We start from the raw sequence: 43751 nt of genomic DNA on the forward strand, positions 1-43751 counted from the left end.
GGCACGCTCGCACCGGTCTATGTCATCAGTGGCGATGACCCGTTGCTGTGCCAGGAGGCCGCCGATGCCATTCGCAGCGCCGCCCGCCAGCAGGGCTTCGACGAACGCCAGGTATTCAGCGCCGACGCCAATTTCGATTGGGGAACGCTGCTGCAAGCCGGCGCGAGCATGTCGCTGTTCGCCGAAAGACGCCTGCTGGAACTGCGCCTGCCTTCGGGCAAGCCCGGTGACAAAGGCGCCGCGGCCTTCATCGAATACTGCTCACGGCCGGCCGAAGACACCCTGCTGCTGATCAGCCTGCCCAAGCTCGATGGCAGCGCGCAAAAGACCAAATGGGGCAAGGCCCTGATCGATGGCGAGCAGACCCAGTTCATCCAGATCTGGCCGGTGGATGCCAGCCAGTTGCCGCAGTGGATTCGCCAACGCCTGTCCCAGGCTGGGCTTTCCGCCAGCCAGGACGCCGTGGAACTCATTGCGGCCCGGGTAGAAGGCAACCTGCTGGCCGCCGCCCAGGAAATCGAAAAGCTCAAGCTGATGGCCGAAGGCGGCCAGATCACGGTGGAAACCGTGCAAGCGGCAGTCGCCGACAGTGCGCGCTTCGACGTTTTCGGACTGGTGGATGCCATCCTCAATGGCGAGGCCGCCCATGCCCTGCGCATGCTCGAAGGCCTGCGCGGTGAAGGCGTCGAGCCTCCAGTGATTCTCTGGGCACTGTCCCGGGAACTGCGGGCGCTGGCCAATATGTCGCTGCAGTACAGCCAGGGCACTCCGCTGGACAAGGTGTTCAGCCAGGCCCGTCCGCCCGTCTGGGACAAACGCAAGCCGCTGATGAGCAAGGCCCTGCAGCGCTATTCGGCGCCGCGCTGGGCGCAACTGCTGCTCGATGCCCAGCGTATCGATGCGCAGATCAAGGGGCAGGCCGCCGGCTCGCCCTGGAGCAGCCTGAGCCGCCTGTCGCTGCTGATGGCCGGACAACGCCTGCCTCTCCCCGCCGAATAACCTGACACTTTGTAGGAGCGAGCTTGCTCGCGATCAGCGCCAGCCTTGGTACCGCGGTTTCCTGGCCGATCGCTATCGCGAGCAGGCTCGCTCCTACAGGTTCGGGAGATCCAACGAAAGACACTGAAAAGTCCTACACATCACAGGGCTGGACAGCGGGGTAAAGCTGGCCGATCATCTGCCGCGCAAACCCACCTCAAGCGAGAACCCAAAATGAGCAAGCCATCCAAGCATGGCCCCAACAAGGCCAAATCCATCATCGCCCAGCCACTGTTCCGCAGCCGTCAGGAACGACCCGCCAAGGGCAAAGGCAGCTACCGCCGCGAAGCCTTCCAGTCTAAAAGCTGGGAGGTTTCTTACTTTCTGGCTGCATAAAGCGGAGAACCCCGCCGGCGTGATAAGGTCTGTATCTGATTCGTATTCTCTGGACCTGTGCATGCCCTTTTGTCTTTCCCGTCGTTGGCACCTGCGCCAACTGATCGCTGCCTCCAGCCTTGCCCTGCTCGTCGCCTGCGCGGAAAAACCCACCGCCGCCGATGCCCAGCCACTCCAAAGCATTCAAGCCGCCCCTCTTACCGCACCTGCGACCGTCGCTCCGCTGGCCGTCGACAATCTGGATATCCAGCCAACCCAGACCTTTGCCCAATGGCAGGCAGGCTTCCGTGTCGAAGCACTGAACGCAGGGATCCGCGCCGATCTTTTCGACCGGGCGTTCGCCGGCATCACCCCGGACATGGGCGTGATCAAGGCCGACCGCAGCCAACCGGAATTCACCCGACCGGTGTGGGAATACCTCGACGGCGCCTTGTCGCCGCTGCGGGTGCGCAAGGGCCAGGCGCTGATCAATCAATACGCCGACATCCTGCAGCAGATCGAACAGCGTTACGGCGTCGATCGTCAGGCCCTGGTGGCGGTCTGGGGCATGGAAAGCAACTTCGGCGAGTTCCAGGGCAACAAATCGGTCATTCGCTCCCTCGCGACCCTGGCCTACGAAGGTCGCCGCCCGGCCTTTGCCAACAGCCAGCTGCTGGCCGCCCTGCAAATCCTCCAGCACGGCGATATCCAGCCCGAGAAGATGCTCGGCTCCTGGGCCGGTGCGATGGGGCAGACCCAGTTCATCCCGACCACCTACAACACCCACGCCGTGGACTTCGACGGCGATGGCCGTCGCGACATCTGGAACAGCCCGGCCGACGCTCTGGCCTCGACCGCGCACTATCTGCAAAGCTCCGGTTGGCAGAAAGGCCAGCCCTGGGGTTTCGAAGTGCAACTGGAGAACGGCTTCGACTATGCGCTGGCGGACGGCGCTATTCGTAAACCGGTGGCCGAATGGCTGCGCCTGGGCATGAAACTGCCCAATGGCGCCAGCGTTCCGGCCGGTTCCGAACAGCTTTCCGCGGCCTTGCTGCTGCCGGCGGGCTATCGCGGCCCAGCATTCCTGATCCTCGACAACTTCCGCGCCGTTCTGAAGTACAACAACTCTTCGTCCTATGCCTTGGCGGTGAACCTGTTGTCGCAACGCTTCAACGGTTCGGGCCTGATCAACGGCATCTGGCCGAAAGACGACATGCCTCTCAGCCGCTCCGAGCGCATCGAGTTGCAGAACCTGCTCAGCGCCAACAATTACGATGCCGGCAACCCGGACGGCATTATCGGTGCCAATACCCGCAAGGCGATTCGCAGCGCGCAGCAATCGCTGGGCTGGCCCGCCGATGGCTATCCGACCCACAAGCTGCTGGAGAGCCTGCGCTCGCGTTGAAACTGGAAGGGCGAAGCCTGAAGCGATGCCAGACAGCGCCAGCGACATCGCGAGCAAGCTCGCTCCTACAAAGGAGCGGTTTGTTCGCGATAGCCAGTTAAGGGCCGATCAGCCGAATACCACATCCTGTTCCAGGATCAGTTGCTTCTCCCCCGCATCCAGCCTGACCATCGCCCCCAGCGGCAGGGTCAGGTTCGGATCGCAGTGGCCACTGCGCCATCCAGCCAGCACCGGGATGCGCAAGGGCTCGAAGGTCTGCTTGAGCAGCCCTGCAAGCGCCTGGGGCTCCACTCCCGCCACATCCCCCACCAGCACGCCACGAAGCCTGTCGAGCTTGCCCGCCAGGCGCAGGTGCGTCAGCAGACGGTCGATCCGGTACAGCGGCTCGTTGATGTCTTCGATAAACAGAATGATGCCGTCGGCGTTGATCTCATACGGCGTGCCCATGGTTGCGGCGATCAACGACAGATTGCCCCCCAGCAACTGGCCACAGGCGATGCCGGGTTCGATGGTGGTCAAGGGATAAGCCGCTGGATGGGCCAACAGACTGCCGGCCTTTATCTGCCCTCTGAGCAAGCTGAACAGCGAAGACTCGGTCGGCGGCTGCTTGTCACCCAGCAGATCGGCATTGAGCATGGGCCCGTGAAAGGTCACGAAACCTGCATAACGATTGATGGCCAGATGTAACGCGGTGATGTCGCTGTAGCCGACAAACGGCTTGGCATGACGACGTAGCAGGTCGTAATCGATCCGGTCGAGCAAGCGTGGGCTGCCGTAGCCGCCCCGCAGGCACAGGATCGCGCTGACATCGTCATCGGCGAAGGCGGCATGCAGATCGTTCAGGCGAACCTCGTCGCTACCGGCCAGATAGCCATCGCTCTGTTGGACCCCGGGGTAGATCCGCAGCGAATAACCTCGAGCGCGCATCCAGCGAACGGCTTGCTCGGTATCCAGGGCTGCAGGCCCGGCGGGTGCAATCAAGCCGATCAGCCCTTGCGAAGACAGCGCCGGCACCGGCCGTTGCGCACAAAGGACGTCAGTCGGTTGGAGGGTCATCCAATGGTTCTCCCTGTGTGGATTCTCTAGTGCACAGTAGACATGAAAGCGGGCAAACAGAAGTGCCGAAACGCCACGGCGCTTGCAGGAAAAGTCTATGAAGGGAGGGAGACGCGAGCGTAACGGAAGATGACGCCCGCAAGGAAAGACCTTGCGGGCGCATTACATCAAGAGACCAGGCCTTCTTTGGCCAGCTTCGCCTGCTCGTCGGCGTGGTAGGAGGAACGTACCAGCGGGCCCGAGGCGACGTTCTTGAAGCCCATCTTGTAACCTTCCTCGGCGAACCAGGCGAAGGTGTCCGGGTGCACGAAACGCTGCACCGGCAAGTGGCTGCGGGACGGTTGCAGGTACTGGCCGAGGGTCAGCATGTCGATGTCATGCTCACGCATGCGCTTCATGACCTCGATGACTTCGTCGTCAGTCTCGCCCAGGCCCAGCATCAGGCCGGACTTGGTCGGTACGTGCGGCACCAGCTGCTTGAACTTCTGCAGCAGGGTCAGCGACCACTGGTAGTCCGAACCCGGACGCGCGGCCTTGTACAGGCGCGGCACGGTTTCCAGGTTGTGGTTGAACACATCCGGCGGTTCGGCCGCGGTGATTTCCAGCGCGACGTCCATGCGGCCACGGTAGTCCGGAACCAGGGTCTCCAGTTGCACGTTCGGCGACAGCTTGCGGATTTCGCGGATGCAGTCGGCAAAGTGCTGGGCACCGCCGTCACGCAGGTCGTCGCGGTCGACCGAGGTGATCACCACGTACTTCAGGCGCAGGTCGGCAATGGCTACCGCCAGGTTCATCGGCTCATCGACGTCCAGAGGCTTCGGACGGCCGTGACCGACGTCGCAGAACGGGCAGCGACGGGTGCAAATGTCGCCCATGATCATGAAAGTCGCGGTACCGCCGGAGAAGCATTCGCCCAGGTTCGGGCAGGAGGCCTCTTCACAGACGCTGTGCAATTTGTGCTTGCGCAGCAATTGCTTGATCCGATCGACTTCCGGGGAAACCGGAATACGCACGCGAATCCAGTCAGGCTTCTTCGGCAGCTCGGTGGTCGGGATGATCTTCACCGGGATACGTGCGACTTTTTCGGCACCGCGCAATTTAACGCCGGTTTCAACTTTCGCACGGGCCGGGCGCTCGGAAACATCCAGCGTCGGGATCAGGGTTTGCACAGCGTCTTGCGCAGTAGTCATATCAGTCGATTCCGCCCGTTAGGGTCGTCTGCTCAGCATAGTCGAGGTGTTTGACGAGCTGCGCGCGCAGCCGGGCACTTACCTCGGCAAATTCAATCGGTCCTGTGTGGTCGCTCAGCTGGGTCATTGCCAGCCCGGCATAGCCACAGGGGTTAATCCGTCGAAACGGCTGCAAATCCATGTCCACGTTCAAGGCCAGGCCATGAAAGGAACAACCATGGCGGATCCGCAGGCCCAGGGAGGCGATTTTCGCGCCATCGACGTAAACGCCAGGAGCATCCGGCTTGGCCGCCGCGGCCACGCCGTAGCTGGCCAGCAGCTCGACCAGGCACTGCTCCATCCGGCTGACCAAGTCGCGCACGCCAAAACCCAGGCGGCGCACGTCCAGCAGCAGATAAGCCACCAGTTGGCCAGGACCGTGATAGGTCACCTGGCCACCCCGGTCGACCTGCACCACCGGGATATCCCCGGGAAGCAACAGATGTTCGGCCTTGCCCGCCTGGCCCTGGGTAAAGACCGGCGGATGCTGCACCAGCCAGACTTCATCGGGAGCGTCGGTACCGCGTTCGTTGGTAAAGCGTTGCATGGCCTGCCAGACCGGCTCGTAGGCCATCTGGCCGAGCTCGCGAAAGCCCAGCGTTTGAGGCATCACAGCACCATGTGCACGAAACCGGTGGCCCGCAACTCGCTGTTGATGTCGTACAGCTGTTCTTGACCGGTGGCGATGATGTGCAGCTGGATGGTCGTGTACTTGCCGTTGGTGCTCTGGCGCTCGGCCAGGGTCTTGTGGTCAACGGTCGCGTGTTTTTCAAGGATCGCGATGATCTTGTCCTTGAAACCCACGCCGGTGTCGCCGATCACCTTAATCGGGTAATCCGCGCAGGGGAATTCGATCTTTGGCGCCTTTACTTCGGTGTCTGTCATGGCGTAACGGCCTCGTAAGCCGTGGCGACGGAGGTGGCCCCCGCTCTACTTCAGAGCGAGGGCCACGCGGGTCGACAATATCAGTTGAACAAGCCGTAGAAGAATAGGCGGATGCTATCCCACATGCGGCGGAAGATACCACCTTCGTCGACCGCGTCCAGAGCGATCAGGTCGGCACTATGCACCACCTTGTCGTCCAGTTTCACTTCGACTTTACCGATCACATCGCCCTTGGCGATAGGCGCGGTCAATTGTGGATTCATGGTCATGCTGGCAGCCAGTTTCTTCAACTGGCCTTTTGGCATGGTCATGGTCAGGTCCTGGGCCAGACCGGCCTTGACCTGGGAGGTAGTGCCTTTCCAGACAGGAGCCTGAGCCAGCTCGGTGCCCTTCTGGTAGAAGGTCTGGGTTTCGAAGAAGCGGAAACCGTAGGTCAGCAGCTTCTGGGTTTCGGCTGCGCGAGCCTGCTCGCTGTTGGTACCGAACACCACGGCGATCAGGCGCATGCCGTCACGCACGGCCGAGGACACCATGCAGTAGCCGGCTTCGTCGGTGTGACCGGTTTTCAGGCCGTCGACAGTCTTGTCACGCCACAGCAACAGGTTGCGGTTAGGTTGCTTGATGCCGTTCCAGAAGAACTCTTTCTGCGAGTAGATCGCGTAGTGAGCCGGGTCTTCGTGAATGATGGCGCGAGCCAGTACCGCCATGTCGTGCGCCGACGAGTAGTGCTCGGGGTTCGGCAGGCCGGTCGGGTTCATGAAGTGGCTGTTGGTCATGCCCAGATCGCCGGCGGTCTTGTTCATCATGTCGGCAAAGGCGTCTTCGCTGCCGGCGATGTGCTCGGCAACCGCGACGCTGGCGTCGTTACCCGACTGGATGATGATGCCGTGCAGCAGGTCGCTGACGGTAACTTGCGAGCCGACCTTGATGAACATCCGCGAACCGCCGGTACGCCAGGCGTTCTCGCTGACGGTCACCGGGTCGTTCTCGCCGATCTGGCCGCGACGGATTTCCAGGGTCGCGATGTAGGCCGTCATCAGCTTGGTCAGGCTGGCTGGCGGCAGACGCTGGTCACCGTTGTTCTCCACCAGCACGTTACCGCTGCTGGCCTCCATGAGCACATAGGACTTGGCGGCCAGCTGCGGTGGCGACGGCATCACTTCTACCGCCCAGGCGGCAGGCGTGATGATCAGCGGGACAAGCAGACACAGGCGTTTGGCAAAGGTGGTGATGTTCATCCGTCTCTCGAAATTGCTAATGGAAACTTGTCCTCGCGGACAAAACTATTCAGACAGCCTTCTAAAGGGCTGTCGCGTGTTCAGTTGTTCACTCACTGACCCTTGCCGGGCTTTTGTTGTACGACGAGCCAACAACCTGGGTTCACCCCCCAAATACCGCAGGCGAACCATGAATCAGTATCCGATTACTCGGCGGTTACCAGGCTCGGCTGCCCCAGATTGGCCAGCCGGACACTGTTCTGCACTTGCTGGATCTCACCCTGCGAACCGATCGGCCCCAGGCGCACCCGATGCAGGGTCTGTTGATTGCGCACGATCGAGCTGATGAACACCGGAGCGCTCACCATCCCGCTCAGCTTCGAGCGCAGGAGCTCGGCAGCGTCCGGGTTGGCGAAGGCGCCCACCTGCAGATACTGGCCAGAGGCTTGCGCAGAAGCGTTTTTTTTTGCATCCAGCTGCACCGGCACAACGGCCGCGGCGTGCTGCTGTGGAGGCGGAGTCCATTGCTCGACGGTCCCCGTGGACGCCGTCATCACTGGCGCGGCTTTCGGCTCGTTGAGCATCAAGGGCGCCGGCCGGCCGCGCTGGGCCCACCATTCCTGCGGGTCGATGCCCTCGACCTTGACCCGGGCGGTACCGATCTCGGCGTAACCGAGCTTCTTGGCCGCGGCGTAGGACAAATCGATGATCCGGTCCGAATAGAACGGCCCGCGGTCGTTGACCCGCAGGATCACGCTCTTGTGGTTGTCCAGGTTGGTCACCCGGACATAACTCGGCAAGGGCAGGGTCTTGTGCGCGGCACTCATGCCGTACAGGTCGTACACCTCGCCATTGGCGGTGTTCTGCCCGTGGAACTTGGTGCCGTACCAGGAAGCCGTGCCCGAAGCGACATAACGCTTGGATTCGGCCATCGGGAAATAGGTCTTGCCCAGCACGGTATAAGGGTTGGCCTTGTACGGGCCGGTGTGCAGGGTCGGCGTGGCGTCGGGGATGCGCGATACATCGACGTCCCACCAGGGCGCGCCGTCTTTGTGGGCGCGGTTGATGTCCAGGCCTGGCGTTGCACGTACGGCCGTCGCCGGGCCTTTCTGTTTCGGCGCCTGGGTTGACGAACAACTGACCACCAGCAAGGACAACGCGGCAAGAGCCACCAGCTTCAGGGGTTTGCGGATTGGCGATGCCAGCATTACTTGACGCCCCGTGCTTGGACCAGCTGTTCAGAGAGCTGATGTACGGCCATGGCGTACATCACGCTGCGGTTATAACGCGTGATCGCGTAGAAATTCTTCAGGCCCATCCAGTATTCGGGGCCATTGTCACCTTCCAGGCGGAAAGCCGTGACCGGCATATCATCGCGCAGCGCATCATGACTCGACCAGCCCAGCGCCCGCAACTCCCCGACGGTTTTCGTCGGTTCGATACCGGTGGTCAGGCCTTCGTCGACCTGATCGCCACGCACTTCGGCCCGGCTGACCACCGGCTGCCCGGCCTCCCAGCCGTGACGCTTGAAATAGCTGGCAACACTGCCGATGGCATCGTCCGGATTGGTCCAGATATTGATGTGACCATCGCCGTCGAAGTCCACAGCATAGGCGCGAAAACTGCTTGGCATGAACTGCGGCAAGCCCATGGCACCGGCGTAGGAGCCTTTCAGGGTCAGTGGATCGACCTGTTCCTCGCGGGCCAGCAGCAGGAATTCGCGCAATTCCTTGCGGAAGAATTCGGCGCGTGGCGGGTAATCGAAGCCCAGGGTCGACAGCGCATCGATCACCCGGTAATTACCGGTGTTGCGTCCGAAGAAGGTTTCAACGCCGATAATCGACACTATCACCTGGGCCGGTACGCCGTACTCCTGCTCGGCACGGGCCAGTACTGCCTCGTGCTGGCGCCAGAAGTCCACACCACGGGCGATCCGCGCGTCGGTGATGAACATCGGCCGGTATTCTTTCCACTGCTTGACCCGCTCGGCAGGCCGGGAAATGGCGTCGAGGATCGACTGCTTGCGCTCGGCCTCGCGAAACACACCCATCAGCTGTTCGCCCGCAAAGCCGTAGTCGCGAGTCATTTCACCCACGAATTCGGCCACTTGGGGCGAACCTTCGTATTCGCCGCCGGCCAGCGCTTCCTGCGCTGCGCCAAGGATGCCTACCAGACCGACCCACGGCGCATACCGAGCGGTCCAGCCACGCATTGCTTGCATTGAATTCTTCACCTTATTCAAACCTGCGCGATCCACTTACGATGGGTATGGATCGACATCAAAACCCCAAACGCTGACAGCAGCGTCACCAGCGAAGTTCCTCCGTAGCTAATGAACGGCAACGGCACCCCCACGACCGGCAACAGGCCACTGACCATACCGATGTTGACGAAAACGTAAACAAAAAACGTCATGGTCAGCGCGCCGGCGAGCAATTTGCCGAACAGTGTCTGCGCCTGGGCGGTGATCACCAGCCCACGACCGATCAGCAACAGATAGATCAGCAGCAGGGCGCAAATGCCCACCAGGCCGAACTCTTCGCCCATGACCGCGATAATAAAGTCGGTGTGGCTCTCGGGCAAAAAGTCCAGATGGGACTGAGTACCCAGCAACCAGCCCTTGCCGAAGACGCCGCCGGAGCCGATGGCTGCCTTGGACTGAATGATGTTCCAACCGGTGCCCAGCGGATCGCTTTCCGGGTCGAGGAAGGTCAGGATCCGCTGCTTCTGGTAGTCGTGCATGATGAAGAACCACATGGCGATCGCCACCGGCACCGCGGCGGCCAGCACGCTGAGGATCCAGCGCCAGCGCAGCCCGCCCATGAACAGCACGAAGGCGCCGCCGGCAAGGATCAGCAGCGAGGTACCCAGGTCCGGCTGGCGCACGATCAGAATGAACGGAATACCGATCAGGATCAGGCTGATGCCCACATGCTTGAGTTGCGGCGGCAAGCTGCGCTTGGCCAGGTACCAGGCGATGGTCGCCGGCATGATGATCTTCATGAACTCCGAGGGCTGGAAGCGAATCACCCCGGGGATATTGATCCAGCGGGTGGCACCCATGGCGTTGTGTCCCATGACATCCACCACCACCAGCAGCACCACGCCGAACACATAGGCCAGTGGCACCCAGCGGGCCATGAACCGGGGTTCGAACTGGGCAATGACGATCATCGACACCAGGCCGATGCCGAACGATGTCGCTTGCTTGCCCAGCAGGTCCCAGCTCTTGCCGCTGGCCGAATACAGGACGAACAGGCTGCCAGCCGCCAGGGTCAGCAACAGGATCAGCAATGGACCGTCGATGTGCATGCGCTGCAACAGCGTCGCGCGGCGACGCATCACATCCTCGCTGGACAGGATGCGATCGAAATTACTCTTCACGGGCCGTAGCCTCCGCACTGATAGGGCCGGCAAACTCAGGCTTGAGCAGGCCATCCGGGCCGAGGAGCCAGGCATCCATCACCTGGCGCACCACCGGGGCCGCCACGCCGGAACCGGACTCGCCGTTCTCGACCATGACCGAGACCACGATTTTCGGGTTTTCCGCCGGCGCGAAGCCGACGAACAGGGCGTGGTCGCGATGGCGCTCCTGAACCTTGGAGCGGTCGTACTTCTCGCCCTGCTTGATCGCGACCACCTGGGCCGTACCACTCTTGCCGGCGATCCGGTATTGCGAGCCGATGGCCGCCTTGCGCGCCGTACCGCGGGCACCGTGCATCACCTGCTGCATGCCGTGGTTGACCTTCGTCCAGTCCGACGGATCGCGCAGGACGATGTCCGGCATCGGGTTTTCATCCACCGGCCTTTCGCCTTCGATGGTCTTGGCCAGGTGCGGACGGTTCCATTTGCCCTTGTTCGCCACCAGCGCCGTGGCCTGGGCCAACTGCAACGGGGTGGACTGCATGTAACCCTGGCCGATCCCGAGAATCAGCGTCTCGCCCGGGAACCAGGCCTGGCGACGGGTGGCCCGCTTCCACTCCCGCGACGGCATCAGGCCCGGCGACTCCTCGAACATGTCCAGCGAGACCTTCTGGCCGATCCCGAACTTGTTCATGTAGGCCGACAACCGATCGATCCCCAGCTTGTGGGCCAGGTCATAGAAGTAGGTGTCGTTGGACCGCATGATCGCGGTGTCGAGGTCGACGTAACCGTCGCCGCTGCGGTTCCAGTTACGGTACTTGTGATCGTAGTTGGGCAGCTGGTAGTAGCCCGGGTCATAGACCCGCGTGGAGGCCGTCACCACCCCGGAATCGAGACCGGCGATCGCCACCGCCGGCTTGATGGTCGAGCCCGGCGGATACAGGCCGCGCAGCACCCGGTTGAACAGCGGGCGGTCGATGGAGTCGCGCAGCTCGGCATAGGCCTTGAAGCTGATGCCGGTCACGAACAGGTTCGGGTCGAAGCTCGGCTGGCTGACCATGGCCAGCACTTCCCCGGTATTCGGGTCCAGCGCCACCACCGCGCCGCGCCGACCGCCCAAGGCAGCCTCGGCGGCTTCCTGCAGCTTGATGTCCAGGCTCAGGACAATGTCCTTGCCGGGAATCGGGTCGGTACGCTTGAGCACCCGCAACACGCGGCCGCGAGCATTGGTCTCGACCTCTTCGTAACCCACCTGGCCGTGCAGTTCGGGCTCATAGAAGCGCTCGATCCCAGTCTTGCCGATATGGTGGGTGCCGGCGTAGCTCACCGAGTCCAGGGTCTTCAGCTCTTTCTCATTGATCCGCCCCATGTAGCCCACCGAGTGCGCGAAGTGCGCGCCCTGGGGGTAATGGCGGACCAACTGCGCCACCACTTCCACCCCGGGCAGGCGGAACTGGTTGACCGCGATCCGGGCGATCTGCTCTTCGTTGAGCTCGAACAGGATCGGCACCGGCTCGAACGGCCGGCGCCCCTGCTTCATGCGCTTCTCGAACAGCACCCGGTCTTCCGGCGTCAGCTCCAGCACCTCGACAATGACGTCGAGCACCTGGCGCCAGTCGCCGGAACGCTCGCGGGTCATGCTCAGGCTGAAGCTCGGCCGGTTATCGGCCACCACCACGCCATTACGGTCGAAGATCAGGCCGCGGGTCGGTGGAATCGGCTGGACGTGAACCCGGTTGTTTTCCGACAGGGTCGAGTGATAGTCGTACTGGATCACCTGCAGGTAATACAGGCGCGCGATCAGCACCCCGATCAGGCAGACCACGGCAATAGCCCCGAACACAACCCGACCACGCACCAGACGGGCGTCTTTTTCGTGGTCCTTGATACGGATCGGCTGGGACATTAGGGGCGCGGGCTATTTGTGATAAGGGTGCCCGGACAGGACTGTCCAGGCGCGATACAGCTGTTCACCGATCAGGATCCGTACCAGCGGGTGCGGCAAGGTCAGCGGCGACAGCGACCAGCGCTGATCCGCCCGCGCGCAGACTTCCGGCGCCAGCCCCTCGGGGCCGCCGACCATGAAGTTCACGGTACGCGAGTCGAGGCGCCAGCGATCCAGCTCCACCGCCAGTTGCTCGGTGCTCCAAGGCTTGCCGTGCACCTCGAGGGTGACGATCCGCTCGTTCGGGCCGACCTTGGCCAGCATGGCTTCGCCCTCCTGACGGATGAAACGAGCCACATCGGCGTTCTTGCCACGGGTATTGAGCGGTATTTCCACCAGTTCCAGCGCCAGTTCGGATGGCAGACGCTTGGCATACTCGTGCCAACCCTCTTCCACCCACTTGGGCATGCGTGAACCGACAGCGATCAGACGCAGGCGCACAGCCGTCCCTTATTGCTGGTCTTTGTTGAGCTTGGTGAAGTGCTCATGGGTGTGCTCCGGGCTGTGGTGCTTGCCATCGGCCGCACGGCTCTGCTCGGCGCCCTGCCACAGACGCTCCAGGTCGTAGAACTGGCGTGCGGAGGCGGTCATCATGTGCACGATCACGTCGTCCAGGTCCAGCAGCACCCAGTCGCTGTCGCCCTTGCCTTCTTCACCCAGCGGCTTGACGCCCTGGGCCTTGACCATCTCGCGGACCTTTTCCAGCATCGCGCCGATCTGGCGGTTGGAAGTACCGGTGGCGATGATCATGTAGTCGGTGATGCTCTGCTTGTCGCGAACATCGATCACCAGGACGTCCTGGGCCTTGACGTCTTCCAGCGCGGCGACTGCCACCTTGACCAGATCTTCGCCTTTCATTACTTGGTTAGTCATATAAAACTCGTTCAGCTCGTATGTTTGGCGCGTTGCACGGCATTGGCCGGCAGCGCGCCTTCAGTTCGGCCCACGGTAAAGACCGTGGGCATCGATATAGGCCAGGACCGCATCAGGCACCAGGAAACGTACCGACTTACCGCTGGCCAGCAGTTGACGGATCTGGGTGGCGGACACCGCGAGCGGTGTCTGCCAGACGAATGCAATGTGTCCTCCGGGCCCTTGCAGGGCCAGGGGATCGCTCACCGAGCGCGCCGCCAGCAGGTTGCGCAACGCATCCGGCGGCTCGCTGTCGGCATCCGGGCGTTGCAGCACCAGGATGTGGCAATGCTGGAGCAACTCTTCCCAGCGATGCCAGGTAGGCAGGCCGCAAAAAGCGTCCCAGCCCAGCAACAGGAACAACTGGTCATCCGCGGCCATCTCGGCCCGCATCTGTTCCAGGGTGTCTATGGTGTAGGACGGTTTGTCCCGTTTCAGCTCACGGTCGTCCACCACCAGGGGTGAAACGCCCGCCACCGCACACTCGACCATCGCCAGACGGTCCAGGGCCGAAACTTGCGGTGCATCGCGATGCGGCGGCCGCGCACTGGGCGTCAGACGCAGCTCATCGAGCCCCAGCGAGTCGGCCACCTCCAGCGCGCTGCGCAGGTGACCGATGTGCACGGGGTCGAAGGTACCGCCCAGCAGACCGATACGTTTGCTCATCAAGTGCGCACATGGCCGTCGCCGAAGACGACATATTTCTCGCTGGTCAGCCCTTCCAGGCCGACCGGGCCACGGGCATGCAGCTTGTCGGTGGAAATACCGATCTCCGCGCCCAGGCCATATTCGAAACCGTCGGCAAACCGGGTCGAGGCATTGACCATCACCGAGCTGGAGTCCACCTCGTTGAGAAAGCGCCGAGCGTCGGTGAAGTTCTCGGTGACGATGGCGTCGGTGTGCTGCGAACCGTAGGTATTGATGTGCTCGATAGCCGCATCCAGGCTGTCGACCACCAGGATAGACAGGATCGGCGCGGTGTACTCGGTGCGCCAGTCTTCTTCGGTGGCCTCGATCACATCGTCGCCCAGCAAGGCGCGGGTACGCGGACAACCGCGCAGCTCGACCTTCTTGTCGCGATAGATCGCCGCCAGCGGCGGCAACACGCGTTCGGCGATACCGGCGTGGACCAGCAGGGTCTCCATGGTATTGCAGGGCGCGTAGCGCTGAGTCTTGGCGTTATCGGCGATGCGAATCGCCTTGTCCAGGTCGGCCGCCACGTCGATGAACACATGGCAGACGCCATCCAGATGCTTGATCACCGGCACCTTGGCATCGCGGCTGACCCGCTCGATCAGGCTCTTGCCGCCACGCGGCACGATCACGTCGACGAACTCGGGCATGGTGATCAACGCGCCAACGGCCGCGCGATCGGTGGTTTCCACCACCTGCACCACCTGCGCCGGCAGACCGGCCACCGCCAGCCCTTGCTGAATGCAGGTGGCAATGGCGCGGTTGGAATTGATCGCCTCGGAGCCGCCACGCAGGATGGTGGCGTTGCCGGACTTCAGGCACAGGCTGGCGGCGTCGATGGTCACGTTGGGACGCGACTCGTAGATGATGCCGATCACGCCCAGGGGCACGCGCATCTTGCCGACCTGGATGCCCGAAGGCAGGTAGCGCATATCGCGGATTTCACCGATGGGGTCAGGCAGCTTGGCCACCTGACGCAGGCCTTCGATCATTTCGTCGATACGCACCGGGGTCAGCGCCAGACGATCGAGCAATGCCGGTTCCAGACCATTGGCCCGGCCGTTGGCCAGGTCCTGCTCATTGGCCGCACTCAGCTCGGGGCGAGCAGCGTCCAATGCATCGGCAGCCGCCAGCAATGCGCGGTTTTTCTGCGCAGTGGTGGCACGGGCGATTACCCGCGACGCGTCGCGGGCAGCGCGACCCAAACGGGTCATGTAGTCAAGAACGGACTCAGTCATGGTCTGCTGTGGTCTTGGCAAAGAGGAAAGCGGCTGATTATAGCTGTCGCGCCGGTCCACGGACAGCGGTCACGGGCGGATGGTCGAAATGGACGGCAAATACCTCTCGTTCAGCCTGAATTAAGCCTGGAATTGATATCATTCCGACCCAATTCCCGTCATCGCTCCTGGCAACCATGTCCATTCTGTCCACTCCGACGCCGCCCAAGGCCCTGCCCGACAGCTTTTTCGATCGAGACGCCCAGGTCCTGGCCCGTGAACTGCTCGGCAAAATCATCCGCCATCGGGTCGGCGATCTGTGGTTGTCGGCGCGCATTATCGAAACAGAAGCCTATTACTGCGAGGAAAAAGGCAGCCATGCCTCCCTCGGCTACACAGAAAAGCGTAAGGCTTTGTTTCTGGACGGCGGCCACATCTATATGTACTACGCCCGCGGTGGCGACTCGCTGAACTTCAGCGCCCAGGGCCCGGGTAACGCAGTGCTGATCAAGTCGGCCTACCCCTGGGTCGACGAAGTCTCGGGCCCCGCCAGCCTGGCGCAGATGCTCCTGAATAATCCCGACGCCAGCGGCCGGCCGCGCCCCTCGCAGAAGCTCTGCGCCGGCCAGACCCTGCTGTGCAAGGCACTGGGCCTGAAAGTCCCGGTGTGGGATGCCAAGCGCTTCGACCATGAAGTGCTGTTCGTCGAGGATGTCGGCACGCCCGTCGCCAGCATCATCCAGACCACCCGCCTGGGCATTCCCCACGGCCGCGATGAACACTTGATGTACCGCTTTGTCGATGCCGCCTACGCCCCCTACTGCACTCGGAACCCGCTACGTCGCGGGCAGGTCGAAGGTCGCGACTATTTGCTGCTCGATTGATCCCTTTCGCAGGAACCGGCGTGCCCGCGGATGGTTTTATCGCGAGCAAGCCCGTCCCTACAGTTGAACCACCGAATAATCGGAGTTGAAACCTATGGGCCAATGGCTCGATGGAATAACCGGCTGGCTGACGATGAACCCTCAATGGCTGGCGGCAGCCGTGTTCATCGTCGCCTGCGTCGAATGCCTGGCGATTGCCGGCCTGATCGTACCTGGCACCGTGCTGTTGTTCGCCATTGCCGTGATGGCCGGCAGCGGCGCGCTGTCCCTGGGTGAAACCCTGGCGCTGGGTTTCTTCGGCGGTTTGCTCGGGGACGTGGTGTCCTACCTGCTGGGCCGGCGTTTTCACCAGAACATCCGCCGCTTGCCGGGGCTGCGCCATCACCCGGAATGGATCAACGGCGCCGAAGCCTATTTCCAGCGTTACGGTATCGCCAGCCTGTTGGTCGGGCGCTTTATCGGCCCCTTGCGGCCCATGCTGCCGATGGTGGCCGGCATGTTCGACATGTCGTTCCCGCGCTTTTTCGCCGTCAGCCTGCTGGCCGCGGCCGGCTGGACAGTCGCCTACCTGCTGCCGGGCTGGGCCACGGGCGCGGCGATCCGCCTGCCCCTGCCTGAAGGTTTCTGGCCGCAGGCGGGAATAGTCGCCGCCAGCATCGCCCTGCTGCTGGGCCTGAGCATCAACAGCACCGTGCGCCGCCATCGCAAGGCCAGCCCACTGGTGGCGGGCCTCAGCCTGGCGATCCTGGCTGGGCTGTTCATCGGTTATCCCTACCTGAACCATTTCGACCAGGGTCTGATGGCGCTGGTCCAGGAGCACCGCAGCCCGGTAATGGACGAGGTGATGGTGGTACTCACCCAGTTCGGCGAATTCCGCACCATGCTGTTCGCCAGCGCCCTGGTCACCCTGCTGTTGCTGATTGCCCGGCAATGGCGGCAGGCGATTTTCGCGGGCGCCACGCTGTTGTGCACCGCGCTGGCCAACACCGGTACCAAACTCTTCTTCGCCCGCGTGCGCCCGGAAGTCCTGACCGATCCGCTGACCAGCTACAGCATGCCCAGCGGCCACAGCTCCGGTTCGTTCGCCCTGTTCCTGACCCTGGCGGTACTCGCCGGTCGCGGCCAGCCGCCGCGCATGCGCCTGACCTGGCTGCTGCTGGGCTGTCTGCCGGCGGCCGCGATTGCCGTGTCACGGATTTACCTGGGCGCGCATTGGCCCTCCGACATCCTCGCCGGCGCCATGCTTGCCGCCTGCGTGTGCGCCGCCAGCCTGTGGATTGCCCAGCGCCAGACTCCGCTGGAACCCATGCCGGCCAAGATCTGGTGGCTGGTATTGCCGGCGCTGGTAGCGCTGTTCGGTTTCGAGGCGGTCAGGCATCTGCCGCACGCCATGCTGCGTTATGCGTATTGAGATTTTGTAGCTGCAAGGATCAGGCGAACAGCTCGCCCTGCAATTCGTCCAGCAAGGCCTGGATCGCATCCAGGCGTTGTTGCGGGTCGTCCAGTTGCAGCAGGTCGATCTTGTCCAGTTCGGAGAACGGCAACAGGTAGGCCAGTTGGTTGGCCAGCGACTGCTGGCCGGTGGCTTCGGTGCCCATGTTCAGGGCTTCGACCATCGGGTGTTCGGCCAGCGCCTTGAGCAAGGCGATCAGGTCCCCATCTTCATCCTGCAGCGGCCGCTCCGGCGCCTCGCTCAGCCACTCGACTTCAGCCACCCGCAACTGATCGCGCTGCACTTCGCTGCTCAGCACCCGAAAACGCCGTCCGCCCTTGACCCGAATCCCCAGCAGGCCGTTGTCCTGCTGATGGAAGTCGGTGATCAGCGCTTCACAGCCCACCCGAGCAAAACCTTCCGGGGCGATGCCCACCTCTTCGCCTTCAAGGATGCACACCACGCCGAAGCCGCTGCCCTGTTTCATGCAGCGACCGATCATGTCCAGGTAGCGTGCCTCGAAAATCTGCAAATCGAGAATGCAGTCGGGGAACAGCACTGTGTTCAGCGGGAAAAGCGCCAGACTCATACAGGTTTCCTTAAACCACCAACGACACCGCCAACGGCAGGAAGACCGCCGTGGCCACACCCATCAGACTCATCGCCAGCGCCGCGAAAGCACCGCACTCATCACTTTCCTGCAAGGCCACCGAAGTGCCCACCGCGTGAGCCGTCATGCCCAGCGCCATGCCTCGGGCTTCCGGGCTATGCACCTGCAGGCGGTTGAGGATGGCCGGGCCGAAAATCGCCCCGATCACCCCGGTGATCAATACGAATACCGCAGCCAGCGCTGCGACACCGCCAATCTGTTCGGCCACCAGCATGGCGATCGGCGAGGTCACCGATTTCGGCGCCATGGTCATCAGGATCATGTTCTCGGCACCGAACCACCACCCCAGCAGTACGCCCAGGCCGGTGGCGACCACCCCTCCAATCACCAGCGTAGTAAATATCGGCCAGAACAACTGTCGAATCCGCCGCAGGTTGAGGTACAGCGGTACGGCCAGCGCCACCGTGGCCGGACCCAGGAGAATGCTGAGGATCTCCGTGCTCTTGCGGTACTCGGCATAGCTCAGGCCACAGCTCAGCAGCACGCCGATCACCAGCAGCATGGAGACCAGCACCGGTTGCAGAAATACCCAGCGGGTTTTCTCGAAGGCCGCGAGCACCAGTTGATAGGCGCCCAGGGTAATGCCGATGCCGAACAAGGGATGGTGGATCACCGACGCCCAGGCGCCCTGCCAGTCGAGCATCATTGGCTGCCCTCCCGATGTCCGTGGCGCTTGACCAGCCGTTGCATCAGCACGCCGACGAAGGCCATGGAGATCACCAGCGACAACACCAGCGCGCCGACTATCGCCCAGAAATCCGCGGCGATATCCGCCGCGTACACCATCACGCCCACCGCGGGCGGCACCAGCAACAGTGGCAGGTAACGCAGCAGGCTGGAGGCGGCCAGACTCAGTGGCTCGCCCACTTCGCCGCGCGCCACCAGGAAGATCAGCAGCAACAGCAGACCGACAATCGGCCCCGGCAGGATCGGCAGCAACAGATGATTGATCGCCGTGCCGAGCAATTGAAACAGCACCAGCCATGTCAGACCGCGTAACAACATCCCTCACCCCCCCGAAAAAACGCCGGGCATTATAAGCACGCGAATGCTATGGACCGGCATTCGCCAAAAGCATGGAAGGTTGACCGGAGCAAACCCCCATGATGATCTACAGTGGGTTGTCAGGGGGTACGCCCCCGACCCTTTAGAACGATAAACCCGATGAACCCAAGGAGAGTCTCAATGCCGTATGTTCCTGTTGCAGAGCTCAAAGATTATGTCGGAAAGGAACTAGGACGTTCCGAATGGCTCACCATCGACCAGCAGCGTATCAACCTGTTCGCCGAAGCCACGGGTGACTTCCAGTTCATCCACGTAGACCCGGTGAAAGCCGCCCAGACGCCGTTCGGCGGCACCATTGCCCACGGTTTCCTGTCGCTGTCGCTGATCCCGAAACTGATGGAAGACATCCTGATCCTGCCCGAGGGTCTGAAGATGGCGGTCAACTACGGCCTGGACAGCGTGCGTTTCATCCAGCCGGTCAAGGTCGATTCCAGGGTCCGCCTCAAGGTCGACCTGGTGGACGTCACCGAGAAGAAACCCGGCCAATGGCTGCTCAAGGCCACCGCCACACTTGAAATCGAAGGCCAGGAAAAACCAGCCTACATCGCCGAGCCATTGTCCCTCTGCTTTGTCTGAAAGCTTCCTGATGCGAAACAGCTCACGCTGTTTCGCGCAGCCTCTCTATATATAAGCCTCGTTGCTGCGGCATACTCGGTCCCCTAATTATCCGGATCCCGCTATGCGCCCACTTGTACCCCTGGCTCTGACCCTGTTGCTCACCGCATGTGGAGACGGCGAATCGCTGCTGCCTCCCGATGCCCGTCTGCCGGACGGTGGCCGCTACCGCGGCGATGTGGTCAACGGGTTGCTGCAGGGACAAGGCCGCATCGACTACCCCAACGGCAGCTGGTATGCCGGCCAGTTCGACAGCGGCCAGTGGCATGGCCAGGGCGAATGGCACGGCAGCGATGGCGAGCTCTACCGCGGACAATTCCAGCAGGGCCTGTTCCACGGCCAGGGTAGCCTGACCACCAAGGACAGCAGCTACACCGGCGGTTTCAAACTGGGCCGGCGCGACGGTGAAGGCACCCTCAAGGAACGCGGCATGACCTACCGCGGCGAATTCAAGTCCGACCTGTATTCCGGGCTCGGCCGTCTCGAACTGGAAGACGGCAGCCAGTACCAGGGCCAGTTCTCCCGCGGCAAACCCAACGGCGAGGGCCAGCGCAGCGATGCCAGCGGCAACCAGTTCAGCGGCCACTTCGTCGACGGCCAGCTGGAAGGCAACGGTACCTTCAGCAGCGCCGAGGGCGACCTCTACGTCGGCGGCTTCAAACAGAACCAGCTCAGCGGCAAGGGTCGCTACGAAAATGCCGACGGCGATGTCTGGATCGGTCAGTTCAAGGAAGGCGCCCTCAGTGGCAAGGGTGAACTGATCGGCGTCGACGGCAGCCACTACATCGGCCGTTTCAGCGACTGGCGCTTCAGCGGCCAGGGCCGCCTGAACCTCAGCGATGGCAGCTTCTATATCGGCGGCTTCGAAGGCGACAACTACCAGGGCCACGGTGCGCTGGTGCTGCGCGATGGCACTGTGCAAAGCGGCGACTGGATCAATGGCCTGCGGGTTCGCGATGCTGACGGCCGGCTGTTGCCCGACCCGCTGGAGACTGGCCTGCTGGCCCAGGGCCGCCTGCTCGACGACGCCCTCGCCGCGGTGCCGGCGTCGACGCCCGCCATCGAGCTCTACAGCCTGACGCTGGCCGGCGATGGCAAGCAAAGCGTGTTTCTGCGCGAGGCTGATTACGTCAGCAACATGCTCGCCACCCGCTTCGGCGCCTACGGACAGATCCGCCTGGTCAACCACCGCGACCGCCTCGACAGCCGCCCCATGGCCACCCGGGAAAACCTGCGGCGCGCGGTCCAGGTCCTGGCCGAACGCAGCGGTCCGGAAGACCTGTTGTTCATCTACCTGACCAGCCACGGCACCAGCGAACACGAACTGGTGCTCGACCAGCCGCGCCTGGAACTGGCCGACCTGCCGGCCGACGAGTTGGCCGCGGTGCTGGCGCCCCTGAAAAACCGCGACAAGATCATCGTGATCTCGGCCTGTTATTCCGGCGGGTTCATTCCCGCGCTCAAGGATGACCGGACCCTGATCATGACCGCTTCGCAGGCCGATCGCGTATCCTTCGGCTGCTCGGAAGAGGCCGATTTCACCTACTTCGGCGACGCCCTGTTCGCCCAGGCGCTGAACCAGACCGACGACCTGGAACAGGCCTTCAAGCTGGCCAGGGCGACCGTGGCCGAACGCGAACTGGCGGATAACTTCGAAGCCTCCGAACCGCAGATCTGGGCGCCCAAGGGGGTCTTGGCGCACTGGCAGCATCTGCGCAAGCAACAAGCACGAAAGGCGCTGCAGAGCGCCGCCAACGACAGCAAGGAAGCAAAGAGCAACTAAGCTGAAACAGTATCAAGGGGGAAACATTATGTACTTGACGCCTCAGCATATCTTGCTCGCCGGCGCGACCGGCCTGACTGGCGAGCACTTGCTCGACCGCCTGCTCAACGAACCCACGGTAACCCGCGTACTGGCGCCCAGCCGGCGCCCCTTGAGCGAACACCCACGCCTGCAAAACCCGGTCGGTGATCCGGCGGCACTCCTGCCGCAACTCAGCGGCCGGGTGGACCTGGCGTTCTGCTGCCTGGGCACCACCCTCAAGAAAGCCGGCTCCGAACAGGCGTTCCGTGCCGTCGACCTGGACCTGGTGGTGGCCTTCGGCAAGCGCGCACGGGAGATGGGCGCGCGGCACCTGGTAGTGATCAGCGCCCTGGGCGCGGACGCGAAATCCTCGATTTTCTACAACCGGGTCAAAGGCGAAATGGAACAGGCGCTGAAGGCCCAGGACTGGCCGCAACTGACCATTTGCCGGCCGTCGCTGCTGCTCGGCGAACGCATCGAACCGCGTCTCGCCGAACAGTTGGCCGGGCCGCTGTCCAAGCTGATTCCCGGCAAATACCACGGCATCGAAGCCTGCCATCTGGCCCGGGCCATGTGGCGCCTGGCACTGGAAGAGCAGGATGGCGTGCGGATCGTCGAGTCCGACGAGTTGCGCAAGCTGGGTAAATAACGGGCATTAGAAAGCATCGCGGGCAAGCTCCGCTCCTACAGAAGCATGTGCTTTTCTGTAGGAGCGAGCGGGCGGCGATCCGACTTGCCCGCGAAAGAACTACAACCCGCCCGTGGCCTGAAACCCAACTCCCAGTACCGTCAGTACCGACAGCGGCAACAGCAGCGTGTCGAGCAAGGCGCTGGCCGGCAGGTCGACACCCGGATAGCTCGGCGCTTCAGCCCCGAAGCGGTCCATCGGGCAACAACCGCCCTGCATCACATACCAATCCAGGCGCGTCCCGGAATACACCACCGGCGCCCCCGGCTTGGCCGCGTTCAGCGTACGTGCCGTGGCACAACCGCCCAGCTGCAGGGCAACCAGCAGGATCAGCAGCGACTTACTCATCGCTGCCCGGATGATGCTCGCCCCACCGCGGCAACATGTCCTGCGGGATGTTCAATAGGTTGAGAATCCGCGCCACGACAAAATCCACCAGGTCGTCGATGGTCTGCGGCTGGTGATAGAAGCCCGGAGAGGCTGGCAGGATGGTCACCCCCATGTTCGACAGCTTGAGCATGTTCTCCAGGTGGATGCTGGAGTAAGGCGCCTCGCGCGGCACCAGGATCAACTGGCGCCGCTCCTTCAGGGTGACGTCCGCCGCCCGCTCGATCAGGTTGTTGCAAGCGCCCGTGGCGATGGCCGACAAGGTGCCGGTGGAGCAAGGCACCACCACCATCGCCGCCGGTGAGCCGGAGCCCGAGGCCACCGGCGACATCCAGTCTTCCTTGCCATACACGCGAATCTGCCCGTCCGCCGCACCGGTGTACTCGGTGAGGAAGGCCTGCATGGTCTGCGGCTTGGACGGCAGGGTCACGTCGGTCTCCGTCGCCATCACCAGCTGCGCGGCCTTGGAGATCAGGAAGTGCACTTCACGGTCTTCGCGCACCAGGCAATCCAGCAGGCGCAGGCCGTACTGGGCGCCCGAGGCGCCAGTCATCGCCAGGGTGATGCGTTCCGGGCCGTTGTTCATCGCAGTGCCTCGGCCAGCTTGCCGTGCAGGCCGCCGAAGCCGCCGTTGCTCATGATCACCACGTGGGTGCCCGGCTTGGCCTGGCTCTTCACCCGCTCGATGATGCCCTCCAGCGAATCGCTGACAATCGATGGCACGGTGCACAGCGCAGCGGTGGCGCCCAGGTCCCAGCCGAGGTTGGCCGGCGAATACCAGACCACCTGATCGGCCTGGTTGACGCTTTCCGGCAGCCCGTCACGGTGAGCGCCGAGCTTCATGGAGTTGGAGCGCGGTTCGATGATCGCGATCAGCGGTGCATCGCCGATGCGCTTGCGCAGGCCGTCCAGGGTGGTGGCGATGGCGGTCGGGTGGTGAGCGAAATCGTCGTAGATGGTGATGCCGTGGACTTCAGCCACCTTTTCCATCCGCCGCTTGACGCTCTTGAACGCACTCAACGCGGCGATGCCCATGGCCGGCACCACGCCGACATGGCGCGCCGCGGCCAGGGTGGCCAGGGCATTGGCGACGTTGTGCTGGCCGGTCATGTCCCACTCGACCACGCCTTGGGCCTCACCTTCGAACATCACTTCGAACTTCGAGCCGTCTTCGCTGAGCAGCTTGACCTGCCATTGGCCGCCCGCGCCGGTGGTTTGCACCGGGGTCCAGCAGCCCATGTCGATCACCCGCAACAAGGCCGGTTCGGTGGTCGGGTGGATGACCAGGCCTTCGCTCGGGATGGTCCGCACCAGGTGGTGGAACTGCCGTTCGATAGCCGGCAGATCGGGGAAGATGTCTGCGTGATCGAACTCGAGGTTGTTCAGGATCGCCGTGCGCGGACGGTAGTGCACGAACTTCGAGCGCTTGTCGAAGAAGGCGCTGTCGTATTCATCGGCTTCGATCACGAAGAACGGTGTGCCGCCCAGGCGGGCCGACACCGAGAAATTCTGCGGCACGCCACCGATCAGGAAGCCCGGGCTCATGCCCGCATGCTCCAGCACCCAGGCCAGCATGCTGCTGGTGGTGGTCTTGCCGTGGGTGCCGGCGACCGCCAGGACCCAGCGGCCTTGCAGCACATGGTCGGCCAGCCATTGCGGGCCGGAAACATAGGGCAGGCCCTTGTTCAGCACATACTCCACCGCCGGGTTGCCGCGGGACATGGCGTTGCCGATCACCACCAGGTCCGGTGCCGGGTCAAGCTGGGCCGGGTCGTAGCCCTGGGTCAACTCGATGCCCTGGGCTTCGAGCTGGGTGCTCATCGGCGGGTAGACGTTGGCATCGGAGCCGGTGACATGATGGCCCAGCTCTTTGGCCAGAACCGCCATCGAGCCCATGAAAGTGCCGCAAATACCGAGAATATGAATGTGCATAGTCGACCTCGTAAAACATCGAGGCAGGTTAGCGTAGAGGGCTGCAAATCGCACTCTTTAGCTGATGGGGGAACACACGGTTGCCACTGCCGGAGGCTATGACGAGTTCTGTGGGGCTTTTGCCGGGGAGTCGCCCGAACGCGGCTGGAGGCTTGGACCGCGGTTACCGATGTATCGGCGGCCGCCGCCTATCGCGAGCAAGCTTCGCGCCTACAGGTGCGCATTACTTTGTAGGAGCAGCCGGTCGACGCTCGATTGCTCGCGATGAACGATAACGCGGTACCGCGCCTAGCGAGCGATCCCATGCTTGCGCAGCTTTCTATAGAGGGTGTTGCGGCTCACCCCCAGCTGCTTGGCGGTGTGGGTCATATGCCAGCGCTGTTGCTCCAGGGTGTTGAGCAAGGCCAGGCGTTCGGCATCGTCCAGCGGGTATTCGCCCGCCTCCTCGGCAGCTGCCGGCACCGGCGCCGGGCGGCCCTGGCGAATCATCGCCGGTATATCCTCCAGGCCGATTCGCCCGTGGTCGCAGAGCGCCGCCAGGGTGCGCAACACGTTGCGCAGTTGCCGCACGTTGCCTGGCCAATGGAAGTCCAGCAGGGCCTGGCGCGCCGGGCCGTCGAGCGACACCTGCTGGTCGCCGGCTTCTTCCGCCAGGAGAAAATCCAGCAACTGGGATTTGTCGCTGCGCTCGCGCAGCGCCGGCAAACTGATTTCCAGGCCATTGAGGCGGTAATACAGATCCTCGCGGAAGCTGCCATCCCGCACCCGCTCCAGCAGGTCTCGGTGGGTGGCACTGATGATGCGCACGTTGACCGCCTGCGGCTCGCCGCCGATAGGCACCACCATGCGGTCTTCCAGCACCCGCAACAAGCGGGTCTGTAAGGCCAGCGGCATATCGCCGATTTCATCGAGGAACAGCGTACCGCCATCGGCCTGCTGCAACTTGCCGCGCATGCCTTCCTTGCGCGCCCCGGTGAAGCTGCCACCGCGATAACCGAACAGCTCGCTTTCGATCAGGCTTTCGGGAATCGCCGCGCAGTTCAAGGCGACAAAGGCTTTCTCCGCCCGCTGGCTGGCTTGGTGCACCGCCTTGGCGAACGCCTCCTTGCCGGAGCCGGTCTCGCCATTGATCAGCAACGGCACATCGCGCTCGAACACCCGCAAGGATTTGCGGAAGTCGCCTTGCAGGGCCGCATCGCCCAAGCAGATCCCGGACAGACGCGGCCGCTCCAGCACCAGCGCCCTCGGCGGCAGCGGTTTCGGCACACTGCGCGGCTGGCCACGCAACACCGCGAACAGATGCCGACCATCGCGGGTGCGCAGCGGCCAGCTGGCGCTGGCATTGACACTGGCGCGGCCCAGCAGCTCGTCCAGCGAGCAGTCGAAAAAGGCTTCCACCGGTTTGCCCAACAAGCCGCCGCGAATATGCCCCAGCAAGTTCAAGGCGCTCTGGTTCACCGCGCTGATCCGCCCTTCCCCGTCGAACGCCAGCAAGCCTTCGCTGAACAAGCCGACGGACTCGGCCTGCAGGTGGAAACGCAGCAACCATTGATTGTCGAAATAGCGCAGGAAATAGCAGCTCTCGATCATCTTCGCCGAGAGATTGACCAGGGCCATGGTGTGGAACTGGCTCTGCCGCGACACATCCGGACGCGCCGAGGAAACATCGAGCACCGCCAGCAGTTCGCCGTGGGGGTCGAACACCGGGCTGGCCGAGCAGGTCAGACCGGTGTGACGGCCGCGGAAATGTTCGTCCTGGTGGATGGTCAGGGACTGGCGCTCCACCAGGCAGGTGCCAATGCCGTTGGTGCCCTCGCAGGCCTCGCTCCAGTCGGCGCCGAGCCAGAGCCCGGCGCGCTCGAAAATCTTGCGCTCGGTGGGCGCGGTGACGCAGTTGAGGATCACCCCGCGGGCGTCGGTCAGCAACACCGCATGGCCGGCACCGGACAGCTGCTGGTGCAGGCTGGTCATCTCGTTGCCGGCGATCTGCAGCACCTGCTGCAGGCGTTCGCGGCTTTCCAGCAGGCGGCCATGCTCGAGCACGGTGGGCGCCATACTCAGGGCCGGGTCGAGGTGATAATCCTCCAGGCACCGCAGCCAGGAACGGGCGATGGAAGGATCGCTGCCAGGCCCCTGCAGATGGGCCTTGCCTTGGGTCACGGTCAGCACTTGCTGGGCGTGCCGGGTGAGGTGATTGCTGTGCATTTCTTATTGTTCTCCTGCTGCGCTGACGGCTGCGACGGCTGCATCAAGCGATTCAGATCAAGGCGAAGCCCAGCATCCTCCAGCCATGGATGCATTGCAATGCCACTTCGACCAATGAGTCACGGGCTGTGCCATAAGCGGTACAAAGTGTCACCCGTGCTGTGCCACAACTGCCACAGACACTCGGTGCACGGCCGCTGAAACATCCGCAAACCCTTGATTTACCTGGCCCGTAACGCAGTGGCCCGGGCTTTGCTCTACGCTTTTACAAGCGCAACAGCGCGTCCTCCCAATAAGCACAAAAGCCAGGAGATACCCACCATGCGTTATGCACACCCCGGTACTGAAGGCGCTATCGTTTCGTTCAAGAGCAAATACGGTAACTACATCGGCGGCGAATTCGTCGCGCCTGTCAAAGGTCAGTACTTCACCAATACCTCGCCAGTAAACGGCCAACCGATCGCCGAGTTCCCGCGTTCCACTGCCGAAGACATCGAGAAAGCCCTGGACGCCGCCCATGCCGCCGCCGATGCCTGGGGTGCCACCTCGGCACAGGCCCGCTCGCTGATCCTGCTGAAAATTGCCGACCGTATCGAGCAGAACCTCGAACTGCTGGCCATCACCGAAACCTGGGACAACGGCAAGGCCGTGCGGGAAACCCTCAACGCCGACATCCCCCTGGCCGCCGACCACTTCCGCTACTTCGCTGGCTGCCTGCGGGCCCAGGAAGGCAGCGCCGCGGAAATCGACGGCAACACCGTGGCCTATCACATTCACGAACCGCTGGGCGTGGTCGGGCAGATCATCCCGTGGAACTTCCCGCTGCTGATGGCCGCCTGGAAACTCGCGCCCGCCCTGGCCGCCGGTAACTGCGTGGTACTCAAGCCGGCCGAGCAGACCCCGCTGGGCATCTGCGTACTGATGGAACTGATCGGCGACCTGCTGCCGCCGGGCGTGCTCAACGTGGTGCAAGGTTTCGGCAAGGAAGCGGGCGAAGCCCTGGCCACCAGCAAGCGCATCGCCAAGATCGCCTTCACCGGTTCGACCCCGGTGGGCTCGCATATCATGAAATGCGCCGCCGAGAACATCATCCCGTCCACCGTGGAACTGGGCGGCAAGTCGCCGAACATCTTCTTCGCCGACATCATGCAGGCCGAACCGAGCTTCATTGAAAAGGCCGCCGAAGGCCTGGTGCTGGCGTTCTTCAACCAGGGCGAAGTCTGCACCTGCCCGTCCCGCGCCCTGGTGGAAGAGTCGATCTACGACGAGTTCATGCAAGTGGTGATGAAAAAGGTCGAGCAGATCAAGCGCGGCGACCCGCTGGATACCGACACCATGGTCGGTGCCCAGGCATCCGAGCAGCAGTTCGACAAGATCCTCTCGTACCTGGAAATCGCCAAGGGCGAAGGCGCGCAGCTGCTGACCGGCGGCAAGGTGGAAAAACTCGAGGGCAACCTGGCCAGCGGTTATTACATCCAGCCGACCCTGCTCAAGGGCAACAACAAGATGCGCGTGTTCCAGGAAGAAATCTTCGGCCCGGTGGTGAGCATCACCACCTTCAAGGACGAAGCCGAAGCCCTGGCCATCGCCAACGACACCGAGTTCGGCCTCGGCGCCGGCCTCTGGACCCGCGACATCAACCGCGCCTACCGCATGGGCCGGGCAATCAAGGCCGGTCGTGTGTGGACCAACTGCTACCACCTGTACCCCGCCCACGCGGCGTTCGGCGGTTACAAGAAGTCCGGCGTCGGCCGTGAAACCCACAAGATGATGCTCGACCACTACCAGCAAACCAAAAACCTGCTGGTGAGCTACGACATCAATCCGCTGGGCTTCTTCTAAAGCCAATAAAGCCAGGGACAAGGGTGGAGCCGCCAGTGCGGCTTCACCCTTGGGGGCTGGTCGCGAACAACCTCGCGATGACGGCCTCAAGGCAAAACACACCATCGCCTTGCAACACCGATCCGGTCTGCCGACCGGGCACAACAATAAGAACAGGTGAACCCTTATGCCTAGCGAACATACCGGCGTGCAGTCGGCTGGCTCTTCCGTCGACTTTGAAAAAGTCGGCTCCGACTATTTCCAACAACGCGAACTGAAAAAAGGCGCGGCAGGCTGGGTCCTGCTGGTGGGCCTGGGTGTGGCCTACGTCATCTCCGGCGACTATGCCGGCTGGAACTTCGGCCTGGCCCAGGGCGGCTGGGGCGGCATGTTCCTCGCCACCTTGCTGATGGCCACCATGTACCTGTGCATGTGCTTTTCCCTGGCCGAACTGTCCTCGATGATCCCCACCGCCGGCGGCGGCTACGGTTTTGCCCGCAGCGCCTTCGGTCCCTGGGGCGGCTTCCTCACCGGTACCGCGATCCTCATCGAATACGCCATTGCCCCCGCGGCGATCGCGGTGTTTATCGGCGCCTATTGCCAGTCACTGTTCGGGATCGGCGGCTGGATGATCTACCTAGTGTTCTACATCGTGTTCATCGCCATCCACATCTTCGGGGTCGGCGAGGCGCTGAAGCTGATGTTCATCATCACCGCAGTCGCCGCCCTGGCCCTGGGCGTGTTCCTGGTGGCGATGGTGCCGCACTTCTCCGTCGCCAACCTGCTGGACATCCCGGTCACCGAGGCCGTGGGCGCCAGCAGCTTCCTGCCGTTCGGTTATGTCGGTGTGTGGGCGGCGATTCCCTACGCTATCTGGTTCTTCCTGGCAGTCGAAGGCGTACCGCTGGCTGCGGAAGAAACCAAGAACCCCAAACGCGACCTGCCGCGCGGCCTGATCGGCGCCATGCTGGTGCTGCTGAGCTTCGCCCTGCTGATCCTGGTGATCGGCCCGGGCGGCGCAGGGGCCAACGCCCTGCTGACCTCGGGCAACCCGCTGGTGGAAGCCCTGGCCAAGGCCTACGGCGGTTCGACCTGGATGGGTAGCTTCGTCAACCTGGTGGGCCTGGCCGGCTTGATCGCCAGTTTCTTCTCGATCATCTACGCCTACTCGCGGCAGATTTTCGCCCTGTCCCGCGCCGGCTACCTGCCGCGCAAGCTGTCGGAAACCAACAAGAGCAAGGCACCGGTCCTGGCGCTGGTTATCCCCGGGATCATCGGTTTCGGCCTGTCGCTGACCGGCCAGGGCGACCTACTGATCCTGGTGGCGGTGTTCGGCGCGACCATTTCCTACGTGCTGATGATGGCCGCGCACATCACCCTGCGCATCCGTCGCCCCAAAATGGATCGTCCGTACCGCACCCCGGGCGGCATCTTCACCTCCGGCGTGGCCCTGGTACTGGCCTGCATCGCCGTGGTGGCGGGCTTCCTGGTGGATCCGCGGGTGGTCATTGGCGCCGCGATCATCTATGGAGTATTAATTGCTTACTTTGCTTTCTACAGTCGGCATCACTTGGTAGCAGGCACGCCCGAAGAAGAATTCGCGGCCATTCAGAAAGCTGAAGAAGCCTTGCACTAACCGCCGAAAACCTCGACGCAATCAGGCGGTGTGAAAACGTCGCGAGTGAAGGCAAGACAAGGCAAAAACAGGCGAGGAAGCGGAGTTTAGGGGCCTAAATGAGCATTCCGAGCCTGTTTTTAACGCAGGATTGCCGAACGCAGCAGTTTTCACACAGCCTGTAGGGACCGGTTCCCTGCGTCGTCATAGGAGAACCTGTATGGCAAGTTTCGCCCACACCGTCGGCGCCCAGACCTACCGCTTCGACAGCCTCAAGGACGTCATGGCCAAGGCCAGCCCGGCACGCTCCGGGGACTTCCTGGCCGGCGTCGCCGCCCTCAACGACGGCGAGCGGGTCGCCGCGCAAATGACCCTGGCGGACATTCCGCTCAAGCATTTCCTCGAAGAAGCGCTGATTCCCTACGAAACCGATGAAGTCACCCGGTTGATCATCGACACCCACGACAAAGCCGCCTTCGCCACCGTCAGCCACCTCACGGTCGGCGGTTTCCGCGACTGGCTGCTCAGCGACGCCGCCGACGAACAGAGCCTGCGTGCCCTGGCACCCGGGCTGACCCCGGAAATGGCCGCCGCCGTGTCGAAGATCATGCGTGTCCAGGACCTGGTGCTGGTGGCGCAGAAGATCCGCGTGGTCACCCGGTTCCGCGGCACCCTGGGCCTGCGCGGCCGCCTGTCGACCCGCCTGCAGCCCAACCACCCGACCGACGAACCGGCGGGCATCGCCGCGAGCATTCTCGACGGCCTGCTCTACGGCAACGGCGACGCCATGATCGGCATCAACCCGGCCACCGACAGCATCGCCTCGATCTGCGCCCTGCTGGAAATGCTCGACGCGATCATCCAGCGCTATGAAATCCCCACCCAGGCCTGCGTACTGACCCACGTCACCACCTCCATCGAGGCGATCAACCGTGGCGTGCCGCTGGACCTGGTATTCCAGTCGATCGCCGGCACCGAGGCGGCCAACGCCAGCTTCGGCATCAACCTCAATGTCCTGCAGGAAGGCTACGAGGCCGGCCTGAGCCTCAAGCGCGGCACCCTGGGGCAGAACCTGATGTATTTCGAGACCGGCCAGGGCAGCGCGCTGTCGGCCAACGCCCACTTCGGCGTCGACCAGCAGACCTGCGAAACCCGCGCCTACGCCGTGGCCCGGCACTTCAAGCCGTTCCTGGTGAACACCGTGGTCGGTTTCATCGGCCCGGAGTACCTGTACAACGGCAAGCAGATCATCCGCGCCGGCCTGGAAGACCACTTCTGCGGCAAGCTGCTGGGCGTGCCCATGGGCTGCGACATCTGCTACACCAACCACGCCGAAGCCGACCAGGATGACATGGACACCCTGCTGACCCTGCTGGGCGTGGCCGGGATCAACTTCATCATGGGCATCCCCGGCTCCGACGACATCATGCTCAACTACCAGACCACCTCCTTTCATGACGCACTCTACGCCCGCCAGACCCTGGGCCTGAAACCGGCGCCGGAGTTCGAGCAGTGGCTGGCGAAAACCGGCATCTTCACCCAGCCCGACGGCAAGGTGCAGTTCGGCCACAACCTGCCGCCGGCCTTCCGCCAGGCACTGGCACAGCTTCAGTAAGGACAGGCTTATGGACAAACACCCGACCGACAGCCAGAACCCCTGGCTGGAGCTGCGCCGCCTGACCCCGGCGCGTATCGCCCTGGGCCGCACCGGTACCAGCCTGCCCACCGGCGCCCAGCTGGACTTCCAGTTCGCCCACGCCCAGGCCCGCGATGCGGTGCACCTGCCCTTCGACCATGCCGGGCTGAGCAGCCAACTGGCCGAACGCGGCCGCGGCAGCCTGCTGCTGCACAGCGCCGCCAGCGATCGCCACAGCTACCTGCAACGCCCGGACCTGGGGCGCAAGCTCAGCGATGAGTCGGCCCAGGCCCTGCGCGATCACGCATCGGCCAACCCGGGCGGCGTCGATCTGGCGGTGGTGGTGGCGGACGGTTTGTCGGCCCTGGCGGTGCATCGCCATACCCTGCCGTTTCTCGCCCGTCTTGAAGAACAGACCGAGGCCGAGGGCTGGTCGCTGTCGCCGGTCATCCTGGTGGAACAGGGCCGGGTGGCGGTGGCCGACGAAATCGGCGAGCTGCTCGGCGCGAAAATGACCGTGATCCTGATCGGCGAACGCCCAGGCCTCAGCTCACCGGACAGCCTGGGGCTGTATTTCACCTATAACCCGAAGGTCGGGCTCACCGATGCCTATCGCAACTGCATCTCCAACGTGCGCCTGGAGGGCCTGAGCTACGGCATGGCGGCCCACCGTTTGCTGTACCTGATGCGCGAGGCCTGCAGACGGCAGCTCTCGGGGGTCAACCTGAAGGACGAGGCCCAGGTGAACACCCTGGACAGCGATGCACCCGACACGCTCAAGGGCAATTTCCTGCTGGGGCCGGCAAAGCCGTGATTTTTCGAGACGATTGCGCTTTTTCCACGCTTTAGGCAGCATCGAAACACGGCTGCCCGAGTAATGAACCGTTTGCCGTCGTATCCATTTGAAGTTGAGGACAACCATGCGGATTACTCAAGCGACCCTCGAACACCTGGATCTGTTAACGCCCCTGTTCGTCAAATACCGCGAGTTCTATGGCGCCCTGCCTTTTCCGGACTCGTCCCGGGCTTTCCTGGAAAAGCGCCTGCGCCGCAAGGAATCGGTGATCTACCTGGCCCTGCCCGACGATGACGACAAGAAGCTCCTGGGTTTCTGCCAGCTCTACCCCAGCTTCTCCTCCCTGTCCCTCAAGCGCGTATGGATCCTCAACGACATCTATGTCGCCGAAGACGCTCGCCGCCAGCTGGTGGCCGACAACCTGATTCGCACCGCGAAGAAAATGGCCAAGGACACCCATGCCGTGCGCATGCGTGTCTCCACCAGCAGTGACAACGAAGTGGCGCAGAAAACCTATGAATCCATCGGTTTTCGCGAAGATACCGAGTTCAAGAACTACATATTGCCGATCAGCGACGACTAAGCCCCATCTGAAACAGCCTGATCACAACCTTCGACAGCACCTGGGAAGACGCTGCCGAAGGTCACGATCTTTCGCCTCTGGCCAGTCAGCGCCGCCAAGACATTCCTCGCTACAAACTCAACGCCTATTTCACATATCAGGTCTTATAATGCCGACCTTTTCGGGGCGTAAGATGAATCTGCGCCAGCTGTAAGTTTTTGCCCCCAGTCATCGCACAGGCCCGCAGAGTCGGACCGTCACCACAGGTGCCCTAATGGATTTCAACCCGATCGACCTCATCCTCCATCTCGACGTTTATCTCGACATGTTGGTGACCAACTACGGGCCATGGATCTACGCCATCCTGTTCCTGGTGATTTTCTGCGAAACCGGCCTGGTGGTGACGCCATTCCTGCCTGGCGATTCCCTGCTGTTCATTGCCGGCGCGGTCGCCGCCGGTGGCGCCATGGACCCGGTACTGCTCGGCGGCCTGCTGATGCTGGCGGCAATCCTCGGCGACAGCACCAACTACATCATCGGGCGAACGGCCGGCGAGCGATTGTTCAGCAACCCGAACTCGAAGATCTTCCGCCGCGACTACCTGCAAAAGACCCACGACTTCTACGACCGTCACGGCGGTAAAACCGTGACCCTGGCGCGTTTCCTGCCGATCATCCGCACCTTCGCCCCCTTCGTCGCCGGCGTGGCCAAGATGCCTTACCCACGCTTCTTCGCCTTCAGCGTGGCCGGTACCATCCTCTGGGTCGGCGGCCTGGTGACCCTGGGCTACTTCTTCGGCAACGTGCCGTTCATCAAGAAAAACCTGTCGCTGCTGGTAGTGGGCATCATCCTGCTGTCGCTAGTGCCGATGATCATCGGCGTGGTGCGCAGCCGCCTGGGCCGCTCGGCAGCAAAGGCCGAAAGCCACTGATCGGTATGTGGCCCCTCAGCACCTGGCGCCGCCGGCGTCGGCTGGCCAAGCACCCGATTGCCGATGAAATGTGGCAACGGGTGCGCCAGCACCTGCCCTTCCTTGATGGCCTGAGCGCTGCCGAGGACCAGTGGCTGCGGGAAACCAGCGTACTGTTTCTCGACGACAAGCACCTGAGCGCCCTGCCCGGGGTCGAACTGCACCAGTTCGAGCGCCTGCTGCTGGCCACCCAGGCCCAGCTACCGCTGCTGCACCTGGGGGATTTGAACTGGTACCAGGGCTTTCACGAGATCGTCCTCTACCCCGACGACTTCCTCAGCCCCCAGCGCCATCGCGATGCCAGCGGCGTCGAACATGAATGGGACGGCGAACACAGCGGTGAAGCCTGGCAACAGGGCCCGATCATCCTGGCCTGGCCCGGCGTGCTCGCCAGCGGCGGCTGGGAAGCCTATAACCTGGTGATCCACGAACTGGCGCACAAGCTGGACATGCTCAATGGCGATGCCAACGGCCTGCCGCCGCTGCACAGCGACATGCGCATCAGCGACTGGGCGCAGGTGATGCAAGCGGCCTACGACGACCTCAACCACCAGCTCGACCACAACCCGGACGCCGAAACCGCCATCGATCCCTATGCCGCGGAAAACCCCGCGGAATTCTTCGCCGTCACCAGCGAATACTTCTTCAGCGCCCCGGACCTGCTCCACGAAGCCTATCCGAAGGTCTACGAGCAACTGCAGCTGTTTTACCGGCAGAATCCCCTGGCCCGGCTCCAGCAACTGCAGGCCAGCGACCCGCACTACCAGCAACATTGAGGCGTCCTACCGGAACACGTCCGCAGGCGAAATAATCGCCATTCCTGACGTGCGCCTCTGAACTAAACCCGTTGCAGCGACTCTTCTTTTCGCAAGCAATCGAGCGTCGCTAGCCGCTTCTGCACAGGGTTTGCGGCGGTAGGCCCAAGGCGTCCATACGTCCTTCGGTACGTGGCACAGCCCTTGGAATATGCCTATAATCGCCGCCACTTTTTGGTCAATCCGGCCAAGACATTTTGGTCAACTAACGGGGGCATCGCCCAATGAGCTACAGCAAGATTCCGGCTGGCAAAGACCTGCCGAACGACATCTACGTCGCAATCGAGATTCCGGCCAACCATGCGCCGATCAAATACGAAATCGACAAAGACAGCGACTGCCTGTTCGTTGACCGTTTCATGGCCACCCCGATGTTCTACCCGGCCAACTACGGCTACATCCCGAACACCCTGGCCGACGACGGCGACCCCCTCGACGTGCTGGTAGTCACTCCTTACCCGGTTGCTCCAGGCTCGGTGATCCGCGCCCGTCCGGTCGGCATCCTGAACATGACCGACGACGGCGGCGGCGATGCCAAAGTCATCGCTGTTCCTCACGACAAGCTGTCCCAGCTGTATGTCGACGTGAAGGAATACACCGACCTCCCAGCGCTGCTGATTCAGCAGATCGAGCACTTCTTCGCGAACTACAAGGATCTCGAAAAAGGCAAGTGGGTGAAGATCGAAGGCTGGGACGGCGCAGACGCCGCCCGCGCCGCGATCACGAAGTCGGTTGCCGCCTACAAAGGCTAAGCACCCCTTCAATAAAAAGCCCCGCCAAGCCGGGGCTTTTTTGTGCCTGTTGGAAACGGGCTTGCACGTACTCCCCTCAACAACGCCCCCAGATACAAAACATCTGTACTTTTCTGCCTCGCCAAAGGCTCTGGAGAGCGTTTCCCGCTGGGAATTCTCCTCGAATATCAGTATGCTGCGCCCCACCTTTGCGCATCGACCTGTTCAACCGGTCAGATCCGCCCGACGCGGCAGATGATTTTCTCGCCAAGTCCCACAGCCAGCCGCAAGAGCTGGGTGTACGTTTTGCAGGCTGGTGCGGTTTACCAAAAATGAACCAAGCCAGTCCCCGAGAAGCCGGCCACAAGCCGGCTTTTTAATGCCTGGAATATTCCTCCCCCATCCGCCAGCCTAGCCATACGCAGGTGCAGGTCTGGAGACGGATGCGTTTGTCGAGCAGGCCGCTAAATAGCCATTGGCCAAGCAGACGATCTGTAAATTGATGGCGCCCGTTTACCTCAGGCTCCATCAATTCTGGCTCAGTGCCCCAGCAGGAACTGCAGTGTGTTCTCCACGAAATTGACAGGTGTCTCGATCATCGGGCAATGCCCTGAATGCTCAAGGCGTGTGTAGCTTGAGCCCATGATGTTGTCGAGCATCTCGAACTGATGGATTTCAGGTATGAGCTTATCCTGCGCGCCCCAGAGGATATGTGTCGGGGTAGTGATGTGCTTCAGGCGATTGTAGATATCGACGGTCAGGTCAATCTCCCACTGACGAACCAGCGCTTCCCGAGGCTGCCCTGGCCCCCCTTCCGCAAGAGAGGCGGCTACCTGGCTCAGCGCTCCACCGTGAATGGAGTCCTCGCCCAGGGCCAGGAAGTACAGCGACTTCACCAGGAGTTCCTGATCCTTTATGGCATGACACCATGCAAGAGCCATGGAAATGACTGTTTGCGTATAAGTCCCCAACCTTGACGTGGTATTGACCAGGGTAAGGCTGGCAACGCGCTGTGGGGCCAGGAGGGCCAGTTCCTGCGCGATCATGCCGCCCAGCGAATGGCCCATGACATGCGCCTGTGAAGATCCTGCTGCATCCAGGACGGCACGAGCATCTTTGGCGAGATCTTGAAGCGCGTAGCCAGTGGGGCAGAGGCTGCTTTCTCCAGAGTCGCGATTGTCGAAGGCAATGGTCCTGAAGTGTTTTGCCAGATCGGCGCGCACCAGGGACCAGAGCGTACGATCGGCCGCAGTGCCGGCAATCAGTAAAAGATCGGGACCCTGGCCTTGGATATCGAAAACGAGTTCTATGTTATCTCTGTATACGCTTGACATGGATATGGAGCTCCGCCGCAGGGAATTGTCCTGCTATTTTTATTGGGCGGGTGAAACGCGGATAGCCATGAAAACGGTAACTATGTGTTCTGTTTCTTTGTACGGCCCCACTTAACCTATAGCTCCAATACAGCTCAAGCTTCCCTTCACCCCCCATACCAGCTACTTGCCCATCCGCCAGGTCGTTCTTTTTTTCTGAACCTGCCGTTTTCGTTTCTGCCTATATACTTTTTTATCTGCCGGACAGAGGATGTTTTTCGAATAACTCATGCGCAATGGAGAACCTGTTATGTCTCGCAACCCTATTGAAGTGGTCCAGGACTTTCTCGCCAACACTACAAACAGCGAGATGGTCAATAAACTGGTTGCAGCTGACGCAACCTATATCTCCTTGAACTTTGAAAACCCGGCACTCAAGCAGATCATGCCTTGGGCTGGCATGGGTAAAGGGCCGGAAGCCTTTTTAAGCACCTTTGTTCGCGTTGGCCAATATTGGGACAACCTGGACTTTGAAGTAACGGATATCTTCGGTTCCGATGAGCGCGTTGCCGTTTTTGGCAAATTCACTTACAAGTCCAAGGTGGTAGGTAAAACCCTGACCTCCCCTTTCTCTATTTTGGCCAAGGTCAAAGAGGGGCAAATTACCTACTTCCAGTTCATGGAAGATACCTTTGGTACGGCATCGACCTTCAAAGTCAAAGGTAGTTGGACTTTTCATAGTGACCCTAAAGGAAAGCCATTCGATATTTGAGCTGTTCCCTGAGGCGCCTCACAAGCTGCATGAGTTATTTCATGCGGCTTTTTTTGTTTTTAGGGGGAGCGTGATCCCCTACTCTGATAGGCATACCGAGTCGGCACACAGCCTTCGCTGGAAAGCCTGCCCATTCAGTAAAGCAGTCCTCTCTCTGCCAATGCTCGATCCCACGGGGCAGGATGGCCGATTTCATCCCCAAGAAACTGCGCCAGCGCCAGTATCTTGTGGGGCGTTTTTATCGCTTTGCGGTAAACGACTGAAATATGACCGCCAGAAGGTGAGTAAGGCAGCAACACCGGTATCAACTCTCCGCAAAGCAAAGCATCTTGGGCCAGAAAGGTTGGCAAGATGGCCAGGCCGATACCCGCCTTGGCGCTTTCCAGCAGTTGATGTCCTGAGTCGGTACGCAAGCGCGTGCGGATTCGAAACGACTCTTGATGGCCATTAAACGGGAGCCTCCAGAAACCATTGGGCTCGCGGTTGTAGTACATCAACCCATCATGCAGTTGCAGGTCTTCTGGATGTTGCGGTGTGCCATTTTTCTCCAGATATTCGGGACTGGCACAAATCAGATGATGATTATCCGTAATGATTCTTGCCACTAGCGATGAATCTTCCAGCCGGCCAATACGTATGGCCATGTCGAAGTGCTGGTCCTGAAGACTGACAAAACTATCGGTACTTTGTACGTCGATATCCAGGTCAGGATGCTTTTTTGCAAACCTGGAAAAAATCGGCGCCAGGTAACGTGGGGTGAATGCCAACGGCGCGGAAATGCATAGACGCCCCTGGAGAGAAGTATCGGTGCGCCTGACTGACTGCTCGGAATTTTTCAGTTCCTGTAGAAGATGGACCGCCTGGGTGTAATACACCTGCCCTGCATCGGTTATCGAGATTGGCCGGGTTCTACTGACCAAGGTACAACCCAGGTGTTTTTCCAACTGTTGAATGCGCTGGCTCACTTGGGATTTCGTTGCTCCCAGGCGACGCGCCGCCTCCGAAAAACTCAAGGCATCGACGACGGTGACAAAGGTGTTCATGTTGATAAATATATTCATAGGGCTCTCGGTTTTTTGCTTTCCGTACTGCTTTGTCTTATGCCGGTGGAAGCCACAATCTTTGCCTCTAACCCAAACAGTCAGGCCTGCATATAAGACGATAGAGAATTCAGCCATTAAAACGACAGGATGTTCTTCAGAGGGACTTAATGACTTCCCCGCAGAACGAGAAAGGTTACGGCCCTACGTGGACCTTTCACTCTGCCTGGATGGTTTTGCGGCGCATCAGGATGGCTCCGTTTCGGTTGAGCCCAATAGAATCTTATGTTGCACACGCCATTGCCGCGGTGATACGCCAGTCCACTTCTTGAAGTGACGACTGAATACGGCTGTCTCGGCATACCCAAGAGAAAGGGCGATTTCGGTAATACTCAAGTTGACATCCAGCAAGTGGTGCTGGGCCATGTCCAAACGGGTGGCCTGTAGTAATTCCCTGAAACCCTCACCTTCTTGTGCCAAGCGTTTCTGCAATACCCGCGAACTCAAGTTCAAAGCGGCACTGACCCGGCCAATGCTGCATTCGCCATAGGGTAGAAGGGTGAAAATCAAGTGGCGAACCTGCGATTGCAGATCGTTTGGGTGACGGGCCTCCAGGAGTCGGGTGCGCTGCTCGAGACACTCACGAATGAGCGCTTTATCTATATGTGGGGAGCGCTGCAGCCATTGCTTGGGAAAACTTACGCCATCGAACCGGCTATTAAAATGAAGATAACCCTCTGGAAAGATGTCAACCCAACGGGGCGCCTCTGGCCTTGCCTGCCTTAAATGCAAGTGCAAATTCAGGTTATTACCTTCCATCATGGTACGAATGGCGTTGAATAGTTGTCTTGCACTTAATTGCCTCAGGTGCAACAAACCACTTTCGTTGTTGAAGCTGAAATGAACGGAGACATCTACGGCCTCGTCACGAATCTGTATTTTCAAAGCAAGGCCGTTCGAATGCAGGTGAACGTGCTGGTTAAAATATTCGATGGCCTGTTCCAGATTTGCTTGATAGCTGGCTAATAAAGCCAATTCCCCGATGACGACAAAAGACTGTTCTGAGGCGAGGTGCAATCCAAAATAAGGATCAATACAACGCTGTGCCGCACTGTCTAGCAGGGACGCTATCTTTACATAGGAAACCAAAGTATTGGGTTGTTGTAACTGGGCCGAACTAAGTCCGGCATCGCGTAGCATCACCGTAGGGTTTTGGCCCAGGTGTGAGACCAGTCTTTCGAAACCATGAATAGCGCCTGTTCGTAGTAAATGCATTTGATTTGCCTGCGGGGTGATTAAAAACGTTCGTCAAAGGTCAATTGCTATTCATGTTTTATCAATATCTGCCGCAGTAGACTGCGTATATTTACGTAGCAGACTTTGTATATTTAATAGTAGGTTATGGTTTTCCAGCCTGTGTCAAGCCCTTATAAGGAATCGCTATGAACGATAGCAATAGTCCCGTGCTGGAGTTATTGGCCGCCTTGCAAAGCCAAGGTGTTGTTACACGTGAGGGTGCTCGTGAAGCTATCTTGTTGAATGAAGATGACCTGCCATGGGTGACATTGCCAGATGGTTCTTTATTACAAGTTCTGCAGGTGGATCTAAACCAGAACCTATGGGTCGTGCGCAATCGTCTTAAGCCGGGGTTTTCAATCGACACGCACTACCATACGGGCCCAGTGTTCGCTATCACTCTTTCTGGAGAATGGTTCTATAAAGAATATCCGGACAAGATAAACAGGGCAGGCTCTTATCTGTTCGAGCCAGCCCACTCGGTTCATACGCTAGTTGTCGATGCCGACGCCAAGGAAGATGCGGTTGTCTGGTTTGCTGTTTTTGGCAGCAATGTAAACATCGATGAAAAGGGTGATGTAACAAGTGTATTGGATGCCAGGAGCCTGCTCATGGTCTATCGACTGCTGTGCCAGGCACAAGGCGAGAACTGCGATAAGGTCATTGTGCTGGGTGAGTAACAAGCCCTGATCACAGAGTATGGTTTTTTGAAAACCACAGACTGCAAAAGATTGGTTGTGAGTGGTTCTTGAACTTCACGCTTTTAATTCCTTGGCCCTTAAAACACACCTTCACCCAGTGAGTTTCTGACGCAGGAGTGCATCATGGCATCTTGGCTATATGGAGCACCTCAAGTGGCTTTTATCTCCGGAGGCGCCAGCGGCATTGGCTTGCATATAGTTCGAGCGCTTATCGATGAAGGTACAAGCATTGCCATTTTCGATTTGAACATTGAACAGAGCCTGTTGGCAGAACTACGGCTCGGTTGTTCCAGGCTGGGGCAAGTCGTCGAAGCTTATTCTGTGGATGTCAGCAATAGCGCTGCCATGCTGTCGGCGATGGACGAAGCGGCTATCTATGTAGGCAGGCCGGACTTGGCCTTCAACTCTGCCGGCATACTGCGTACCGCTCTCTTTACGGAACTTGCTGCCGAAGTCTTTGAAACAGTGGTGCGCATCAACCTGCTGGGCAGCCGCAACTTCTCCGCTGCAGCGCTCAAGCATATGCAAGCCAATGGTCATCTGGTGTTGGTGGCTTCATTGGCAGGCGTTGTTGGCAGTTATACCCAGTCTGCCTATGCCGCATCGAAGTTCGGTGTTGTCGGGCTGGCGGAAGTATTAAGGATTGAACAGAAGTTGCTCGGGATTGATGTATCCGTGGTGTGCCCGGGTGAAATCAGTACTCCCCTGTTGGCTTATGAGCGACAGCACGGCAGCCCAATTACCGAAGTGCTCAACCAGTTTGCCGGTGTACTTCCCGTCGAAAAGGCCGTGGCCGGAATACTCAATGGCGTGCGACGGCGCGAATTCATGATTACCCCCGGATTCAAGGCCCGGTTGACCCGTGCCCTAGCTCGGAAAACCAGCACGCTGATGCGCTGGCTGGTTGATCGAACACTGGAAAAAGCCATTACCAAGGCACGCGGATAACCTGCCTGGACAGGCGCCAACGAAGTTTCAACTCAAGGCTTCGGAGCGTTCACCGGCGACCTGGCTATTCGCCCAAACCCGGCCCGACTGTTTGCAATGGTGGTCTACGCAGGACGCGCGGACCGAATCGGGCATAGCCCGAAACTCACGGACGATCCCACCAAATGAGGAAATAGAAATGAGTGCTCCAGCCAACTTCAACGGCCAGACCCCGAAAATCGATCCTGCCAACGCAGCCATGCTGCTGATCGATCACCAGAGCGGTCTGTTTCAGACGGTGAAGGACATGCCGATGACCGAGTTGCGTGCCAACGCGACGACGCTGGCCAAGCTCGCCACCCTGGCGAAGATTCCGGTCATCACCACCGCTTCGGTCCCGCAAGGACCTAACGGCCCGCTGATCCCGGAAATCCACGAGTCCGCGCCACACGCGCAGTACGTGGCGCGCAAGGGTGAAATCAACGCCTGGGACAATCCGGAGTTCGTTGCCGCGGTCAAGGCGACCGGCAAGAAGCAACTGATCATCGCCGGCACCATCACCAGCGTGTGCATGGCGTTCCCCAGCATCGCCGCCGTGCATGACGGCTACCAAGTGTTCGCAGTGATCGACGCCTCCGGCACCTACTCCAAGATGGCCCAGGAAATCACCCTGGCGCGCGTGGTCCAGGCCGGCGTAGTGCCGATGGACACCGCATCCGTCTGTGCCGAAGTGCAGCAGACCTGGCATCGCAGCGACGCCGAGCAGTTTGCCGGCGCCTACAGCGCGGTGTTCCCGCACTATCAGTTGTTGATCGAGAGTTACCTCAAGGCCCAGGCCGTTGTGACCAACAATGAGCAGTTGGACTCGCAGCGCGGCTGATCGCTCCAGCGCGAAAGGCTACCCCTGCCCTTCGCGCTTCTCTACTTGCCCTATGGGCCAACGCCACGCGGCCCGTGCATGTCCCCCTTGATGATTGAGCGAGCGATGCATTGCGCCTGGAACGTTGCGCAACCGGTGCTTTGCGCGTGTGAAAAAACCAACCTGTTTTTATTGAGAATAGAGCGATGATCGGCATCGAAGATTTTGCCCTGCTGGTAGCCCGCTGCCTGCTAGCCACCCTGTTTGTGGTGAGCGCTTTTGACAAACTGCGCCTGGATCCGGACGAGATGAAACAGATCGAGTCTCTGCACCTGCCCTTTCCCGCGGTGGTTGAATGGCTGACCGGCCTGTTCGAGATCCTGGGCGCGATCAGCCTGGTGTTCGGTATCTATGCCCGGGTAACAGCTGTAGTACTGGCGCTGTTTGTCGCCTTTGTCTCGCTCATGTTCGTGCGTTTCTGGACAGTACCTGGACCGAAAAACGTACGGGTCATGGTTCGCAATATTTTTGTCGCCAATGTGACCCTGGTCGGTGGGTTGCTGTATGTCGCGGTGCTGGGCGCCGGGCAGCTGGCGCTGGTGGATATTTAGGCGGTGAACGCAAAACGATGAGGGCGAACGCGTCCATTTTCACCCCATCGACGTAAGGCTCTTCGCTTTCTATTGAACGACTTTTCCTAGAAACTCTAACCCGCTTGCGCCTGCCAAACCTGCTGCCTAGGCTCGGCCTGTCACTGCTGAATCAGTGATCGGGTTTAGCAGCTCGAAACATCGCATTGGGCGTATAGCGTCACCTACCGTCTGACTGAGTCAGCACGTCATGGTGGCTGTGCGCAGGGCACCTTCGGGTGCGCCGGTTTCCAATGTGATCGGCCTGCTAACCTGCGTACAGCTGCCCCCCTTTCGTTTAGCAGCGATCT

General features: G+C 61.2%; 44 protein-coding genes. 21 read left to right on the forward strand and 23 right to left on the reverse strand.

Annotated features, from left to right (window positions below; genetic code table 11):
* The 3 genes from holA to J4D52_RS24520 all read left to right on the forward strand — a co-directional run.
* The coding region (holA, locus tag J4D52_RS24510; protein ID WP_207272165.1) for a DNA polymerase III subunit delta at positions 1 to 999 on the forward strand (999 nt) is incomplete at its 5' end.
* A 213-nt stretch (positions 1000 to 1212) separates the two neighbouring features.
* Positions 1213 to 1374 (forward strand): alternative ribosome rescue factor ArfA, encoded by a 162-nt coding sequence (gene arfA / locus J4D52_RS24515; protein ID WP_102676683.1) that lies wholly within the window; start codon positions 1213 to 1215, stop codon positions 1372 to 1374.
* Between the two features lie 61 nt (positions 1375 to 1435).
* On the forward strand, positions 1436 to 2758 hold the full coding sequence (locus tag J4D52_RS24520; protein WP_102676684.1) for a lytic murein transglycosylase: 1323 nt from the start codon (positions 1436 to 1438) through the stop codon (positions 2756 to 2758).
* Positions 2759 to 2866: 108 nt separating this feature from the next.
* Here the strand turns inward: J4D52_RS24520 and J4D52_RS24525 are convergent, their stop codons facing one another.
* The 13 genes from J4D52_RS24525 to J4D52_RS24585 all read right to left on the reverse strand — a co-directional run bounded on the left by J4D52_RS24525 (position 2867) and on the right by J4D52_RS24585 (position 15296).
* Positions 2867 to 3814 carry an LD-carboxypeptidase gene (locus tag J4D52_RS24525; protein WP_102676685.1) on the reverse strand — a complete coding sequence of 316 codons (948 nt, stop codon included), beginning with the start codon at positions 3812 to 3814 and terminating at the stop codon, positions 2867 to 2869.
* Between the two features lie 167 nt (positions 3815 to 3981).
* Positions 3982 to 5004 (reverse strand): lipoyl synthase, encoded by a 1023-nt coding sequence (gene lipA, locus J4D52_RS24530; protein ID WP_007927101.1) that lies wholly within the window; start codon positions 5002 to 5004, stop codon positions 3982 to 3984.
* A gap of 1 nt (position 5005) precedes the next feature.
* Positions 5006 to 5653, reverse strand: coding sequence for a lipoyl(octanoyl) transferase LipB (gene lipB / locus J4D52_RS24535; RefSeq protein WP_025807692.1), 648 nt, complete (start codon positions 5651 to 5653; stop codon positions 5006 to 5008).
* Positions 5653 to 5928, reverse strand: coding sequence for a DUF493 domain-containing protein (locus J4D52_RS24540; protein WP_008152827.1), 276 nt, complete (start codon positions 5926 to 5928; stop codon positions 5653 to 5655). The genes lipB and J4D52_RS24540 overlap by 1 nt, the downstream gene beginning before the upstream one ends.
* Before the next feature lie 80 nt (positions 5929 to 6008).
* Positions 6009 to 7166 carry a D-alanyl-D-alanine carboxypeptidase family protein gene (locus J4D52_RS24545; protein ID WP_025807694.1) on the reverse strand — a complete coding sequence of 386 codons (1158 nt, stop codon included), beginning with the start codon at positions 7164 to 7166 and terminating at the stop codon, positions 6009 to 6011.
* A 185-nt stretch (positions 7167 to 7351) separates the two neighbouring features.
* Complete coding sequence (locus tag J4D52_RS24550) at positions 7352 to 8353, reverse strand: septal ring lytic transglycosylase RlpA family protein (protein ID WP_102676686.1); 1002 nt, start codon at positions 8351 to 8353, stop codon at positions 7352 to 7354.
* Positions 8353 to 9366 carry a lytic murein transglycosylase B gene (gene mltB / locus J4D52_RS24555; RefSeq protein ID WP_025807698.1) on the reverse strand — a complete coding sequence of 338 codons (1014 nt, stop codon included), beginning with the start codon at positions 9364 to 9366 and terminating at the stop codon, positions 8353 to 8355. The genes J4D52_RS24550 and mltB overlap by 1 nt, the downstream gene beginning before the upstream one ends.
* A gap of 17 nt (positions 9367 to 9383) precedes the next feature.
* Positions 9384 to 10487 (reverse strand): rod shape-determining protein RodA, encoded by a 1104-nt coding sequence (gene rodA / locus J4D52_RS24560; protein ID WP_051519227.1) that lies wholly within the window; start codon positions 10485 to 10487, stop codon positions 9384 to 9386.
* 31 nt (positions 10488 to 10518) lie between these two features.
* Positions 10519 to 12414, reverse strand: coding sequence for a penicillin-binding protein 2 (gene mrdA / locus J4D52_RS24565; RefSeq protein ID WP_102676687.1), 1896 nt, complete (start codon positions 12412 to 12414; stop codon positions 10519 to 10521).
* 12 nt (positions 12415 to 12426) lie between these two features.
* On the reverse strand, positions 12427 to 12894 hold the full coding sequence (rlmH, locus tag J4D52_RS24570) for a 23S rRNA (pseudouridine(1915)-N(3))-methyltransferase RlmH (RefSeq protein ID WP_003185785.1): 468 nt from the start codon (positions 12892 to 12894) through the stop codon (positions 12427 to 12429).
* A 9-nt stretch (positions 12895 to 12903) separates the two neighbouring features.
* A complete protein-coding gene (gene rsfS, locus J4D52_RS24575; protein WP_009051039.1) occupies positions 12904 to 13326 on the reverse strand; it encodes a ribosome silencing factor in 423 nt (140 codons plus the stop codon).
* A gap of 60 nt (positions 13327 to 13386) precedes the next feature.
* Entirely contained in the window at positions 13387 to 14031 is a 645-nt protein-coding gene (nadD, locus tag J4D52_RS24580; RefSeq protein ID WP_025807711.1) for a nicotinate-nucleotide adenylyltransferase, read from the reverse strand.
* On the reverse strand, positions 14031 to 15296 hold the full coding sequence (locus J4D52_RS24585; protein ID WP_025807713.1) for a glutamate-5-semialdehyde dehydrogenase: 1266 nt from the start codon (positions 15294 to 15296) through the stop codon (positions 14031 to 14033). Before J4D52_RS24585 ends, nadD begins: the two co-directional genes overlap by 1 nt.
* A 176-nt stretch (positions 15297 to 15472) precedes the next feature.
* Here J4D52_RS24585 and J4D52_RS24590 point away from each other — a divergent pair, with 176 nt between their 5' ends.
* Both J4D52_RS24590 and J4D52_RS24595 read left to right on the forward strand, forming a co-directional pair.
* Complete coding sequence (locus J4D52_RS24590) at positions 15473 to 16159, forward strand: DNA-3-methyladenine glycosylase (protein WP_102676688.1); 687 nt, start codon at positions 15473 to 15475, stop codon at positions 16157 to 16159.
* Between the two features lie 94 nt (positions 16160 to 16253).
* Positions 16254 to 17570 (forward strand): bifunctional DedA family/phosphatase PAP2 family protein, encoded by a 1317-nt coding sequence (locus tag J4D52_RS24595; RefSeq protein ID WP_102676689.1) that lies wholly within the window; start codon positions 16254 to 16256, stop codon positions 17568 to 17570.
* 19 nt (positions 17571 to 17589) lie between these two features.
* Here J4D52_RS24595 and J4D52_RS24600 read toward each other — a convergent pair whose 3' ends face one another.
* The 3 genes from J4D52_RS24600 to J4D52_RS24610 are packed head-to-tail and all read right to left on the reverse strand — an operon-like array spanning position 17590 to position 19266.
* Positions 17590 to 18180, reverse strand: a complete 591-nt coding sequence (locus tag J4D52_RS24600; RefSeq protein ID WP_063433150.1) for an LON peptidase substrate-binding domain-containing protein — start codon at positions 18178 to 18180, stop codon at positions 17590 to 17592.
* A 10-nt stretch (positions 18181 to 18190) separates the two neighbouring features.
* On the reverse strand, positions 18191 to 18907 hold the full coding sequence (locus J4D52_RS24605; protein ID WP_025807721.1) for an LrgB family protein: 717 nt from the start codon (positions 18905 to 18907) through the stop codon (positions 18191 to 18193).
* Positions 18904 to 19266 carry a CidA/LrgA family protein gene (locus J4D52_RS24610; RefSeq protein WP_102676690.1) on the reverse strand — a complete coding sequence of 121 codons (363 nt, stop codon included), beginning with the start codon at positions 19264 to 19266 and terminating at the stop codon, positions 18904 to 18906. The genes J4D52_RS24605 and J4D52_RS24610 overlap by 4 nt, the downstream gene beginning before the upstream one ends.
* 180 nt (positions 19267 to 19446) lie before the next feature.
* On the opposite strand from J4D52_RS24610, the gene J4D52_RS24615 reads away from it, so the two are divergent.
* The 3 genes from J4D52_RS24615 to J4D52_RS24625 all read left to right on the forward strand — a co-directional run bounded on the left by J4D52_RS24615 (position 19447) and on the right by J4D52_RS24625 (position 22394).
* Positions 19447 to 19902 (forward strand): MaoC family dehydratase, encoded by a 456-nt coding sequence (locus J4D52_RS24615; protein ID WP_053281082.1) that lies wholly within the window; start codon positions 19447 to 19449, stop codon positions 19900 to 19902.
* Positions 19903 to 20005: 103 nt separating this feature from the next.
* Positions 20006 to 21724: a C13 family peptidase gene (locus tag J4D52_RS24620; protein WP_025807727.1), complete on the forward strand. Its 1719-nt coding sequence runs from the start codon at positions 20006 to 20008 to the stop codon at positions 21722 to 21724.
* 28 nt (positions 21725 to 21752) lie between these two features.
* Positions 21753 to 22394: an oxidoreductase gene (locus J4D52_RS24625; RefSeq protein ID WP_025807729.1), complete on the forward strand. Its 642-nt coding sequence runs from the start codon at positions 21753 to 21755 to the stop codon at positions 22392 to 22394.
* 99 nt (positions 22395 to 22493) lie between these two features.
* Here J4D52_RS24625 and J4D52_RS24630 read toward each other — a convergent pair whose 3' ends face one another.
* The 4 genes from J4D52_RS24630 to J4D52_RS24645 all read right to left on the reverse strand — a co-directional run bounded on the left by J4D52_RS24630 (position 22494) and on the right by J4D52_RS24645 (position 26957).
* Positions 22494 to 22781, reverse strand: coding sequence for a YceK/YidQ family lipoprotein (locus tag J4D52_RS24630; protein WP_025807731.1), 288 nt, complete (start codon positions 22779 to 22781; stop codon positions 22494 to 22496).
* Entirely contained in the window at positions 22774 to 23406 is a 633-nt protein-coding gene (gene ubiX / locus J4D52_RS24635; RefSeq protein WP_025807733.1) for a flavin prenyltransferase UbiX, read from the reverse strand. Before ubiX ends, J4D52_RS24630 begins: the two co-directional genes overlap by 8 nt.
* A complete protein-coding gene (mpl, locus tag J4D52_RS24640) occupies positions 23403 to 24752 on the reverse strand; it encodes a UDP-N-acetylmuramate:L-alanyl-gamma-D-glutamyl-meso-diaminopimelate ligase (RefSeq protein ID WP_102676691.1) in 1350 nt (449 codons plus the stop codon). Before mpl ends, ubiX begins: the two co-directional genes overlap by 4 nt.
* Positions 24753 to 25040: 288 nt before the next feature.
* A complete protein-coding gene (locus tag J4D52_RS24645) occupies positions 25041 to 26957 on the reverse strand; it encodes a sigma-54-dependent Fis family transcriptional regulator (protein ID WP_102676692.1) in 1917 nt (638 codons plus the stop codon).
* 321 nt (positions 26958 to 27278) lie between these two features.
* Here J4D52_RS24645 and J4D52_RS24650 point away from each other — a divergent pair, with 321 nt between their 5' ends.
* The 8 genes from J4D52_RS24650 (at position 27279) to ppa (ending at position 35924) form a co-directional block, all read left to right on the forward strand.
* Complete coding sequence (locus J4D52_RS24650) at positions 27279 to 28799, forward strand: aldehyde dehydrogenase family protein (protein WP_007924088.1); 1521 nt, start codon at positions 27279 to 27281, stop codon at positions 28797 to 28799.
* A gap of 166 nt (positions 28800 to 28965) precedes the next feature.
* Positions 28966 to 30414: an ethanolamine permease gene (gene eat / locus J4D52_RS24655; protein ID WP_025807739.1), complete on the forward strand. Its 1449-nt coding sequence runs from the start codon at positions 28966 to 28968 to the stop codon at positions 30412 to 30414.
* Between the two features lie 199 nt (positions 30415 to 30613).
* Positions 30614 to 32008 (forward strand): ethanolamine ammonia-lyase subunit EutB, encoded by a 1395-nt coding sequence (locus J4D52_RS24660; RefSeq protein WP_009051054.1) that lies wholly within the window; start codon positions 30614 to 30616, stop codon positions 32006 to 32008.
* A 10-nt stretch (positions 32009 to 32018) separates the two neighbouring features.
* A complete protein-coding gene (gene eutC, locus J4D52_RS24665) occupies positions 32019 to 32843 on the forward strand; it encodes an ethanolamine ammonia-lyase subunit EutC (protein WP_025807743.1) in 825 nt (274 codons plus the stop codon).
* A gap of 106 nt (positions 32844 to 32949) precedes the next feature.
* Positions 32950 to 33408, forward strand: a complete 459-nt coding sequence (locus tag J4D52_RS24670) for an N-acetyltransferase (protein WP_009051056.1) — start codon at positions 32950 to 32952, stop codon at positions 33406 to 33408.
* Positions 33409 to 33661: 253 nt separating this feature from the next.
* Positions 33662 to 34318 carry a DedA family protein gene (locus tag J4D52_RS24675; protein WP_053281090.1) on the forward strand — a complete coding sequence of 219 codons (657 nt, stop codon included), beginning with the start codon at positions 33662 to 33664 and terminating at the stop codon, positions 34316 to 34318.
* A 5-nt stretch (positions 34319 to 34323) separates the two neighbouring features.
* Positions 34324 to 35133, forward strand: coding sequence for a zinc-dependent peptidase (locus J4D52_RS24680; RefSeq protein WP_102676693.1), 810 nt, complete (start codon positions 34324 to 34326; stop codon positions 35131 to 35133).
* A 263-nt stretch (positions 35134 to 35396) separates the two neighbouring features.
* The gene (gene ppa, locus J4D52_RS24685; protein WP_007933577.1) at positions 35397 to 35924 is read left to right on the forward strand and encodes an inorganic diphosphatase; all 528 of its coding nucleotides are present in this window, start codon (positions 35397 to 35399) and stop codon (positions 35922 to 35924) included.
* A 518-nt stretch (positions 35925 to 36442) separates the two neighbouring features.
* On the opposite strand, the gene J4D52_RS24690 is transcribed toward ppa, so the two are convergent.
* Positions 36443 to 37237: an alpha/beta fold hydrolase gene (locus tag J4D52_RS24690; RefSeq protein ID WP_102676694.1), complete on the reverse strand. Its 795-nt coding sequence runs from the start codon at positions 37235 to 37237 to the stop codon at positions 36443 to 36445.
* Positions 37238 to 37526: 289 nt separating this feature from the next.
* Between J4D52_RS24690 and J4D52_RS24695 the strand changes: the two genes are divergently transcribed.
* On the forward strand, positions 37527 to 37988 hold the full coding sequence (locus tag J4D52_RS24695; RefSeq protein WP_081251693.1) for a nuclear transport factor 2 family protein: 462 nt from the start codon (positions 37527 to 37529) through the stop codon (positions 37986 to 37988).
* Between the two features lie 134 nt (positions 37989 to 38122).
* Here the strand turns inward: J4D52_RS24695 and J4D52_RS24700 are convergent, their stop codons facing one another.
* A complete protein-coding gene (locus J4D52_RS24700) occupies positions 38123 to 39049 on the reverse strand; it encodes a LysR family transcriptional regulator (protein ID WP_025807754.1) in 927 nt (308 codons plus the stop codon).
* 225 nt (positions 39050 to 39274) lie between these two features.
* The gene (locus J4D52_RS24705) at positions 39275 to 40303 is read right to left on the reverse strand and encodes an AraC family transcriptional regulator (protein ID WP_102676695.1); all 1029 of its coding nucleotides are present in this window, start codon (positions 40301 to 40303) and stop codon (positions 39275 to 39277) included.
* Positions 40304 to 40470: 167 nt separating this feature from the next.
* On the opposite strand from J4D52_RS24705, the gene J4D52_RS24710 reads away from it, so the two are divergent.
* The 4 genes from J4D52_RS24710 to J4D52_RS24725 all read left to right on the forward strand — a co-directional run bounded on the left by J4D52_RS24710 (position 40471) and on the right by J4D52_RS24725 (position 43422).
* A complete protein-coding gene (locus tag J4D52_RS24710) occupies positions 40471 to 41004 on the forward strand; it encodes a 2,4'-dihydroxyacetophenone dioxygenase family protein (protein WP_025807757.1) in 534 nt (177 codons plus the stop codon).
* Positions 41005 to 41148: 144 nt separating this feature from the next.
* Positions 41149 to 41973 carry an SDR family NAD(P)-dependent oxidoreductase gene (locus J4D52_RS24715; protein WP_036998127.1) on the forward strand — a complete coding sequence of 275 codons (825 nt, stop codon included), beginning with the start codon at positions 41149 to 41151 and terminating at the stop codon, positions 41971 to 41973.
* Between the two features lie 178 nt (positions 41974 to 42151).
* A complete protein-coding gene (locus tag J4D52_RS24720; protein ID WP_025807762.1) occupies positions 42152 to 42832 on the forward strand; it encodes an isochorismatase family protein in 681 nt (226 codons plus the stop codon).
* Positions 42833 to 43017: 185 nt separating this feature from the next.
* Positions 43018 to 43422: a DoxX family protein gene (locus tag J4D52_RS24725; RefSeq protein ID WP_025807764.1), complete on the forward strand. Its 405-nt coding sequence runs from the start codon at positions 43018 to 43020 to the stop codon at positions 43420 to 43422.
* The last annotated feature ends 329 nt before the right edge of the window (positions 43423 to 43751 follow it).

The sequence above is a fragment of the Pseudomonas sp. GW460-12-10-14-TSB1 genome (assembly GCF_017349775.1).
Lineage (GTDB): Bacteria > Pseudomonadota > Gammaproteobacteria > Pseudomonadales > Pseudomonadaceae > Aquipseudomonas > Aquipseudomonas piscium.

What these genes read in the sequence shown, in the direction of transcription:
- arfA (WP_102676683.1), top strand. Translation starts at nt 1,213, where the DNA reads ATGAGCAAGCCATCCAAGCATGGCCCCAACAAGGCCAAATCCATCATC.
- J4D52_RS24520 (WP_102676684.1), top strand. Translation starts at nt 1,436, where the DNA reads ATGCCCTTTTGTCTTTCCCGTCGTTGGCACCTGCGCCAACTGATCGCT.
- J4D52_RS24525 (WP_102676685.1), bottom strand. Translation starts at nt 3,814, where the DNA reads ATGACCCTCCAACCGACTGACGTCCTTTGTGCGCAACGGCCGGTGCCG.
- lipA (WP_007927101.1), bottom strand. Translation starts at nt 5,004, where the DNA reads ATGACTACTGCGCAAGACGCTGTGCAAACCCTGATCCCGACGCTGGAT.
- lipB (WP_025807692.1), bottom strand. Translation starts at nt 5,653, where the DNA reads ATGCCTCAAACGCTGGGCTTTCGCGAGCTCGGCCAGATGGCCTACGAG.
- J4D52_RS24540 (WP_008152827.1), bottom strand. Translation starts at nt 5,928, where the DNA reads ATGACAGACACCGAAGTAAAGGCGCCAAAGATCGAATTCCCCTGCGCG.
- J4D52_RS24545 (WP_025807694.1), bottom strand. Translation starts at nt 7,166, where the DNA reads ATGAACATCACCACCTTTGCCAAACGCCTGTGTCTGCTTGTCCCGCTG.
- J4D52_RS24550 (WP_102676686.1), bottom strand. Translation starts at nt 8,353, where the DNA reads ATGCTGGCATCGCCAATCCGCAAACCCCTGAAGCTGGTGGCTCTTGCC.
- mltB (WP_025807698.1), bottom strand. Translation starts at nt 9,366, where the DNA reads ATGCAAGCAATGCGTGGCTGGACCGCTCGGTATGCGCCGTGGGTCGGT.
- rodA (WP_051519227.1), bottom strand. Translation starts at nt 10,487, where the DNA reads ATGCGTCGCCGCGCGACGCTGTTGCAGCGCATGCACATCGACGGTCCA.
- mrdA (WP_102676687.1), bottom strand. Translation starts at nt 12,414, where the DNA reads ATGTCCCAGCCGATCCGTATCAAGGACCACGAAAAAGACGCCCGTCTG.
- rsfS (WP_009051039.1), bottom strand. Translation starts at nt 13,326, where the DNA reads ATGACTAACCAAGTAATGAAAGGCGAAGATCTGGTCAAGGTGGCAGTC.
- nadD (WP_025807711.1), bottom strand. Translation starts at nt 14,031, where the DNA reads ATGAGCAAACGTATCGGTCTGCTGGGCGGTACCTTCGACCCCGTGCAC.
- J4D52_RS24585 (WP_025807713.1), bottom strand. Translation starts at nt 15,296, where the DNA reads ATGACTGAGTCCGTTCTTGACTACATGACCCGTTTGGGTCGCGCTGCC.
- J4D52_RS24590 (WP_102676688.1), top strand. Translation starts at nt 15,473, where the DNA reads ATGTCCATTCTGTCCACTCCGACGCCGCCCAAGGCCCTGCCCGACAGC.
- J4D52_RS24595 (WP_102676689.1), top strand. Translation starts at nt 16,254, where the DNA reads ATGGGCCAATGGCTCGATGGAATAACCGGCTGGCTGACGATGAACCCT.
- J4D52_RS24600 (WP_063433150.1), bottom strand. Translation starts at nt 18,180, where the DNA reads ATGAGTCTGGCGCTTTTCCCGCTGAACACAGTGCTGTTCCCCGACTGC.
- J4D52_RS24605 (WP_025807721.1), bottom strand. Translation starts at nt 18,907, where the DNA reads ATGATGCTCGACTGGCAGGGCGCCTGGGCGTCGGTGATCCACCATCCC.
- J4D52_RS24610 (WP_102676690.1), bottom strand. Translation starts at nt 19,266, where the DNA reads ATGTTGTTACGCGGTCTGACATGGCTGGTGCTGTTTCAATTGCTCGGC.
- J4D52_RS24615 (WP_053281082.1), top strand. Translation starts at nt 19,447, where the DNA reads ATGCCGTATGTTCCTGTTGCAGAGCTCAAAGATTATGTCGGAAAGGAA.
- J4D52_RS24620 (WP_025807727.1), top strand. Translation starts at nt 20,006, where the DNA reads ATGCGCCCACTTGTACCCCTGGCTCTGACCCTGTTGCTCACCGCATGT.
- J4D52_RS24625 (WP_025807729.1), top strand. Translation starts at nt 21,753, where the DNA reads ATGTACTTGACGCCTCAGCATATCTTGCTCGCCGGCGCGACCGGCCTG.
- J4D52_RS24630 (WP_025807731.1), bottom strand. Translation starts at nt 22,781, where the DNA reads ATGAGTAAGTCGCTGCTGATCCTGCTGGTTGCCCTGCAGCTGGGCGGT.
- ubiX (WP_025807733.1), bottom strand. Translation starts at nt 23,406, where the DNA reads ATGAACAACGGCCCGGAACGCATCACCCTGGCGATGACTGGCGCCTCG.
- mpl (WP_102676691.1), bottom strand. Translation starts at nt 24,752, where the DNA reads ATGCACATTCATATTCTCGGTATTTGCGGCACTTTCATGGGCTCGATG.
- J4D52_RS24645 (WP_102676692.1), bottom strand. Translation starts at nt 26,957, where the DNA reads ATGCACAGCAATCACCTCACCCGGCACGCCCAGCAAGTGCTGACCGTG.
- J4D52_RS24650 (WP_007924088.1), top strand. Translation starts at nt 27,279, where the DNA reads ATGCGTTATGCACACCCCGGTACTGAAGGCGCTATCGTTTCGTTCAAG.
- eat (WP_025807739.1), top strand. Translation starts at nt 28,966, where the DNA reads ATGCCTAGCGAACATACCGGCGTGCAGTCGGCTGGCTCTTCCGTCGAC.
- J4D52_RS24660 (WP_009051054.1), top strand. Translation starts at nt 30,614, where the DNA reads ATGGCAAGTTTCGCCCACACCGTCGGCGCCCAGACCTACCGCTTCGAC.
- eutC (WP_025807743.1), top strand. Translation starts at nt 32,019, where the DNA reads ATGGACAAACACCCGACCGACAGCCAGAACCCCTGGCTGGAGCTGCGC.
- J4D52_RS24670 (WP_009051056.1), top strand. Translation starts at nt 32,950, where the DNA reads ATGCGGATTACTCAAGCGACCCTCGAACACCTGGATCTGTTAACGCCC.
- J4D52_RS24675 (WP_053281090.1), top strand. Translation starts at nt 33,662, where the DNA reads ATGGATTTCAACCCGATCGACCTCATCCTCCATCTCGACGTTTATCTC.
- J4D52_RS24680 (WP_102676693.1), top strand. Translation starts at nt 34,324, where the DNA reads ATGTGGCCCCTCAGCACCTGGCGCCGCCGGCGTCGGCTGGCCAAGCAC.
- ppa (WP_007933577.1), top strand. Translation starts at nt 35,397, where the DNA reads ATGAGCTACAGCAAGATTCCGGCTGGCAAAGACCTGCCGAACGACATC.
- J4D52_RS24690 (WP_102676694.1), bottom strand. Translation starts at nt 37,237, where the DNA reads ATGTCAAGCGTATACAGAGATAACATAGAACTCGTTTTCGATATCCAA.
- J4D52_RS24695 (WP_081251693.1), top strand. Translation starts at nt 37,527, where the DNA reads ATGTCTCGCAACCCTATTGAAGTGGTCCAGGACTTTCTCGCCAACACT.
- J4D52_RS24700 (WP_025807754.1), bottom strand. Translation starts at nt 39,049, where the DNA reads ATGAATATATTTATCAACATGAACACCTTTGTCACCGTCGTCGATGCC.
- J4D52_RS24705 (WP_102676695.1), bottom strand. Translation starts at nt 40,303, where the DNA reads ATGCATTTACTACGAACAGGCGCTATTCATGGTTTCGAAAGACTGGTC.
- J4D52_RS24710 (WP_025807757.1), top strand. Translation starts at nt 40,471, where the DNA reads ATGAACGATAGCAATAGTCCCGTGCTGGAGTTATTGGCCGCCTTGCAA.
- J4D52_RS24715 (WP_036998127.1), top strand. Translation starts at nt 41,149, where the DNA reads ATGGCATCTTGGCTATATGGAGCACCTCAAGTGGCTTTTATCTCCGGA.
- J4D52_RS24720 (WP_025807762.1), top strand. Translation starts at nt 42,152, where the DNA reads ATGAGTGCTCCAGCCAACTTCAACGGCCAGACCCCGAAAATCGATCCT.
- J4D52_RS24725 (WP_025807764.1), top strand. Translation starts at nt 43,018, where the DNA reads ATGATCGGCATCGAAGATTTTGCCCTGCTGGTAGCCCGCTGCCTGCTA.